The organism is Gandjariella thermophila (assembly GCF_005405885.1).
Taxonomy (GTDB): Bacteria; Actinomycetota; Actinomycetes; order Mycobacteriales; family Pseudonocardiaceae; genus Gandjariella; species Gandjariella thermophila.
Map to the genome: position 1 here is coordinate 56,462 of NZ_BJFL01000011.1, position 56,248 is coordinate 112,709.

The following is a 56,248-nucleotide window of genomic DNA, read 5'->3' on the forward strand; positions in this document are numbered from 1 at the left end:
ACGGTCTCGCACTCGCCGTAGCTGGCCGACGCCTGCTTCGGACCGGTCCGGTCGTCGGTCCACTGGCTGAACACCTTGGTGACATCCGAGTCGGACAGGTCTTGTCCGAAGTAGAGGGTGAGGTTGTCGGCGCGGGGCGCCATGCCGGTGGACGCCTGGGTGTCGATGTTCCACTCGACGTGGCCGGAGTCGTCGGTGAAGTTCGTGTCGTTCGCCGGATGCTTCACCGTGACCGGGACCTGCGGCAGGCCGAACTTCTTCTCGAACGCGCGCAGGTCGGTGATGACGCCGTCGCTGCGCCCCGCACCGAAGATGGCGATGCTCTGGCCCTTCCCCTGGTACGCCGCCGGCTGCTGGTAGACGCCCCACAGGTCGGCCGGCGTGGTCACGCCGACGCACGTGCCACCCGCGCAACCGTCCTGGTGGGTGCGCGCGGGCGGGGAGAGGTGTTGCACCGTGTTCAACCCGATGACGTTGCTGATGCCCAGGCCGTAGGGCAGCACCGGGGCCGAGGTGTTGGCCAGGAACTCCCCGCCGGAGTAGGAGAAGCGGTGGATCGCCGTGCCGAACAGCGCGGACACCTGCCCCGCCGTGCCGTGCAGCGCGATCTGGTCCCGCGCGGCGGACACCGAGTCCACCCGCAGCCCGGTACCGGTCAGCCACGCGGCCACCGCGTCCGCCCGGGACTGAGGCACGCCGAACCGCGCGACGAAGTCGTCCACGGACAGGAACCGGCCGAACTGCGGGCTGGCCGGGTCGTGCTCGGCGTCCAGCAGCGCCTGCTCCCCGGCGGGGTTCGGCCGGGCCACGCTGACCAGCAGCGTCATCGGCGTGCCGGCGGCGGCCGCACCCAGGTCGGTGGCATTCGCCAGGCCGGGCAACAGGTTCTGGGTGACCGTTAACCGCGCCGGTGCCGCGTGTGCGGCCGGCAGGGTCAGTCCGGCCACCAGGACGGCCGCGGCCATCGCCGCCGTCCGCCCGGTCCGCCGCCACCACTGCATCGGTTACCTCCCGCGTGACCATGTTCGTCGGCACGGGGACTAACGACCGACACCGCGCCCCGGTGCGCCCACCGTGGGTCGGCGCGCGCACCGGACGGCCGCGGCGGTCAGTTGCCGCGGATGCCTGCGGGACTGCTCGCGGCGCCGCTAGGGTGGCGACGTGGTGCGCCTGAGCCTGCCGAGCCGGGCCTGGTGGGACGGTTCGGTGCGCGACTTACGCGCCGCCCAGGCTGTCGCCGAGGAGCGCACCCGGATCGCCCGCGAGTTGCACGACGTCGTCGCGCACCGGGTCAGCCAGATCACCCTGCTGGCCGGCGGGCTGGCGGTGTCACCGAACAGCACGGCGGGCGAGGTCGGCGAGACCATCCGGCAAAGCGGTCGGACCGCGCTGGAGGAGATGCGGGAGTTACTCGGCGTGCTGCGCCGCGGCACCGACGCCGCGCCACCGCATCCGCCGCCGGCACCGGGCGAGTTGCGGACGCTCGTCGAGGGCGCCGCGGCCACCGGCCAGCGGGTGCGCGCCGACCACGCCGGACCGGCGCGTCGCCGATCGTGAAACGCTCGCCCGCCGATGGTCGATACACCAACTAATTGGCTCCGGCCGCCATGGACAACTGTCAAACTTCCGTGGTATTAGGCGCACTTTCGGCATCCTCGACAGCCCTCCATCGCCTGTAGACACTCCACAATGCTGTGACGCAGGCGACAAGAAGGGTGGACTCATTCGTCGGCATCCGGAGACGTCCGGCAATGCCTGTCCCAGCACGTTGCCCGAGTGCGCGGTTGGTCACGCGCACCGGTCACACCACGTCTTTCGACAAGGAGCCTACAGGTGCGACGGTCGACCGTCGCGATCTGCGCCCTGGCCGCGGGCGCGCTGATCGCCACAGCCACGGCCATCATCTCGAACACGGACGACGCTCCGCAGACGTACCACCCCAGCGCCGAGTTAGGCAGGACGCCCTACACCGGCGCCCGGCTGACCGACAACTGGTACGGGGCGGCTCCCTACGTCATGCCGCTGGACCAGAACCCGCCCGATCTGCCCCAGGTCATGGCGGCCACCGGCCAGCGATCCTTCACCCTGGGCTCGGTGCGGGCGCCCACCGGAGGCGGCTGCCGCGCGACCTGGGGCGGGGACAAACCAGTCGCCACCGACACCGTGGTCCGCGACATGGTCAATGCCGTGCGGAACGCCGGGGGTGACGTCGTGCTCTCCTTCGGCGGCTACGGCGGCACCAAGCTGGGCCAGGTCTGCGGCAGCGCCGAGGCCACCGCCGACGCCTACCAGGAGGCGATCAACAGGTACGCGGTGAAGGCGGTCGACTTCGACATCGAGGCGCCCGGACTGGACGGCCCGACCGCGATCGCCAACGAGGTGGGCGCCGCGCAGATCCTGCAGCAACGCAACTCCGGCCTGTATGTCTCGATCACCACCCCGGGCAGCCCGTCCGGCACGGGGTGGTTCGGCCAGCGGGTGCTGAACCAGGCGAAGAGCATCGGGTTCGCGCCGGACAACTACTCGATCACCACGATGAACGGGGGGTTCGCCGGCTCGTCCGGCCTGGTCGGTGCGCTGGACGCGTTCCACGGCATGCTGATGAACACCTTCGGCTGGGACGCCGCCACCGCCTACGCCCGGGAGGGCTTCGCCGGCGTCAACGGCGAGTCCCAGGCCTCGGAGTTCTTCGACCAGGCCGCCTTCCGCACGGTGCTGGACTACGCGATCGGCCACAAGCTCAGCCGCTACACGTTCATGTCGGTCAACCGGGACCGCCCGTGCGACGGGCCGGACGGCGGCGTAGACGGCGGGGCGGCGTGCAGCAACGTGCCGCAGACCGCTTGGGAGTTCACCCAGTTCACCGCGCGGTTCGGCACCGCGACGGAACCGGGGGCGCCCCCGTCCCCGCCCGCCACGCCGAGCGTCGCGCCGACCACCACCACGGTGCCTCCCCCGCCGCCACCACCGCCCGCTCCGGCACCCCCACCACCACCCCCGCCGACCACCACGACCCGGCCGGGCACGCCGAGCCCGGACCCGCAGTCGATCCACCGCGCCGGGCGCGGCTACGAGGCTGAGTCGTCGGGAAACACCCTGGTGGGCAGGGCCGTGGTGGACAGCTGCGGGTACTGCTCGGGCCGCGGGAAGGTCGGCCAGATCGGCAACGGCGACGGCGCCCTGGTGTTCAACGACGTCACCGTGGACCAGGCCGGCACCTACGCGTTGACCATCAGCTACGTCGACGGGGACAGCGGCCGCTCCGCCATGATCAGCATCAACGGCCGGTCCGCGTGGCTGTACTTCCGCGGCAGCGGCGACAACGACTGGAGCACACCGCAGACGCTGACCATCGCGGTCCCGCTCAACGCCGGCCAGAACACCATCGCGTTCGGTAATCCGAGCAGCATGGCGCCCGACATCGACCGGATCGACTACTGACGCCGTTCCGGAACCCGACGGGTCCGGCAACGGGCAGCGGGGCGACATGGACGGCGCCGTCGCCGGCCTGCATCCCGAGGTGGAATGGGTGGAGCGCGACGGCCGGGTGGTCCGCATGCGCGCCTACGCCGACCCGGCCGAACCGTTGGCCGGACCCGCGAACCCGGAGCGGTACCCGCCGCCCCGCGTTCGCCGCGCGCTACCGGACGGCCCGCAGGGTGAGCGGCGGGGAGGGGTGGACGCGGTCCCGGCCGCCACCGCCCGCCTGCGGCGGCACGCCCACCTCGGGCGGAAGGTACCGCCGGCGCGCGGTCTCCCGCAGGGTGGGCAGGCAGCGGTAGGTGAACCCGCCGGCGTCCTCCTCACCGCACGGCACGATGAGGTGCACCTCGGTCAGGTCTTCCAGCAGGGACTCCGCGTCCCGCTCGCCGATTCCGAGGATGGTCGACGCCGTGCGCACCGACACGGTGTCCATGTCCACCGACGCGAACACCCGGAACGCCGCCCGCGCCCGCGGCGGCATCGACCGGTACGTGGCGTCCACCGCCGCGCCCAGGCTCAGCGGGTCCGCCCACCGGCCGCCGTCCCCATGCAGCTCGTCGGCGATCCACCGCAACGCCCGGCGGACCGTCCAGTGTGGCCGCGCCCGCAGCCTGCCGGCCACGGCCTGCAGCGCGGCCGGCAGGCCGTCGCAGGTGCGCACCAGTTCGGCCGCGGCGTCCCGGTCGGCGAGCACCCGCTGCTCGCCGACCGCGCCGACCAGCAGCCGCAGTCCTTCCCCCTCGCTGAGCGCGCCCAGCTCCACCACGGTGCCGATGGCGGCGTCGCACAGCCGGCGCCGGCTGCTGGCCAGCACGCCGCTGCCCTCGCCACCGGGCAGCACCATGGCTAGCTGGTCCGGCGTGGACACGTCGTCGACCACCACGAGCACCCGCAGGTCGGCCGTCCGGGTGCGGAACATCAGGCGCCGCTCGTCCACCGAGGCCGGGATCCGTGCCTCCGGGACGCCGAGCGCCCGCAGGAACCCGCCCAGCACGGTGCCGCAGTCCACCGGCTCGCCCTCGGCCAGCAGCCGCGCGTAGAGCTGGCCGTCCGGGTACCCGGCCCGCGAGCGATATCCGGCGTGCGTGCACAGCGCCGACTTCCCCGAGCCGGGCGGCCCGGTCACCACGACCACCGCGGGACTGGCGCGGTCCACCGAGGACAGCCCGGCGAGCACCTGCCGCAGCGCCGTGTCCCGTCCAATGAGCTCGCCCCCCTTCGGCGGCAGGTGGCACGGCGGCTCGGGCCGCGCGCCGCCCGCCACGGTCACCTCACCCGGCGGCAGGTCGAGGCACCGGTCGGCGGTCAGCACCGCCCGGTGCAGGCGTTGCAGCTCGCCGGAGGGGTCCAGCCCCAGCTCGTGCGCGAGCGCGCGGCGCAGCCGCTGGTAGGCGTGCAGCGCCTCGGAGCGGCGGCCGGAGCGGTGCAGCGCCAGCATGAGCTTGCCCTGGAAACCCTCGTGAGTGGGCTGCTCGGCGACCAGCCCGGTCAGCTCGCCCAGCAGCTCCTGGTGCCGGCCCAGCCGGAGGTCCGCGTCGATCCGCCGCTCCAGGGTGCTCTTGCGGAGTTCCTCCAGGCGCAGCGTCTCCGCGCTCAGGATGGGGCCGCAGGAGACGTCGACCAGCGCCTGCCCGCGCCACAGGCCGACGGCCCTGGCCAGCGTCCTGGCCGCGTCGGCGACCCGGCCGGCCTCCAGGTCCCGGCGTCCCCGCTCGGCCAGATCCTGGAAGCAGTGCACGTCCAGCGCGGTGGGGTCGATGGACAGCAGGTAGCCGCCGAGGGAGGTGCGCAGTGCGGGCCGCACGCCCCATTCGTCGCCACCGGGACCGGAACCGGACTTGTCCAGCTTGAGCAACTTGCGGAGCTGGTAGACGTAGGTCTGCAGGGTCGTGGTCACACTGGCCGGAGGATTGTCCTCCCAGAGTTCCTCGATGAGCTTCTCGTTGCGCACGATTTTGTTGGCGTGCAGCGCGAGCAAGGCGAAAACCTGGCGAAGTTTGGGCGCCGAGGGAGTTACCGGGATGCCCTGGCGGGAAACGTCCAGGGGACCAAGCAACCTTACCTGCATAACGTAAGCCCCCATTTCGGCGGATCACCGCAGTCGAGTCGGGGGTGGCCGAGCCTGCCGTCGACCACCTGCTGTCCCCCGGTACCGGCGACGCTAACGGCGCTGCCTCGACGCTCGCTAGACCGACCGTTGACCGCGGATGGAGCAGCCGCATCGCGTTTTCGCGGTCGCCGGCCGAACGTCGCGCGCCATGACGTGACCGGACGGAACAATCCGCGATTGGTCGGCTACCGGAATCGGCGAACCCGGCCGTCCACCGGGATCAGGCCGGCGCGGCGGGCGGCGCCTACCGGGACAATTATTCCTAGTATGATTATCGGACGACCACTCGTGAACGTGGACCGGAGGCGGAGGGCGATGCCGGACACCACAGCGCGGCCTCCCCGGCGCTCGTCCCTGGCCATGGCCGTGCTCCTGCTGCTCAGCGACGAACCGATGCACCCCTACGGTCTGCGGCAGCGGATCCAGGAGTGGGACAAGGACCGGGTGGTCAACGTCAGCCAGCGCAACGCCATCTACCAGACCATCGAGCGGCTGGAGCGCAGCGGCCTGATCACCGTGCTGCGGACCACCCGGCAGGAGCGGCGTCCGGAGCGGACGGTGTACCAGGCCACCGAGGAGGGGGTGGCGACCGCCGGGCGGTGGCTGCGGGAGATGCTGTCCACCCCCGCCCCGGAGTTCCCGGAGTTCCCCGCGGCCCTGGCGTTCCTGCCGTCGCTGCCGGGCCCGACCGTGCTGGATGCGCTGCGGGCGCGCGTCGCGGCGCTGGAGACGAACATCGCCCGGCTCGACAAGGAGGTCGCCGACCGGGTCGCCGAGTTTCCCGGCGGGGTGGACCGGATCCACCTGGTGGAGATCGACTACCTGCGGGCGATGTGGCAGGCCGAACTGAACTGGGTGCGGGACCTCGTCGACGACCTGGGCCCCCGGCTCGCCCCGGGGCAGGACGGCTGACCCGGGGCGCGCGGCCGCGCGGCGCCCGCGGGTCCCGCCCGGTCAGCCGGCCGCCCGGTGATCCGTCGCGTCGCCCGCCATCTGCCGCAACAGGGACGTGCTGTGCTCACCGGCCCGGAACACCGGGTCGGCCAGGACGTCCATCAGCAGTTCGGTGGTTGTGCGGACGCCGGGCCCGGAGATCCGGAACTCGCCAAGCGCGCGCCGCATCCGGTCGATCGCCGCCTCCCGGTCCGGAGCCCAGACGATCACCTTCGCCAGCAGCGAGTCGTAGTAGGGCGGGATGCGCCACCCCGGATAGGCGTGCGTGTCCACCCGCACGAACGGGCCGCCCGGCGGCACGAACTCGACCAGCTCGCCGGGACACGGCGCGAAGTCGCGGCTCGGGTCCTCGGCGTTGACCCGGCACTCGATCGCCACGCCCCTCGGCCGCGCGTCCTCCTCGGTAACCGACAGCGGCAGCCCCGCGGCCACCCGGATCTGCTCCCGCACCAGGTCGATGCCGGTCACCGCCTCGGTCACCGGATGCTCGACCTGGATGCGGCAGTTCACCTCGATGAACGCCGCGTCGTGCCCGCTGACCAGGAACTCGAACGTGCCGGCGCCGGTGTAGCCGGCGGCCAGCGCACCGCGCACCGCCGCCTCGGTCAACCGCGCGCGCATCCCGGGCGGCAGCCCGGGAGCCGGGCTCTCCTCCACCAGCTTCTGGTGGCGGCGCTGCACGGAGCAGTCCCGCTCGCCGAGGTGCACGACGTTGCCGTGGCCGTCGGCGAGCACCTGCACCTCGACGTGCCGCGCATGTTCCCAGAACCGCTCCAGGTAGACGCGGTCGTCGTTGAAGACGGCGCGCGCGGTGGCGCGCGTGGCGCGGAACGTGGGCAGCAGTTCGTCCCACTGCCGCACCACGGACATGCCCCGGCCGCCGCCCCCGGCGGACGCCTTGATGATCACCGGGAGGCCGATGCGTTTCGCGGTCGCGTACAGGTCGGTCGGGTTGCTCACCGTCCGCGCCGACCCGGGGACGACCGGCAGGCCGGCGCCGGCCATCAGGTCGCGGGCCAGCGCCTTGTCCCCCAACCGCGCCATCACCTCGGGGCGGGGACCGATGAACACGATGCCGTTCTCCGCGCAGATCTGGGCGAAGTCGGGATCCTCGGAGAGGAAGCCGTACCCGGGGTGGATCGCCTGCGCGCCGGTGCGCAGCGCGGCCTCGACGATCATCGGCGGGTACAGGTAGCTCTTCCTCGGCACCCCCGGTCCGATCTGGACCGACTCGTCGGCCGCGCGCACCGCGGCCGAGTCACGGTCGGCGGTCGAGTGCACCACGACCGTGCGGATGCCCATCTCCCGGCAGGTGCGCACCACCCGCAGCGCGATCTCGCCCCGGTTGGCGACCAGCACCGTGTCGAACAGTGGCCCGCCCGCGCCGGCGGGCCGCGCCGCCGAAGACACCGCGCTCACCCTTCGGAGCGCGGCCGGAGCAGCAGCAGCGGCTGGCCGTACTCGACCGGTTCGGCGTCGTCCACGACCACCTTGGCGACCGTGCCCGCCGCCTCCGCCAGGATCGGGTTCATCAGCTTCATCGCCTCCACGATCCCGACCTGCTGACCGGCCGCCACCTCGTCGCCGACCTCGACGAACGGCCGCGCGCCCGGTTCCGGCGCGCGGTAGAAGGTGCCGACCACCGGGGCGGTCACGGCCAGCAGCCCGTCGGCCGCGTCCTCGGCCGGCTCGGCCTGGTCCCGCGGAAGCCCGGGGGCCGCCGGGGTTCCCGGGGCCGCCGGCCACTCGACCTCGATGCTCGCGCAGCCGAACCGCACCAGCGCCCTGCTCGGCACGCACGGCGCGGCGCGGACGGCGTGTGCGAGGCTGCGGCTGAGAATGTCCATCGCGGCCTCGGCACCCAACCCGGCCATCTCCTGCTCGAGCGAGTCCACGTAATCGCCGTCCCCGGTCGCCGGGGCCTGCGCGCGCGACCTGGTCATCTCGCCGTCACCTCGATCCCCGTCGACGCCTCGACCGTCCCGAACCGGCGGAACCTCGCCCGCCGGGTCGCCACCAACGCGGCACCGTCCCGGCCGCGCAGGTCACGCAGCGCGCACACCACCGCGTCCCGCACCCGGATGGTGGCCTGTGCCGGGTTGCGGTGCGCGCCGCCGGGCGGCTCCGGTATCACCCCGTCGACCAGGCCGAGTTCCAGCAGCGACCGGGCGTCCAGGCGGAGCGCCCGCGCGGCCGCCGCGGCGGCGTCCGGGGTGCGCCACAGGATCGCCGCGCAGCCCTCCGGGCTGATCACCGAGTAGGTCGCGTTCTCGCACAGCAGCACGCGGTCGGCGACGGCCAGCGCGAGCGCGCCGCCGCTGCCGCCCTCACCGGTGACCACGCTGACCACCGGGACGGACAGCCCACCCATGATCCGCAGGCAGTCCGCGATCGCGTTGGCCTGGCCGTGGCGCTCGGCGTCCAGGCCGGGATGCGCGCCCGGCGTGTCCACCAGGGTCACCAGCGGGATGCGCAGCTTCTCGGCCAGCCGCATCAGCCGTGCCGCCTTCCGGTAGCCGGCCGGGGACGGCATCCCGAAGTTGCGCCGCACCAACTCGTCGGTGGTGTGGCCCTTCTGGTGGCCGATCACCATCACCGGCAGCCCGTCCAGGTCGGCCAGCCCGCCGACGATCGCGGGGCAGTCGGCGCCGGCGCGGTCGCCGTGCAGTTCCAGGAAGCCGTCGAACCCGTTCGCGGCATGGTCGAGGGTAGTGGGCCGGTCGGCGTGGCGGGCGCGCTCGATCACCCGCTCGACGTCGCGCGCCTCGAGCCGGGCCGGGTCGCGGACCACCGGGTCGGTCTCGCCGCACCCCCAGTCCGCCGGCCGGTTGCCCGGTGCCCAGCAGCGTGGCCAGCACGTGCGGCAGTTCGGCGCGGCCGCGGACGTCGTCGACGAGGCCGTGCTCGAGCAGGAACTCGGCGGACTGGAAGCCGTCGGGAAGCCGCTGCCGGATGGTCTGCTCGATGACCCGGGGGCCGGCGAAACCCATCCTCGCTCCCGGTTCGGCGACGATCACGTCCGACAGCGTGGCGAACGACGCCGCGACCCCGCCGAAGGTCGGGTCGGTGACCAGGGTGACGGTGAGCAGCCCGGCCTCGTCCAGCGCGGCCATGGCATTGCTCGTCTTGGCCATCTGCATCAGTGACAGCGCGCCCTCCTGCATCCGGGCCCCGCCGGACGCGGTGACCAGCAGCAGCGGCAGCCGGTGCGCGAGCGCCGTCTCCGCTGCGGTCGCGACCGCCTCGCCGGCGGCGCAGCCGAGGCTGCCGCCGAGGAACCGGAAGTCCATGGCCGCCACCACGACCGGGTGGCCGCGCACGCTGCCGCGCACCACCCGCACGGCGTCGTCCAGGCCGGTGGCCCGCCGCGCCTGCGCCAGCCGGTGCCGGTACGGCACCAGGTCGGTGAACAGCAGCGGGTCGTGCACGGCCGGCGCCGGCTCGACGCGTTCGGCCGAGCCGGGGTCGAGCAGCCGGTCGAGCCGCTCCGCCGCGGTGAGCCTGGTGTGCCGCCCGCACTCGTAGCACACCTTGGCGAGGCGTTCGAACCGCCTGCGGTACAGCAGGGCGTGGCAGTCCGGGCAGCGCAGCCACTCATTCGCCGTCGGCGCCTGCCGCGTCGCGGCGGGCGGGCGGTGCATCGTGGTCGTCATGTCGCGCCGTCTCCCCTGTTCTTCCTCGGTGGTACGGGTCCGCGCCGCCCGCCGGCTCCGCTGGGATCGGCAGGTAGCCGGACATGATCGCGGCGCCGGCCAACGCGTCCAGCAACAGCCGGCCGACCGCCCGCCAGCGGGCGCGGAGCCGCTCGTCGTGGTCGTTTCCGGTCGGTTGCCGCATCGCCGCCGCCCACCTCACGGCGCCCGGTAGGACGCGGTGACCTGGTAGACACCGAACGGCCGGCGCATCGACATGTCGCGGTAGGGCCGCAGCGGCGCCGTCTGGTCCCGGTGCTCGGCGCCTCGTTCCCACTGCTGGAACGCGGCGAGGTCACGCCACGAACTGACCACCACGAAACCGCCGGGGTCGTGCACCGAGCGCAGCAGTTCGTTGCCGAGCAGGCCGGGCACCCCGGCCAGCCGCGTGCTCGCCTCGTGGTACGCCGACTCGATGCCGGGCACGTCGTCGGTCACGTGGTACAGCAACACGCGCAGCCCGCCACTCCACCCGGCTCGCCTTTCCCCGAGTTCGCGGCGACCGTGGTCGAGTTGGCTCGCGCGGCCTGACGCGCGCATCAGCGAGCCGCCTCCCACTCCTGGTGGGTGTGGCCGGGCTCGGCACTGCCCGGCAGGTGCGCGACGACCCGCATGGTCGTCATCGACCCGCCGGAGCGGTACGGGTGCAGCTTCTGCCGGTGGTTCAGGTGCCGCTCGCTGGTCTCGAACTCGCGAAACCGCGGCTCGTCCACCCAGTCGCTGACGATGTAGTAGACGCCGTCCTCGCCGCGCGCCAACCACTGGCCGAGGTTCGCCGGGTGCGAGGTGACCGCGTCGCCGATCTCCCGCCACACCCGCTCGAACTCCTGCTCCATGCCGGGCCTGATGCGCATCTGGAGCATCACCCGGAACGGTCCCTCGGACACCATCATGCGATCCCTCCGTCGACCGGGATGACCGCGCCGGTCACGTACCGGGACAGGTCGCTGGCCAGCCACAGCACGGCGTCGGCGACCTCGTCCGGCGTGCCGAGCCGGCCGAGCGACGTTTTCTCCGAGTAGCGCCTGATCATCGCGTCACGCTGGTCGTAGGGCAGCGCGTCGACCGCCTCGGTGTGGATCATCCCGAGGGACAGCACGTTGAACCGGATTCCCCTGCCGCCGAACTCCCGCGCCAGCGTGCGGTTCAGCCCGTGCAGGGCCGCCTTGGTCGCCGTGTAGTGCGCGCGGAGCGGGATGCCAACCTCGATGGATTTCGAGCTGATGCTCACCACCGAGCTACCGTCGCGCAGCAGCGTAAGCGCGTTCTGGATCACCAGGTGCACGGCGGTGAGGTTGGTGCCGACCGTGCGCTGCCAGTCCTCGAGGGACAGTTCGCCGTACGGCACGTGGTTGATCACGGCGGCGTTGTTGACGATCAGGTCGAGCCGGCCGAACCGCGACCCGCACTCGCCGACCAGGTCGGCGATCTGGCCGGGTTCGGTCAGGTCGGCGCGCACCGCGTGATGCCGCCCACCGATCTCCTTGAGTTCCCGCTCCAGCGAGGCCGCCGCCTCGCCCTCCCGGCGGTAGCAGGTGATCACGTCCACGCCGTGGCGGGCGAGCGTGCGCACCACGCCTCTGCCCACACCGCGGGTGCCGCCGGTCACCAGCGCCTTCTTGCCTGCCAAGCCCAGATCCATCTGACGGTCCTCCACGTCTGGCGGTGACTGGTCCACTCGTTGCCGCCCCTTTCCGGGGCTAGACCCGGATCCCGCTTCGGGCCGCCGCCTCCACCTTCTCCTTGATCAGGCGCATCTGGATCCCGGTGTTGCGGTTGAGCCGCTGCTGCATCGTCGCGTCGTCGACCGGCGCGTCGGGCTTCATCTCGAAGTCCTGCACCCACCGCATCCGGACGCCGTGGCCGGTTTCGACGTACTCCCAGAAGATCCACATGTACTTGAACGGGCCGGTCTGGACGCGCTGCGACCGCACCGTTCCGGTGGCCTCGTCCGGGGTCCGCGCGGAGACCCAGCTCCACACCGTGCCGTTCTCGTCCGGGTGCAGGGAGAGCCGGAAGACGACGGTGCCGTCCTGCTCGGACAGGATGGTCGCCTCGGAGTACTCGCTGAACAGTCGCGGCCACGACGGGATGTCGTTGGTCATCCGCCACACCAGGTCGCGGGGCGCCTCGATGACGATCTCGTTGTCGGTGTGCCCGGCCATCTCACACCCCCGCCTTCGCCAGCAGCGCGTTGACGTACTCGACCGCCTTCGCCGGTGTCGGCATCTCCGCCACCGCGTCGTCCGAAATGGACACCCCGTACCGGCGTTCCACCTGGCCGCACAGCTCCAGCACGGCCAGCGAGTCGTAGCCGAGGTCGGCGAACGCCACGTCGGCGATGTCGCCGTCCAGCTCGACGCCCTCGTCGACCCCGGCGCTGGCCGACATGATCTCCTTCAGTTCCGACAGGGTGAACTCGCTCATCCAGCCTCTCCTCACCTCGTCCGGTGGTCTCCGGCGGTGGTCAGTCCGAACCGGATCGCCGCAGCACCAGGGCGGCGTTGAACCCGCCGTGGCCCCGGGCGACGACGAGCGCGGTCCGCGGCCCGGTGTTCCGGGGCTCACCGCTCACCAGGTCGATGTCGCAGCCCGGTGCCAGCCGGGTCGGGCCGACCGTGTGCGGGATGACCCCGTGCCGCAGGGCCAGCAGCGCGGTAGCGACGTCCAGCGCCGCCCCACCGCCGTACAGCCGGCCGGTCAACGTCTTCGGCGCGGTGACCGGTACCGACCCTGGCCCGAAGGTCTCGACGAGCGCTCGAGCCTCGATCACGTCGTCCTCCGGCACTCCGGAGGCGTCCGCGAACACGACGTCCACATCGGACGGTGTGACACCTGCGTCGGCGAGCGCGCGCTCGATGGTGCGGCGCAGCGCCGGCGGCCGGGACGAGCCGGGCGGCGGGTCGAAGCCGGCGGCGTAGCCGGCGATGACGCCGTACCCCTGCCCGGCGCCGCGGTCGCGGGCGCCGTCCGCGCTCTCCACGATCAGCATGGCGCCGCCCTCGCCGGGCAGGTAGCCGGACGCCTCCACGTCGAACGGCAGGTATGCCCGCGCCGGGTCGTCCACCGTGGACAGGCGCCGGTTGGAGAGCTGGGCGACCAGGCCGTACGGGCACAGCGACGCGTCCGTGCCGCCGCTGACCACCAGGCGCGCCCCGAGCCGGACCAGCCGGCGCGCCTGGCCGAGCACATCCAGCCCGCCGGCCTGCTCGCAACACATCACCCCGCACGGTCCGCGCATGCCGTGCCGGATGGAGATCTGGCCCGTGGTCGCCGCGTAGAACCACGCGATCGACTGGTAGGCGCCCACCCAGGACGGGCCGTGCCGGTACAGCCGCTCCATCTCGTGCTGCCCGAACTCGGTGCCGCCCGACGAGCTGGACGTGACGACCGCCATCTCGTACTCGGGCAGGTCGGCCGGGTCGACTCCGGCGTCGGCGAGCGCCGACGCGGCGGCGGCGAGACCGAGGTGCGTCCCGTGGTCGGTCTGCGGAATGAGCCGGCCGGGTATCCGGTCCTGCGCCGAGAAACCCGGCACCTGCCCGGCGTACCGCACCGGGTACCGGGCCGGGTCGAAGCGCTCGATCCTGCCGATGCCCGACTTTCCGGCCAGCACCGCCTGCCAGTGCGTTTCGACGCCGATTCCGGTCGGCGCGCATACCCCGATGCCGGTGACCACGGGGCCGGTGACCACATCGGACGTGCTCATCGGCGACCTCCCGGGTATTCGCTGACCACGTTTCCAGGCTGGCGATCCGGGCTGGAAACCAACTCGAACGGCGCTCGACGGTGCCGGGCGAACCGCGCGCCGACCCGGCGGAAGAAACATGACGGTGTGCCTGGCCACGGAATAACCGCATTGGCGACATCACGCCAGGACGACGCCGACCGCGTTGGCGACGACCGCGAGCAGCGCGAGCGTGGTGCGCAGTAGGTGCCACCGCCGCCACAGCGGCCGGGGGTCGCGCCACCCGGCCGGGATGTCGGCCGGGTCCAGCGACTTGACGACCCGGTTGATGGGCACGTTGCAGAAGTGCGAGACCACGGACACCGCGAGCAGCAGCGCGGCGGCCACCGCGAACAGCGCGGTCCCCTTCCTGGCCAGCACGGCGAGCGCGACGTCGGCGGCCGTCGAGGTCAGCACGATGATCGGCATGGTGGGATCCCACCGCCGGCCGATCAACTGGTGCGCGTAGACGTACCGGTCCGCCGGCATGGCGAGCAGTGCGGGGAGCACGCTCAGCGCCACCGCGAACAGCACCCCGGCCACCACCCCGCTGCCGACCAGCACCGCGACCGAGAGCAGACCACTGATCACGGCGGCGACTCACCCGGCTCGGGTGCCGACCGCAGTTCGACCACCGCCGCCGCGTCGTCGTCGCCGCGCCCGCCGCCGAGCAGCGCACCGAACCGGTCCGACGCGCGTTCGGTCACCGGCAGGCCGACGCCGTGGTCCGCGGCCTCCCGGGCGGCGAGCCGGAGGTCCTTGTGCATCAGCGCGGCGCGGAACGCGGCCGGCCGGTAGGCGCGCTTCCGCATGAAGTCCGCGCGGAACGCGAGCACCGGCGACCGCCAGCCGCTGCCCGCGAACGCGTCCAGCAGCAGTTCCCGGTCCATGCCCATGGCCTCCACGAACGCGACCGCCTCGGCCAGTCCCGCGGTCTGCACGCCGAGTAGCAGGTTGAGGGCGAGTTTGAGCACGCTGGCGTTGCCGGGCCCGCCGAGGTACCGCACGTCCGGTCCGAGCGCGTCCAGCACGTCGGACACCGCGTCCGCGTCGGCCCGGTCGCCGGCGACGAACACGCGCAGCCCACCGGACGCCGCCATCCGCGGGTTGCCGATCACGCACGCCTCCACCCGGCGCACCCCGGCGCCGGCGAGCCGCTTCGCGGTGTCCCGCGCGAACGCCGGCGACACCGTCGAGGTGTCCACCACGGTCAGCCCGGGGCGCAGCGTGCCGCCCAGCGCACCGAACAGCACTTGCTCGACGGCGTCCTCGCCGGCGAGGCTGAGCAGCAGCACGTCCGCCGCGGCCACGGCGTCCGCCGGGGTGGCCGCGAGGGTGGCGCCCGCGCGCACCACCGGCTCGGCCTTCGCGGCGGTCCGGTTGAACGCGGTGACCCGGAATCCCCTGGCGAGCAGGGCGCGTGCCATGCCGGCGCCCATCGCGCCGAGCCCGACCACCCCGATCGGTGCCGTCCGCATGGCTCACCCCCGCGCCGGATGGGTGTCCACGGACAGCTGGGAGACGCAGCGCATGGTGGCGTCCCGGAAGTAGCTGGCGAAGCCCTCGGCGCTGCTGGTGTCGCGGGGCTCGGCCAGGTAGGGCGAAAGCCGGTCCTCGATGAGGTGCACCCCGCGCTGCGCGGCCATGTGCCGCCCGATGGCGGCGAAGTCGCCCTCGTAGTGGATGACCCGCACGACGATGTCGTCCTTGACGAACACCGCGGTGCCGAGCAACCGCCCGGCCGGGGTGCCGTCCTCGCCGAGGAACGTCGGCGTGTCCACCCGCTGGAAGTCGGCGAAGATGTCGGCGATCTCGTCGTCGTGCCCTGGTTTGACGCGATAGCTGATCGCTGCGTACGGCATGGCGTTCGTCCTTTCTGGAATCCTGAGAACCGCGGGTCACCCGCTCATCCCGTTACCGCGCTCTGGTCGCGGTGCGCGCCACCGTGCCCGCCGGGCGCCACCTCGCCGGGCGCCAACCCGCACGCGCGGGCCAGCGCGCCGGCGAGCACCCCGTCCTGGTCGGCCACCCGGCCGGCCGAGCGCGCCGCCACGAACGCGTCCGGGCGCACCAGCACCGCGCCGTCCTCGGACACGCCGTACGCCGCCGCCCAGTCCCGGTCCACCGGGGTGAGCCCACCGGCGCCGATCACGTGGCTGCGCAGCGGCAGCGACAACTGCTTGGCGACCCGCTCGGCCGCGTCCACCCACCCGTTCGCGCGGGAGGCGGTCAGCAGCACGAACTCGTCCCAGAACAGGTCTATTGTGGACAGCCGCTCGCCGTCCCGGTCGAGCCACACGTGCGGGGCGCGGGTGCCCGGCTCGCCGGTCAGTTCCAGCCGGGGGCTGAGCACCGGCGCGTCCGGCCGGCCGCCGGTGATCGCGCCGGACCGGTACCGGTACCCGAGCGTGATGATGATGTCGTCGACGAGCGAGGCGTGGGTGTCCTCGTCGGCGTAGCCGTGCCGGATCCGGTTGCGCACCATCGCCTGCCGCGCCATGGCGGCGCCGACCCCCCGCCGTTCCGCGTCGTAGCTGTCCAGCAGCGCGTCCCCGGCCGTGCCATGCAGCACGGCCGCGAGCTTCCAGGCGAGGTTGTGCGCGTCGTGGATGCCCGTGTTGGCGCCGAACCCGCCGGCCGGCGGGTGTACGTGCGCGGCGTCGCCGGCGAGGAACACCCGGCCCCGGCGGAAGGTTTCGGCCACCAGTTGCGCGCCCTGCCACGGCACCCTGGCGACGATCTCGACCCGCATGTCCGGCTTGCCGGCCGCGGTGCGCAGGATCTCGACGCACCGCTCGTCCGGGTAGTCGTCCGGGGTCTCCCCCCGGTCCGGGTAGTACAGCGGGGCGGCCAGCCACGGGTCGCAGCCGTGCAGCCGGGACAGTCCCATCAGCGTGCCGGGTGCCGCGGTCGCGTAGCAGAGGATGAACTTGCGGTCCTTGAGCAGGGTGGTCAGTTCCGGCGCGCGGAAGTAGATGCTCAGCGCGTTGAAGACGGTGCCGATGCCGGTGCGCCGCACGCCGAGCGCCTGCCGGGTGCGGCTGTTCGCGCCGTCCGCGCCGACCAGGTAGTCGGCCCGGACCGTGGTCTCCGCGCCGGAGCGGAGGTCCTTGATGGTCGCGGTGACGCCGTCGGCGTCCTGGCTGAACGACGTCAACCGGGTGCCGAACCGGACGTCCGCGCCGGACCGGACGGCGAGGTCCGCCAGCACCCGCTCGTAGCGGTCCTGGCCGCAGCCCATCACCCGTTCCGGGCTGACCGTCGGACCGTCCAGCGACGGCGCCTCGAGCACCACCGCGTCGTCGATCTCGGCGAACGTCCGGACCTGGATGATGCCGCCCTCGAAGTAGGGGTGCGAGTCGCCCACCTCCAGCGCGCGGATCTCCCGGTGCACCCCCGCCGAGCGGAACAACTCCATGGTGCGCGCCTGCAGCCCCGGCGCGCGCGGCAGCGTCGACGTGCCGTCCCGCTGCTCGACCAGCAGCGGCCGGACGCCGTGCCGCGCGAGGAAAAGCGCGGTCGAGATCCCGACCGGTCCGGCACCCACCACGAGCACCGGCACGCTGATGTCAGCCATACTCTTCGTCCTTCGCTCGATACCGGCGACAGTCGGGGATCAGGGGAAGCACACCTTGGCCAGCAGTTCGAGCTGGTCCACGTCGGCGGTGCACGGGAAGAGCAGCAACTCGTCGCATCCGGCGGCGGCGTAGCCGTCGATCGTCTCCCGCAGCCGGCCCTCGTCGGCGATCACGCCGGAGGCGAGGAACCGGGCCTTCTCGCCCAGGTAGGAGTAGTAGTCGAGCAGGTACTCGCCACCCTGCCGTTTCCGGTCGTCGCCGAGCGCCACGTAGGTGAGCGCGCCCAGCTTCGGCGTGTCCGTCCGGCCGGCCTGCGCCCACGCGGCCCGCACCTTCTCGGCCTGCTCGGGATACCGGGCCACCGGGCCGCCGCCGGACACCCAGCCGATGCCGTGCCGGGCGGCGCGCGGCAGTGCTGCCGGCGAGTTGCCGCCGATCCACAGTGGAACGGTGCCGCTGGTTGGTTTCGGGCCGATGCCGGGCACCGCGCCCCCGCCGGACCACACCCGCTTCATCTCGTCCAGCAGTTCGTCCAGCCACCGGCCGCGGGTGTGGTAGTCGACGCCGGTGGCCTGGAAGTCGTCCTCCCGCCCGCCGGCGGCGACGCCGACCACGAGCCGCCCGCCAGCGATCCGGTCCACGCTGGCCAACTGCTTGGCCAGCAGCGCGGCGCTCGGCCAGTACGCGGCCAGCAGGATGGTCGGCGCCAGGGTGATGCGGGTGGTGACGGCGGCGGCCGCGGCGAGCGTCACGGTGGCGTCGTAGCTGTCGTAGACCATCCGGTCGAGCACGGCGAGCGTGCTGAACCCCAGCCCGTCCGCGCGGGCGGCGAACTCGACCAGTTGCCGGCCGTCGGCGCCGGGAACGGTGTTCGGCAGCCCAACTCCAATGTCCATCACGGTCCTCCTCCGGGTTGGTTTCTCGTGGCGGGACGGGCGCCGCACCGCCGGCCGGTCACCCGGTGGTGTTCGCCGCCAGCACCGACTCGTCGAAATCGATCCGCTGCAGCGACCACTTCGCCACCTGCAGTGACATCGCCACCGCCTCGGTGGCGTAGCCGAGCATCTCGGCCTGGTAGCGCTCGGCCGCCTCGGTCACCGAGCGCTCGCCCCGGTCGGCGGCGAGCAGTTCGCGGACCAGCGTGCTGGCGTCCCGCACCGCCGTGTTCGCGCCCACCCCGCCGGAGGGCGGCATGGCGTGCGCGGCGTCCCCGACCGGGATGACGGGGCCGGGCTGCCACGGTTCGATCGGCGCGGTGGCCCGCACGACGACCGGGAACGTCTCGGCGACGTCGGCGTACCTCAGCACGGCACGCAGGGCCGGATGCCAGCCCGCGGTGCGCTCCTGGACGAACCGCCACAGGCGCGGGCCGTCCATGGCGAGGAACTCCGCGTCCGGCATCCCGGTCACGGTGCGGTGCATGGAGAACACCGACATGACGTAGTCCTCGCTGTCGCCGAGGTCGAGTCCCGGCCACAGCCGCGCCGCCGCCTCCGCCGGCCTGGTACGGAACACCATCGGCATCAGGCCGAGCTTGTGCCCGTCGGAGCCGATCACCCAGGTGAACCGGTCCTGCAGGAACTCGGGCAGCTCGCGGCGCAGTTCCCCGGTCATCGGGATACGGCCGAAAACGGTCCGGACGCCGAGGTCCCGGGGCTCGGCGTGGATTCCGCGCTGCCGCCGGATCGGCGAGTTGCCGCCGTCCGCCGCGACCAGGACGTCACCGGCGGCCACCGTGCCGTCCGCGAAGTGGGCGACGACGGCGCCGTCCGGCGCTGTCTCGTAGCGGACGAACCGCTTTCCGAAGTGGACGATGCCGTTGAGCCCGGCGAGCAGCACCCGGCGCAGCGTCACCCGGTCCACGGCGTCCACCTTGTCCGGGTCGGCGGCGCGCGGGTCGTCGAACCGCGGCGCCCACTGGCTGGCCAGGTGCTCGTCGTAGACGGCCATGCCGTAGCCGTAGCGGCTGTTCGCGGTGGCGCTCAGCAGTTCCGCCGCCCGCGGGGGCAGGCAGTCGCGCAGCGCGCGTTCCCCCTCCGGGCTGATGTGCAGCCGGTATCCCTGGTTGCGGCCACGCACCGAGCCGTCCCGCTCGTACACGGCGACCCGGATGCCGGCGGTGCGCAGCCCCTGCGCGAGGCACAGCCCGCCGACCCCGCCGCCGATCACGACGACCCGCAGGCCGCGCCGCGACTCCCCGCGGCCGCCGCCGCTGCCGGTGGCCACCGCGTCACACCCCACCGTCGACGTTCAGCGTGACGCCGCTGATGTACCGGGACGTGTCGCCGGCGAGGAACAGCACGGCGCCGGCGACGTCCTCGGGTTGGCAGATCCGGCCCAGCGCGGTCATGCCGACGATGCGTTCCACCGCGTGCGGCGGCAGTCCCGCGCCCGGCTCGGTTTCGGTCAGGCCGGGAGCGACGGTGTTGACGCGGATGCCGCGCGGGCCGAGTTCCTTGCACAGTCCCCGGGTGAAGCCGATCACGGCGGCTTTGGACGCGGTGTAGTGCACGCCGTTGACCCGGCCGCGCAGCGCGACAGAGGAGCCGACGTTCACCACGGACGCTCCGTCCACCAACAGTTCCAGCATCGCCTGGGTGACCAGGTAGGCGGCGGTGACGTTGTGGCCGAGCAGCCGGTGCCACTCGGTGTCGGTGATGTCGGCGAACGCCACGCCGCCGTCCACGCCGACGTTGTTGACCAGGACGTCCAACCGTTCCCATTCGGTGCGCACCACGTCCGCCAACCGCTCGACGTCCCGCCGGCTGGTCACGTCGGCACGGACCACCCCGTTGCGCTCGCCCAGGTCCTTCAGTTCGCGGGCGAGACTCTCCGCCGCCTCGTCCGCGCTGTGATGGCAGGCCAACACCCACGCGCCGGCGCGGGCGAACGCGAGCGTCGTGGCGCGCCCGATCCCCCTGGTGCCACCGGTCACCAGCACCCGTTTGCCGTGCAGTCCCTGATCCACCGGACGCCACCTTTCTCGGCCAACCGACTCGCGGCGTGGTCGCCTGTGATCCGTCGCGGCGATGCTGGCAACGCCGGGCCGAGCGGTACTCGAAACCCGGTCGAGAACACCGACCCGGCCGCGCCACCGGTGCCGAGGCGTTCGCCGGCTTCCAACGGGTTTCGAGTCCTGCTCCACCTCGGGGTGGAACCTGAACAGGGCACTCTGGTTTTCGAGAAAGGGAGTCGAGCACATGACGAGTACCGCTCCGGATGTCAGCACCCCGGCAGGAATCATCAGGCTGTGCAACGCCTTCTGCGATGCCAAGGCGTTGCTCACCGCGGCAGAACTCGATCTGTTCAGCACCCTGCACCCGGGTCCGTTGACCGAGGAGGAGATCCGGCAACGGCTGGCGTTGCACGGCCGCGGCCTCCGCGACTTCCTGCACCTGCTGGTGGCCCTCGGCCTGCTCGAGAAGGACGGCGAGAAGTACCGCAACTCCCCCGGAGCCGACCGGTACCTGGTACGCGACCAGCCGACCTACGTCGGCGGGTTCCTGCACCGGGCCAACAACAACCTCTACCCGGCGTGGGGTCGGCTGGCCGAGGCGCTGCGCACCGGGAAGCCGCAGGCGGCCGGCGACTTCGAGCAGGTCGTCAACAACCCGAAGGTGCTCGGCCAGTTCATCCGGATGATGGACGCGCTGACCCAGGTCCTCGGCCCGCGACTGGTGGAGTCGTTCGACTGGTCGGGATACCGGACGGTGCTGGACGTCGGTGGCTGCCGGGGCAACATGGCCGGGCAGATCGTCAAGGCCTGCCCCGACCTGACCGGCCACGTGTTCGACCTGCCGCAGATGGAGCCGTTCTTCACCGAGCACATGGCGAACCTCGGCCTCACCGGGCGGATCGAGTTCCACGGGGGCAACTTCTTCCACGACCCGCTGCCCTCGGCGGACCTGGTGATCCTCGGCCACGTGCTGCACGACTTCGACCGCGAGCGGCGCAGGTTCCTCGTGCACAGGGCGTGCCAGTCGGTCAACCCCGGGGGCGCGCTGCTGGTCTACGACCGGATGCTTGGCGAGGAGCCCGACCACGTGGAGAACCTGGTGATCAGCCTCGACATGCTGCTGGTCAGCGACGGCGGCTCGGAGTACCCGGCGAGCGAGATCCATGAGCACGCCGCCGGCGCCGGCTTCACCTCGTTCGAGGACAAGCCGCTCGGCGACGACGACACGCTGGTGATCTGCCGGCGCGGATGAGCGCGGGCGGCACCCCCGCGGGAGGGGCCGGGATCGTGCGATCCCGGCCCGTCCCGTTCGGCCCCGTGGTCGCGGCGGTCAGCTGCGCGGCACCGCGAACTGGGTGATGCATCGCAGCATGCTGGCCTTGAAGGTGCGCACGAAACCGTCCACCGTGCCGGTGTCCCTCGGCGTGTTCAGGTACGGCGCGAGCCGGCGTTCCACCTCCCGCACCCCCGGCTGGCCGGCCATGAACCGGGCCACCGCGTCCAGGTCGCCCTCGTACTCGATGAACCGCACCAGCGTGGCGTCCCGGATGAACACCGCAGTGGCGAGGATCCGGCCGGCCGGCCTGCCCTCGCCGTCCGGGACCACGGTGGACTTCGGCCGCTGGAAGTCGCGGAAGACCTCGGCGACCTCGTCCTCGCATCCGCTCCTGATGTCGTAGGTGATGGCCGCGTACGGCATGGGTCGCTCCCTCCCCCGTCCGTGGGTTCGCGTCAGCGCGACTTCCTGGCGACCACCGCGGTTTCCAGGCCGTCGAACAGCGGCAGCGCGGCGACCGAGGCGAACCCCGCGTCGGTCGCGTACCGGCGGCAGTCGGCCACCGTGTACTCCGCGCCGCCCGGGGTCACCACCAGTAGGTTCAGGCAGCCGAGGAGGCCGAGCGCGTTCTCGCGCCGGTCGTCGTCAATCATCCGGTCGTAGATCACCACGATGCCGCCGGGCCGCACCGCGTCGTGCGCCTTGCGCACCAGCGTGGCCCGCTCCGCCTCGTCCCAGTCGTGCAGGATGTGCCCGAAGATCAGCACGTCGGCGGGGGGCAGCGGCTCGGTGAAGAAGTCGCCGACCACGAAGTCGACGCGGTCGGCGGTGCCCTTGTCCCGCATGTGCTCGGTGAACAGGTCGGCGATCTCCGGCCGGTCGAACACCACCCCGCGCAGGTGCGGGTGCGCGTTGACCAGGTGCGCGGACAGGTTCCCCCGGGCGCCGCCGACGTCGACGAACGTGGTGTGCTCGCGCCAGTCGAGCCCCGTGGCGAGTTCGGTGGCGATGTGCGTGGTCCACGCGTCCATCGCCGCGATGAAGCCGCGCCGCTCGTCCCTGTCCTCGTACAGGCGCTCGAAGTAGTCCGCGCTGTCCCAACCGATGTACGGCTTGCCGGTGCGCAGGCTCTCGGTGAGGCCGCCCCACGCGCGGAAGAGGTGCTTGCTGGCCTGCCGCATCCACCCGCCGAGGTAGGTGTCCCTGTTCTCGTCGAGGAAGTAGCCGGTGGCCGGCGTGTTGCGGTACAGCCCGTCGTCCCGCTCCAGCATGCCGAGCGCCACCAGCGCGTCCAGGAAGTCCCGCGCCGAGCGGGGATGCAGGTCCAGCCGCGCGCGTAGCTGCTCCACGCTCGCCGGCCCGGCGCCGAGTTCGGTGAACAGTCCGATCTCGACGGCGGTGAGCAGCGTCTTGGCGCCCCAGAACGAGGTGCCCAGCTCGATGATGGGTCGGGCGCTGGGCGCGCCGTGCGCCGCGCGCGTCAGGGTCGTGGCGCGGTCCGTGGTGGTCATGGTGTCGCGGTCCTTCCTCGGGTTTCCGGCGGGGTCGGGGGCGGGCCGTCACCACCGCAGCGGCAGGGTGTCCGGCCGGGTGAACGCGCGGTTCGCCGTCCACCGCAGCTCGCCGGCCGGCACGGCGACGCGGAACTCGCCGAGGTGTTCCAGCAGCCGGTCCAGCGCGACGGTCAGCTCCACCCGCCCGAGGTGCGCGCCGAGGCAGTGGTGGATGCCGTGGCCGAAGGCGAGGTGCGGGTTCGGCGTCCTGGTCAGGTCGAGTTCCTCGGCGCCGGCGAAGACGCTCTCGTCGCGGTTCGCCGAGTTGATGCACGGCAGCACGGCGTCGCCGGCGCGGATCGGGACACCGCCGATCTCCATGTCCGCCAGCGCGATCCGGATGGGGCCGACGCCGCCGCCGGCCTGCGAGTACCGCAGCAGTTCGTCCACGGCGACCGGGAGTTGGTCGCGGTGCTCGACCAGCCGCCGGACGGCGCCGGGCCGCTCGGTCAGGGTGAGCACGCCGTGCGCGATCTCCGAGGTGGTCGCGTGGTAGCCGGCCATCAGCATGGTCTCGCCGAACGCGAGCAGTTCCTCGGTGGACAGCGAGTCATCCTCGTCCCGTGCCGTGATCAGCACGGTGAGCAGGTCGTCGGCGGGGTGGCGCTGCTTCGTCTCGATCAGCGCGGTGAGGTACCGGCGCAGCCTGGCGGCGGCGTCACTGACCTCGGCGGAGGTGCGGGCGCTGACGCTGAGCATCACGTCCGTCCACTCCCGGAACAGCAGGTGGTCCCGCTGCGGGACGCCGAGCATCTCGCAGATCACCGTGATGGGCAGCGGCTGGGCAAGGTGCGCGATGAGGTCGGCCGGGGGTCCCTGCGCGACCATGCCGGACACCATCTGCTCGGCGAGTTCCTCGACCCTCGGCCGCAGGTTCTCCACCTGCCGGGTGGTGAACACCCGGCCCACCAGCCTGCGCAGCCGGGTGTGCTCCGGCGGGTCCATCACGAAGATCGACTTGGATCCGGCGGCGACCGGCAGCAGCCGCGGCGCGCCCGGCCGGGTGATCGCCTCCCGGCTGAACCGGGGGTCGGCCAGCACCCTGCGCACCTCCGCGTGCCGGGTCACCAGCCAGACGGTGTGCCCGTTGGCCAGCGCGACCCTGGCGACCGGCCGCTCCGCGCGCAGCCGGGCGTACTCCCCGGGCGGTCGCAACGGGTCCGCACTGGCGAACGGGAAGCGGAGCAGCCCGTCGTCCCGCCGTACCGCCTCGGCCGACTCGTCCCGGTGCTCCGGTGGCGCGACCGCGTCGTTCGTCATCTCTCCCGCTCCTCGCTCCCGTTCCCTGGCACGGCAGGTTCACAGCACCCGCTCGGAGCCGGCTCGACGGCGGATCGAGGGTGGTGGGATGCCCGCAGCGACTCCAGCGCGGCGACCACGCTCGTCGCGGGCGGCTGCCCGCGCATCTCCGCGGCCACCGCCCTGGCGGCCGCCCGCTCCGGTGCGTCCCCGGCCACCAGGCGGCCGATCGCCTCCCGCAGCACGGCCGGCTCGGCCTCGCCGATGCCCAGCACCAGGCCGGCACCGCGCGCGGCCACCCGCGCCGCGTGGCCGGCGTGGTCCGGTAACTGCGGCACCAGCAGCAGCGGCACGCCGCCCAGCAGCGCGGTGAGGATGCTGCTCGCGCCGCCGTGGCCGACGAGCAGGTCACAGCCGGCCAGGACGTGCTGGAGGGGCTTGTCGACCAGGACCCGGACGCCGTCCGGCAGCGGAGCGAGCAGCGGGCGCTGCGCCGCCGACACGGCGAGCACCACCTCGACGTCGAGGTCCGCCGCGGCGGCGACGACCCGGTTCACCGGGAACCGGTGCGGTTCGACCCTGGCGATGGTGTGTCCCCAGCTCACGCACACCCGAGGCCGGTCGCCGGCGGTGGGCAGGCCGACCGGCAGCACGGCGGGACCGTTGAACGGCACGTACCGGATGGGCAGCCGGCGGTGGTCGCCGGTCACCTGCATGCTGGCCGGCACCGGGTCGACGGTGGCGACCCCGCACGGGTCGAACCCCGTGCCGCCGCACCGGTCGGCCAGCGGCGCGAACGCCTCGGTGAGCACCGCGCTCACCGGCCCGAGCAGGTCGGCCCCGTACAGGTGCCGCACGGCGGGCACCCCGGCCGCCGCGGCCGCCAGCGGGCCGGCCAGCGCGGTCGGGTGGTAGACCACCAGGTCCGCCCGCCAGTCGCCAACCAGCTCCACCAGATCGTCCACCATGGACTCGGCGTGCGCGAGCAGCATGCGGACCGCCCGGGGACGGCCGCCGTTGCCTGCCGCGCGGCCACCGCCGGTGGGCAGCAGGTACTCGCGCACCATGCCGGCGGTGTCCACGTCCGTGCCGACCGTCGCGGCCGGCAGCCCGGCGCGCAGGATGTCGCCGAGCAGTCCGGGCTGGCTGGCGAACAGGACGTCGTGCCCTGCCGCGCGGCACGCCCAGGCCAGCGGCGCGAGCGCGTACAGGTGCGTCGGCCACGCCCAGGTCGTGAACACCACCCGCATGTCGGCCTCCCTCCTCGGATTCGCTCGGCGCCGGCGGCGCGCGGACGGTGACCGTGGCATCGCGGGCTGGAGGCTCGCTCGAGCAGCCGCCGCGCGGTGGCCGGCGTGACCCGTTCACCAGCACGGGTCGAGCCGGCCCGGCGAGCATCGGCGCGAACCGCAGCCGAGCAGCCGATGGGGGCGCCGTGGCCGACCAGCGCACCGCACTGATCACCGGGGCGAACCGGGGGCTGGGGCACGCCGTCGCCGCCGAACTCGCCCGCCGGGGCCTGCGGGTGATCGTGACCGCGCGGGACCCGGCGTCCGCCGGGCGCGCCGCCGCCGAGATCGGGCCGGACGTCCGATCGCATCAGCTCGACGTGACCGACCCGGCCAGCGTGCGGCGGGCGGCCGGCGAACTGGCCGGCGTGGACGTGCTGGTGTGCAACGCCGGCGTGCTGCTCGACGGCGGCCACGACCCGCTCACCGTGCCGCTGGACCTGGTGGAACGCACGCTGGCGGTGAACCTGCTCGGCGGGTGGCGGGTCGCGCAGTCGTTCCTGCCGGGCATGGTGGCGCGCGGCTGGGGCCGGGTGGTGTTCGTGTCCAGCGCCACCGGGTCGTTCCATGTCGGGCTGTGGACCGGCGCGCCGGCGTACTCGCTGTCCAAGACGGCGGTCAACGGCCTGACCAGCCTGCTCGCCGCCCGCACCAGGGGCACCGGCGTCCTGGTGAACGCGGTGAACCCCGGCCGGGTGCGGACCAGGATGGTGCCCACCGCGGACCGCGCCGCCGAGGACGCCGCCGTGGACGTCGCGGACGCGGCGACCCTGCCGGACGACGGTCCGACCGGGACGTTCCTGCGCGGCGGGCAACCCGTCCCCTGGTGACGGGGCGGGTCCGAGGCGGGTTCGAGCCGGTCTCCATCGCGGGCGCCGAGCATCGACCCGCCCGTCCGACCACGTTCGCAGGAGGCGAGACCGTGCACCGCACCCTGATCGTCGCCAGGCTCAGGACCACAGACCCGCAGCGGATCGCGGACGTCTTCGCCGCGTCCGACGCCACCGATCTGCCGCACATGGTCGGCGTGTCCCGAAGGACGCTGTTCAGCTTCCACGACCTGTACTTCCACCTGGTCGAGGCGGACCAGGACATCGCGCCGAACCTGTACCGTGCCCGCAGCCACCCGCTGTACCAGGACATCAACACCAAACTCGCCCGGTTCGTGGCGCCGTACGACCCCGGCTGGAAGGAACCGAAGGACGCGATGGCGTCGCCGTTCTACGTGTGGACGGCCGAGGAGGGCCGGGTGCGATGACCACGGTTCGCGCGGAGAACGTGAGGGTCAACGTCGCCGACGCGGTGCCGAACCGGCGCAGGGGCGGCGACATCCGGGTCACGCTGAGCCCGAAGACGGTCGGCTCGACCTCCGGCTTCGGCGGGTTCCTCCACCTCGGGCCCGGCGAGTTCGTCACCGAGCACTACCACCCCTACTCCGAGGAGTTCCTGCACGTCGTCGCCGGCGACCTGGAGATGACGGTGGACGGCGTGCCGATCCGCCTCGGCCCCGGTGACTCGCTGATCGTGCCGATCGGTCTGCGGCACCGGCTGGTGAACGTCGGCGAGTCCGTCGCGCAGGCGGTGTTCCACCTGTCCCCGCTGGCGCCGCGCCCGGAACTCGGCCACGTCGACACCGAGCAGCCGGGGAACCCGGACGCACCGAACCCGGCGGTCGGAGGTGCCCGATGAGCAGGACGGCCACCATCACCGGCATCGGTGTCGTGGCGCCGGGGGGCGTGGGCCGGGAACCCTTCTGGGAGTTGCTGGCCGCCGGACGGACGGCCACCCGCCGGATCACCCTGTTCGACCCCGCCGAGTTCCGCTCGCAGATCGCCGCCGAGGTCGACTTCGATCCGAAGGCGGCGGGCCTTTCCGCGCAGCAGGTTCGGCGGATGGACCGGGCCGCGCAGTTCGCCACGGTCTGCACCCGGGAGGCGGTGGCCGACAGCGGCCTCGATCTGTCCTCAGTAGACCCGGAGCGGGTCGCGGTGAGCATCGGCAGCGCCGTCGGCTGCACCATGGGTCTGGAGGAGGAGTACGCGGTGCTCGCCGACGACGGCCGGCGCTGGCTGGTCGACCACACCTACGGCGTGCCGCACCTGTACGGCTACATGGTGCCGAGCACCCTCGCCGTGGAGGTCGCCTGGGAGGTGGCCGCCGAGGGTCCGACCGCGCTGATCTCCACCGGGTGCACGTCCGGGCTGGACGCGGTCGGCCACGGTGCCGCGCTGATCGAGGAGGGCTCGGCGGACGTGGTGCTCGCCGGCGCCACGGACGCGCCGCTGTCCCCGATCACCTCGGCGTGCTTCGACGCGATCCGGGCGACCTCGCCCAACAACGACGACGCCGAGCACGCCTCCCGGCCGTTCGACGCCAGGCGCGACGGGTTCGTGCTGGGCGAGGGGGCCGCGGTGCTGGTGCTGGAGGAGGCGGGGGCGGCCCGCCGCCGCGGCGCCCGGGAGTACGCGCACGTCGTCGGGTTCGCCAGCCGCAGCAACGCCTTTCACATGACCGGCCTGAAACCGGACGGGCGGGAGATGGCCGAGGCCATCCGGATCGCCATGGCCGCCGCCCGGGTCGACCCGGCCGACGTGGACTACGTCAACGCCCACGGCTCCGGCACGAAGCAGAACGACCGGCACGAGACGGCGGCGTTCAAGCGCAGCCTCGGGCCCCGTGCCTACGAGGTCCCGGTCAGCTCGATCAAGTCGATGATCGGTCACTCGCTCGGCGCGATCGGCTCGCTGGAGATCGCCGCCTGCGCGCTCGCCCTGGACCGCCAGGTGGTGCCGCCGACGGCGAACCTGCACAACGCCGATCCGCTGTGCGACCTCGACTACGTTCCGGTCACCGCCCGGGAGCACCGGATGGACGTGGTGCTGACCGTGGGCAGCGGGTTCGGCGGTTTCCAGAGCGCGATGCTGCTCGCCGGGCCGGAAGCGGCGCGCGACCGGAAGTAGGCGCGCCCGACGGAATCGTGCCGCCCGGGTCAACCCGGGCGGCATGCCGTCTTCGGATACCCGGCTACCAGGTGACCGGCAGTTCGTGGGCGCCGTAGATCTGCATGTCGGAGCGCATCGGCACCTCCTCGAGCGGCACGGCCAGCCGGAGGTCGGGCAGCCGCCGGGTCAGCCTGGCGAACGCGATCCGCATCTCCATCCGGGCGAGCTGCTGGCCGAGGCACTGGTGGGCGCCGTAGGCGAACCCGACGTGCCGCCGGGGTGCCCGGGTCACGTCCATGAGGTCCGGGGAGTCGAACCGCGCGGGGTCCCGGTTGGCCGACTCGATGGACAGCACGATCGGGTCGCCCGCCCGGATCCGCTGCCCGCCGATCTCGGTGTCGGCCTTCGCGGTGCGCGGCAGGCCGAACGGGGCCACCGACAGGAAACGGAGGATCTCCTCGACGCCGCGCTCGATGGTCTCCGGGTGGTCCCGCAGCGTCTCCCACTGGTTCCGGTAGGTCAGCAGCGCGAGCGCGCCCATCGCGATCATGTTGGCGGTGGTGGCGTATCCCGCGATCATCAGCAGGTTGCCGATCGCCACCAGCTCGTCGTCGGTCAGCGGCACGCCGTCCCCGGGCGTGGCCTGGATCAGGCCGCTGATCAGCCCGTCGTCCGGGTGCGCGCGCTTGTCCTGGACGAGGGTGCGGATGGCGGCGGCCATGCCGGTCATCGCGTCCAGCAGTTCCTCTTTGGACCTTTCCAGCCGCTGCATCACGTCCGCGTGCTGCTGGAACTGCTTGCTGTCCGCGTACGGCATGCCGAGCAGCTCGCAGATCACCAGCGAGGGGACGGGCTCCGCGAAGTCCCGGACCAGGTCCGCCGGCGGTCCCGCGGCGACGATCGCGTCCAGGTGCTCGTCGACGATCTGCTCGATCCGCGGGGCGAGCGCCTTCATCCGGCGGACGGTGAACTGGCCGGTCAGCATCCGCCGGTACCGGGTGTGCTCCGGTGGGTCCATCCCGATGAACGAGGTGCCGAACCCGGAGGCCCGCCATTCCTCGGGGGTGAGCGTGACCGACGAGACGTTGGTCTGGAACGTCCGCTGCGCGCTCACCGCCGGGTTGACCAGCGCGGCGGTCACGTCCTCGAACCGGGTCACCAGCCAACCGACGTTCCCGTCGGGTAACGCCAGCGGGCTGACCGGGGCTTCGGCACGGAGGCGGGCGTACTCGGCCGGCGGGGCCAGCGGGCACTCCCGGGTCAGCGGCAGCGGTCGTGGGGCCATCTCGGTCATCACCGTTCTCCTTTTTCTCCGCGAGGTCGCGGCCCCCGCGGGTCACAGGACCAGCTCGACCTCGTAGTGCCGCAGCCAGAGGTCGAGTTGCAGCACCAACTCGATGTTCATGCGGCTGTGCCAGGTGTAGGCCACGTCGGACGTGTCACCCGCCGCGCGGCGGGCACCGTCCACATCGATCAGTTGCAGCACCGGCGCGTCCAAGCGGGCCAGCAGCGCGGACAGCTCGCGGTGCAGGACATGCGTGTAGGCCGGGTCCTGGGTCACCGGCCACGGGCTCTTCGGCCGCTGCAGCACCGGCTGCGGCAGCTTGTCCGCCACCGCCGCCCGCAGCAGGCTCTTCTCCCTGCCGTCGAAGGTCTTCATCGACCACGGCACGTTGTACAGGTACTCCACCAGCCGGTGGTCGCAGAACGGGACGCGGACCTCGAGGCCGGAGGCCATGCTGAGCCGGTCGTCGCGGTCGAGCAGCATCGGCAACCATCGGGTCAGGTGCAGGTGGCACAGTTCGCGCATGCGGTGCTCGGCGGCGCTCTCGCCGTCCTGGTGCGGAGCCTCCGCACACGCCTGCCGGTAGATCTCGGCGTAGTGGCCCGGCATGTCGATCTTCTCCAGCAGGCCGGGGTCGAGCAGGCCGCGTCCCAGGCCCGCCGCGCGGCAGCCGTCGTGCAGCGCCTCCATGGCCACCCACGGGAAGGTTGGTGCCCGGACGAAGTCGGGCTGGTGCAGCCAGATGTAGCCGCCGAAGATCTCGTCCGCTCCCTCGCCGATGAGCGCGACGGTGGAATGCTCCCGGATGCGGCGGAACGTGCGGTACAGCGACGCGTCCATGTCCCCGTACGGCGTGGGCATGTCCTGCGCGCGTATCGCCGCCAGCCTGGTGGTTCTCTCGATGAGGTCCGAGGTTTTCAGCACGATGTCGACGTGGTCGGATCCGACCCGGCGCACCACCTCGGCGGCGAACGGCGCGTCCGGCGCGCTGCGGGTGTCGTCGGGGCGGAAGTTGTCGCTGTAGCCCTCGAACGTGGTCGTGATCGTCCGTACCCGGTGACCGTCCCGCCCGCCGAGGATGCCGGCGGCGACCGCGGTGAGCGCGCTGGAGTCCAGCCCGCCGGACAGCGCCGTGCACAGCGGCACGTCGGACACGAGTTCGCGGCGGACGATGTCGTCCAGCAGGGTGCTGACCGTCTCGACCGTGGTGGGCAGGTCGTCGGTGTGCGGCTCGGCCCGCAACGCCCAGTACCTGCTCTCGGAGATCCCGCGTCGGCTCACCACGGCGGTGTGGCCGGGTGGCAGTTCCCGCATGTCGCGGAACACCGCCTGCCCCGGTGTCTTGGCGGTGGACAGCAGCTCCCGCAGCCCGTCCCGGTCGACCACCGGGCGGACGAGCGGGTTCGCCAGCAGCGCCTTGGGTTCCGAGCCGAACAGCACGCCGTCCGGCTGCGCGGCGTAGAACAGGGGTTTCACCCCGAGCCGGTCGCGGACCAGCAGCAGCTCCTCGCGGCTCGGATCCCAGACCGCGAACGCGAACATGCCCTCCAGGTGCTCCGCGCAGCTCGCGCCCCATTCCAGGTAGGCGCGCAGCACGACCTCGGTGTCACTGCTGGTGCGGAAGCGGTGCCCGGCCCGCCGCAACCGGTCGCGCAGCGCACCGAAGTTGTAGACCTCACCGCTGTAGGTGAGCACCGCCAGCGTCCGGCCGTCCTGCTCCGCCACCATTGGCTGCGAGCCGCCGGCCAGGTCGATGACGGCGGTCCGGGTGTGCCCGAGCGCGGCGTGATGATCGAGCCATACGCCGTCCGCGTCCGGGCCGCGGTTGCCGAGCGCACGGGTCATCGACTCCATCGTTGGGCGCGCGATGCTCAGGTCTCGGGAGAAGCTCACCCAACCGGTGATGCCGCACATACGGCCCTCCATGTCCAGCGGATCTCGGGTGGTGATCGGACCACCGGCATCGTGGGCGCCGCTGCTCGACACGGGCTCGACGGCTCCTCGACAACGCCGCCGAGGCACCAGGGGGCGCGGCCGCGACCGGCGGCGGAACCGGCGGCCGCCGGACAGATCGGCTCAGCCCTGGCGTGATGGGGCCGCGCTGTCGGCGGATTCGAGGCCGAGCAGCCGGGCGACGATGACGAGTTGGTCGGCGTAGTGCTCGATGAACTCCGCCGAGCTGGGGTCCATCCCGGACACGCCCTCGATCACGTGCGGGAGCGTGGTGGGCGCCATCGCGGCCGCCATCAGCATGATGGTCAGGCAGGCCGGGTCCACCTCGGCGGGCAGCCGGCCGGCCGCCTGCAGCGCGCGCACCTCGTCGATGCTGCCCTGCAGCCGCTTCGAGCGGGGGCCGTGGTCCGGATCGGTTTCCGGACCGGCGTATTCCAGGCCGCTCCACGCCATCAGCCGGACCGCGTCCGGGTTTCTCAGCGCCTCCAGCGCGTACCGGCGGATCTGCTCGGGCAGCGGCGTGCCCGGTGCCACCAACTCGGTCTCGCGTTCCCGCCAGCGTTCCGAAATGGCCCGGTAGAGACCTTCCTTGCCGTCGAAGTAGTACGAGATCAGCTGCTGGTTGACGCCGGCCCGGGCGGCGATCGCGCCGATCCGGGCGCCCGCGTACCCGTGCGCGGCGAACTCGGCCGAGGCCGCGTCCAGGATCAGCCGGCGGGTGCGGTCCGGATCGCGCTGCCGCTCCTGCGGCCTGGGCGACCGGCGGGGCTTCGACGGTGGCACACGTCGACTATACGGCCACCTGGCAGTATCAACTTACTGTCTGAGTTAACCAAACAACTGTTTGACACAGTCGTGTGGGTCGTTGATTATGGAGTGGTCGGGTGAGCGCGGGAGGAGTACGTCGTGGCGAGGCATCCGCTCAGGTGGTGGGCGCTGGCGGTGACGGTGCTGGCCGTCCTGGTGGACATGGTGGACAACCAGATCGTGTCGGTGGCGCTGCCGACCATCCAGCGCCAACTCGGCACCGGGGAGGCCGCGCTGCAGTGGATCTCCGCCGGTTACGCGCTGGGATTCGCGCTCACCCTGATCACCGGCGGCCGGCTGGGCGACAGGTACGGCCGCAAGCGGCTGTTCGTGCTCGGGATGGCCGCCTTCACGGTGGCGTCCCTGCTAGCCGGGCTCGCGCCGCAGGTCGGCGTGCTGATCGCCGCGCGGGTGGCGCAGGGCATCGGTTCCGGGCTGATGGTGCCGCAGGTGCTGTCGTTCATCTTCGCCGAGTTCGCCGAGGACGAGCGCCCGAAGGCGATGACGTACTACTCGGCCGCCTTCCCGATCGGTGGGCTGGCCGGGCCCCTGCTGGGCGGGGTGCTCACCGAGGCCAACCTGTTCGGTTCCGGTTGGCGGGCGATCTTCCTGGTCAACCTGCCGATCGGGGTGCTCGCGGTGGCCGGCGCCCTGCTGACCATGCCGGCCCGGCCGCACACCGCCGGGCAGCGCGTCGACCCGGGCGGGCTCGGTCTGCTCACCGCCGGGCTGTTCGCGGTGTTCTACCCGCTGGTGCAGGGCCGCGAACTGGGCTGGCCGTCGTGGGTGATCACGCTGCTGGTGGCGGCCGCGCCGCTGTTCGGACTGTTCGCCTACCAGCAGCGGGCGCACGCCCGCCGCGGCGGTGAGCCGCTGATCTCGCCGGGACTGCTGCGGTACCGCGGCCTGGTGGCGGGCCAGGCGGTGATGTTCTCGGTCAACACCGCGGTCGGGGTGTTCTTCGTGCTGACCCTGCACCTGCAGGTGGGGCTCGGGTTTTCACCGCTGGCGACGGCGCTGACCTTCCTGCCGGCGACGCTGGGCATCGTGGTGGGCAATGTCGTGGCGATGCGGATGGCGCCGCGCCTCGGGCGGTCGTTCACCGCCGCCGGGATCGTGGTGTTGATGGTGAGCCTGGCGGCGATCGCGGTCCTGGTGTGGTGGCTCGGCATGGCGTTGCGCGGCTGGGTGCTCATCGTCCCCGAGGTCGGGTTCGGGGTGGGTATCGGCGCGGTGTTGAACTCGCTGTTCGGCACGTCGATGGCGGAGGTCAAACCGTACGAGGCGGGGTCGGCGTCCGGGGTGGTGAACACGACCGTCCAACTGGGAACGGCGACCGGAATCGCGCTGCTGGGCACGGTTTTCTTCAGCCGGCTGGGCAGCGGGTTCGTGGCGGCCACGGCGGCGGCGATGGCGGTGAGCATCGGGGTGCTGCTGCTGGGGCTGGTGGTGACGGCCGCGCTGCCCCGGGTGCGGCCGGGTGGGGATTCGTCCGATGTGGCCGGTGGCATGACGACAGGAGCAGCGAAACGATGACCGAACCGGATCACCACAGGACCGCCGTGCTCGTCGTGGGGGGAGGGATCGCCGGCCTGTCCGCGGCACTCTTCCTCGCCCGGCAGGGGGTCCGGCCGATCCTGGTCGAGCGGCACCCGTCCACGGCGCTGCTGCCGCAGGCGCGGGCGTTCAACCCGCGCTCGATGGAGATCTACCGCGCCTTCGGCCTGGCCGAGGCGATCGGCGGCCGCACCTCGATCCTGACCGACCTCCCGGAGATGATCGGCGCGGACACGCTGGCCGGCCAGGAACGCTTCCGCTTCGATCTGCTGGCCCAGGTCCGGCCGCCGGCGACGCTCAGCCCCACCGACTGGGGAATGATCGACCAGGACGAGTTGGAACGCCTGGTGCGCGGCGCCACCGAGCGGAGCGGCGCCGACGTGCGGTTCGGCACCGAACTGGTCTCCTTCGTCTCCGCCGACGACGGCGTGACGGCCACCGTGCGCGATCTCGCCAGCGGCGGCGAGTACCGCATCCACGCCGACTACCTGGTCGCCGCGGACGGCAACCGCGCGGGCATCCGCACCCGGCTCGGCATCGGCGCGGACGGACCCGGCGTCCTGCTGCACGTCGCGAACTACGTCTTCGACGCCGACCTCGGTGCCGCGCTGCGGGGCCGCCGGTTCCTGCTCGCCTACCTGGACCAGCCGAGGGCGGGCACCACGCTGAGCCCGCTGCGCGAGTTCGGGCGGTGGGCGCTGGCGGTGCCCTACCGCCCGGAGGCGGGCGAGAGCCTCGACGACTTCTCCGAGCGGCGCTGCGCCGAACTGGCCCGCCTCGCGGTCGGGGACCCAGGCCTCGACATCACGCTCGTCCCGCCGGTGCCCGGGTGGACCCGGAAGGTCACCGGCACCCGGATCGGCGGGTGGGTCGCACACCGGTACCGGGCCGGGCGGGTGTTCTTCGTCGGCGACGCCGCCCACGTCGTGCCGCCCTCCGGTTCCTACGGCGCGAACACCGGCATCGCGGACGCGCACAACCTGGCGTGGAAGCTCGCCGCCGTGGTCCGGGGCCAGGCCGGGGACGCCCTGCTGGACAGCTACGAGGACGAGCGCCGCCCGGTCGCGCAGGTCACGCTGGAACAGGCGATGCGGCTGCTGCACGGCCGCCACGAGGGAACCGGCGCCACCGCCGTCGACGACCTGACCATGATCTTCGGGTACCGGTACGACTCGGCGGCCGTCCTCGCCGACGGGCCCGCCCCGGACGGCCCGGTGGAGGACCCGCGCAAGCCGAGCGGGCACCCGGGCCTGCGCGCCCCGCACGTCTGGCTGGATCGGGCCGGGACACGGCTGTCCACGCTGGACCTGTGCCACGACGCGTTCACTCTGCTGGTCGGACCGGACGGCGCGGAGTGGACGACGGCGGCCCGGACGGCGGCGGGGTCGTGCGGCGTCGACCTGCGGACCCACCACATCGGCGTCGAGTTGACCGACTTCGAGGACCGGTGGCTGGCCGCCTACGGCGTGACCAGGACGGGCGCGACGCTGGTCCGCCCGGACGGATTCGTCGCCTGGCGCGCCGGCGACCTCCCCCGACACCCGGCACAGGAACTCCGGCAGGCGTTGCGCCGCCTGCTCGCGCGGGATGCCCGCCACCAGCCATGAATCGTGGCCGGTCAGCCCCGCCCGGCCGCCATCAGCAGCAGGGTGACGGCCACGCAGTTGGTGAGCAGGGCGAGGACGGTCAGCGTGGTGCGTACCCGGTTCCACGCCGCCCACGGGCGGCGCGGGTCCCGGCTCGGGAAGTCGGCCGGCAGGTTGTCCGGGTCGAGGGTGCGCACCCACCGGTTCACCGGCACGTTCTTGACCAGCGAGATGGTGATCGCGGCGAGCGTGAGCACCGCGCCCACCGCGTACAGCCCGCGTGCCGCGCTCGCCCGCACCGCCACCAGCAGCACCAGGTCACCGACCGCGGTCGTCACCAGGCAGATCGGCATGAACGGGTCGTAGCGGGTGGAGAAGAACGCGTGCGCGTGCACGTAGCGGTCCGGCGGTAGCGACGACAGCAGCGGCCAGCCACCGAGTTGCGTGCCCATCAGCACACCCGCGGCGAGCCCGTTGGCGAGCAGCACGACCGAAACGACGACAGCGACCACGGCACACCCTCGGTTGGCGTCGGAACGAACCGGGCCAACCCTGCTGCGGTCGGCTTGAACGGCTCTCGAGCGCGGCTGAATCCCGGTCGGGCAGCCCTCCCGGCGCCCTGGCGAAACCGGCAGATCAGCAGGACGGCCGCCGGGCCCCGTGGATGGCCAACCCGGCCTGAGGACACCATAGTACGTATAGCCATAATATGACTGTCCATATAGCATCTAGTCGTCCGCCGAGCGGCGCCCCGACGGGTTCCGCTCCGCTCTCGCCCAAGGGGGTACCGGCTCATGGCCAGCCCGTTCCACGTGATCGTGATCGGCGCCGGCACCGGAGGCATGTGCCTGGCGCACGGCCTCCGGCGCGCGGGCATCGGCGTCGCCGTCTACGAGCGCGACCGCACCCGCTCCGACGGCCTGTACGGCTACCGGGTCGGCATCGACCCGGACGGCAGCCGCGCGCTGCACCAGTGCCTGCCGCCCGACCTGTACGAGACCTTCGTCGCCACCTGCGCCCGCGCGCCGCGCTACTTCAACATGCTGGACGAGCACTTCGACGAGGTGCTGTCGCTGCGGTTGCGCGACGACACCGACCCGGTCGACAGCGAGAAGTCGGTCAGCAGGATGACGCTGCGCCAGGTACTGCTCACCGGCCTCGAGGACGCCGTCCACTTCGGCAAGGACTTCCAGCGCTACCAGACCAACCCGGACGGAACGGTCACCGCGTTCTTCGCGGACGGCACGTCGGCGACCGGCGACCTCCTGGTCGCCGCCGACGGCACCCGCTCCCGGGTCCGCAGGCAGTACCTGCCGCACGCCAGGGTGGTGCCGAGCGGCATCGTGGCGATCAGCGCCAAGGTCCCGCTCACCGACGAGACCAGGAACCTGTTGCCGCCCAAGGTGTTCTTCGGTATCTCCACGATCTTCGCGCCGAAGGGCTTCTTCGGGATCCTGCACGTCATGGAGTTCCCCTGGGACCGTGCCGGCCGGGTGAAGGGCGGCATCGGCGGCAACGACGCGGAACTGATCGCGCAGTGGCCGGGTCTGCTCTACGACAACACCCGCGACTACATCAACTGGGGCTTCGCCGCGTCCACCCGGTGGCTGCCCGGCGACGTGCTGAGCCTGAGCGGGCCGGAACTGGTCACGGTGGTCCGGGAACTGACGCCCACCTGGAGCCCCACCTTCCACACCCTGCTGGACCGCACCGACACCAGCACCTGCGTGCCGATCGACGTGGCCACCTCCGAGCCCATCCCGGCATGGCCGACCACGAACGTCACGCTGCTCGGCGACGCCATCCACACGATGACGCCCGGTCGCGGCGTGGGCGCCAACACGGCGCTGCGGGACGCCGCGTTACTGACCCGCAGGCTGATCGACGCCCGCGACGGCAGGCTGTCCCTGCTCGAGGCGGTCCACCGGTACGAGACCAAGATGATCGACTACGGGTTCCGGGCGGTGCTGGACTCCCGCAAGCAGCAGGGCGGCGACAACCCCATGCACCGGCCGGTCATCGGCCGGCTGGCACTGGCCGGCATGCGCACCGCGATGCGGACGGTCAACCACCTGCCACCCCTGAAGAAGAAGATGACCGACGACCTGTACCGCTACCGGGGCTTCGAGCGCGACGACGACTGAGCACCCGCCCCGCGCCGCGTGATGGAGATGATCTCCGGGCTGGTCGCGGTGAGCGGACCACCAGTCCAGTCCCCGAACTGCTGCTCGACCACCAGGCCGGCCTCGGCCAGCAACGCGGACAGCGCATCGGGACCGAGGAACCGCAGCGTGCTCCGGCTCGTCCTGGGTCGCTCCCAGCCGGGACTGCTGAACGTCGTGGTGAACCGGACGACGTCCCCCACGACCGGAGTGCGGACCTGGTGCCACATCCGCAGTGCCACACCATCCGCATTGGTCACCTCGACAACGTGCTCAGGCGTCCACCGCCGCCACGCCCGCGCCGCCGGGTTGCGCGTCTCGAACACGAACCGGCCGTTCTCGGTGAGTGCCGACCAGATCGCGGCCAGCGCGGCGCGCAACTCCTCGTCGGTGACGAAAACCTGGAACGCGTGGCCGGTCATCACCACCAGATCGAACTCGCGTTCCCAGGCGACCGAGGACAGATCGCCGAGCACCCATTCGATGTCCGACCGCCTGCGCGCCTGCGCCAGCATCCCCACCGCCGGGTCCAGCCCGCACAGCCGCCCGGTGTGGCCGGCGTCCCGCGCCGCGTGCAGCAGCGCACCCGTCCCGCACCCGACGTCCAGCACCGACTCCGCAGCCATCACCAACGGCAGGTAGAAGTCGCGGTCGTCGCGTGCCGGGTTCAGCACGTCGTACCACGCCGCAAGCTCGGCATCCGCGAACTGGCGATCCACCATCAGGCCACCGTGCCGAGCGCCGTGTCCCAACGCGACCGAATAAGTTCACCGCGCACCGTCGGCCCCGAAGCAGCCGGCGCAACACGGCCAGCCGGCACTCGCACCGTCGCATCGGGGAACGCATACCGCCCCACACGGCGCGGCGTGCAGCGGAACACCCCAGCAGACGATCACCCGTCCGTCCGGCTCCAGCCGGTGCAGCAGCCGCCGGAACACACCCGTACCGACCCGCCGGCCCGGCTCAGTCACCAGCGGAAAGCCGGTCCGGCCGCGGCAGCGGTGCGCGCAACAGGCAGGCGGTGCACGGCATCCCAGCCGGTTCTGGGAGCAACTCCGCCGCACCGGGCGGAATCCGCGCGCCGCAGTACGCCACCAGGACTGCGGGCACCGCGCTGCCCGCGGGCACCGGCACCACGTGCACCACTCGACGCGACTCGCCGACCACGCCGGGACGCAGCCGCACCAGCAGGACCGGCCGCGTCACGCCCGCCTCCGGACCGGGTCAAGATCGATCACGTACTCGTCGTCGGCTGCCGGGGCCTCGTCGCTCAGGGCAGAAGCGTGGGCACCCTGGGGCAGATCGGGGCGACAAGGCGGCAGGTTCACGGTTCGATCGCTGGCGATCGCGGGAGCGCGTCGGCGGCGTCCCACAACTCGCGCACCTCGGGAACGGAGCGGTAGGGCCGGAGTTTGCCGAGCAGCACGCGCACCCGTTCGTTGCTTCGCGCACTGGCCGTCCGGGCGGACATCTCGGCCACCCGCAGCCCGATGGCTGCCCCACCGGCCACGTCGCCCGCCTGAACCCGCGCCTCGGCAAGCCACGACAGGTAGAGCGCGACCTCGCGGGTGAACCGGTCGTCGTACCGGGACAGCGCGCGTTCCAGCGGAGGCTCGGCACGCGCCGGGACCCCGAGTTCGGTCCAGCAGCGGCCGGCCATCACGTCGATCTCGTCCGCGTTGAGCCAGTACACCCACTCCGGGTCGGCGTCGGGTCGCCGCCGCGCGAAGGCGTCCTCGACGGCACCGAGCGTGCGGTCGGTGCCCGCGCGGTCTCCGCTCTTCGCCTGCGCCCACGCCAACCGCTCGAGAAACAACGCACGGGTGGTGGCGGTCACGGTGTTCCTGCTGCCGGCGAGCGCGGACTGGGCGAGCAGCACCGCGTCGCGTGCCCGCCCGGTGTTCGCGACGTGGTAGGCCAGGCTGGACACCAGGTTGCCGGCCAGCGCGGCGTCACCCGCCGCATGCGCGGCGGAAACGCCCGCCAGGTAGTGCCGGCCGGCCCGCTGGTTCAGGCCGGCGTCGGCGGCCACCCATCCGGCGAGCTGGCACAGCTCCCCGAGCGCGGCGAGCAGGCGGCGGCCCACGGCGTCGGTGTAGCTGGCGGTACGGACGAGGTGCGCGGTCGCCCGCAGCTCACGCTCGATCGCCGGGTTGAGATCACCGCCGGCCACGAAGTCGTCCAGCCGTCGCAGGCTGGCCACCCGCCGGACGATGCCGTCGACCAGGTCGACACCGATGCGTCGGCCCGCGCGCAGTTCCACCCGCTGCGGCGGCTCGGCCACCAGCCACGCGTGTGCCAGGCGCAACGCGGTGGTCTCGGCGATCGGCCGCCCGTCACCGGCCTCGACGGCGGCCACCCATTCCTCGGCCGCCCGCTCGGTCCACTCGTCGGGCATCGCCGGATCGGATGCGGCATCCGGCGGTTCCTGGTCCGGCACGCACCGCCGGGGCGGGCGGAACCCGATGTCCTCGTCGCTTCGCACCCCGAGCACGGCCCGGAACCCCGCCCGGTAGTTGTTGCCGGGCCAACGAATCACGCCACGCTCGAGGCGGGCGACGTAGTGCCCGTCCAGCGCTCCGGCGCGCCCGGTGTGCGCCCGCACCCAGGCGTTCACCGCCTCGGCCAACTCGGCACGCGACATGTGCGCGTTCGGCAGGCGCGGCGAGCGGGCCCGCTCGCGCGCGGCGCGCAGCAGACGATTCGGTTCGACCACGGCAACCCCCGGCTGTCGGCCCACCGCCGACGATCAAGTATGGCGCACCGGACAACGATCATGCCGCTGGCAAAACCGAGTTGCCGGAGGTACGGAAAACTGGTCGGATCGGCGGGTGGTGGAGACCGAGCGGTTGGTGCTGCGGCGGTTCACCGAGGCGGACGTGGACGATCTGGCCGCGCTGCACGGGGACCCGGCGGTGATGCGGTTCGTCGACGACGGCCGTCCGGTGCCGAGGTCCGTGGTCGAGCAAGAGACCCTGCCGGCGATCCTCCGCGAGTACGCCGAGTTGCCGGCTGGGCTGGGTTGCTGGGCGGCCGTCGAGAAGTCCACCGGCACATTCATCGGTTGGTTCTCGCTCCGGCCGGCGAGCAGCATCGGCCTTTCCGGCGGGATCGAACTCGGTTACCGGCTGCGGCCGGCCGCATGGGGCCGCGGCTATGCCACCGAGGGCGCGCGGGCGCTGGTCCGCCGCGCGTTCGACGAGCTGGGCCTCGACCGCGTGGTGGCCACCACGATGACCGTGAACACCGCCTCGCGCCGGGTGCTGGAGAACGCCGGGCTGACCCTGGTGCGCACCTTCTTCGCCGAGTGGCCGGAGTACCTGGCCGGCGCCGAGCAGGGGGATGTGGAGTACGCCCTGACCAGGATGGCCTGGCGAGCGCGGCAGGCCGGCCCCTGATCGGGAGGCCCCGGGTTGCGCTCAGGAGTGCGCGCGCAGCGCGGCGATCGTCCACTCGAACGCGGGGACGCCCGACGGAAACGGCGGCCAGCCGTTGAGGATGCCCAGCAGCTGCCAGTACCGCTCCACCCGGCGGTCGGTGAAGGTGGCCATCAGGTCGGCGAGCCGGACGCGCTCCTCCGCGGGCATGCCCGGGTCGACGATCCGGTGCAGGATCTCCCTGCCCTCCGCCGACTCGGGGGCGATGCCCGCGTCGACCGCCATGCCGGCGTGGTCCCGGACCGGCTTCGGGTCGTAGGTTTGGCCCTGCTCCCCCGCCTGCACGCCGGCCACGGCCATCTCCCGCGCCCGCGCGCGGAAGTCCTCGTCGCTCACCAGCTCCGCCAGCTCGATCCAGGCGTCCACCTGCTCCGGGGACGGGTCCGCCGGTAGTTCCGCCGGCATCCTCCGCATCGCGTGGGCGATGTGCGCGCCCGGCGCGTCCGGGTCGATGCCGTCGAACACCTCCCCGACGAACTCGTCGATGATCCGCTGCCGCTCCTCGGCGGACATGCGGGCCAGTTTGGTCATGAGTCTCATCTCCTCGGTCGTGCTGCCACGCCTGGCGACCGACCGCAGCACCGCACGGCGCAACTGCAGCGTGCGGATCTCCGCGTCCAGGGCGCACACGTGCGCCCTGGCCACGTCGCTCACCGTGACCTGGCGGGCCAGCACCCTGCGCACGGTGTCCAGGTCCAACCCCAGCTCGCGCAGCGTGCTGACCAGGTCCAGGCGGGCCACGGCCTCGGCGTCGTAGAGCCGGTACCCGCCCGCCGAGCGGCCGGTCGGCGCGACGACGCCGCTGTCCGACCAGAACCGGATCGTGCGCACCGGCAGCCCGGTACGGCGGGCGAGCTGGCCGATGGTGAACAGCTCGGTGTGGTCGCTCACGGGACCAACCTTCGACCTTCCAGCGACTGGAGACTCAAGCCGATTGTCCGCCGCGGCGACGCGGTAGCCGGGTGTGCGGCCGTGCCGGTCAGGGCCGCCGGCCGAGGAAGGCGACCAGCCGGTCCGCCGGGCGCGCCAGTGGCGGCACGTCGACCGGCGGGTCGAACCGTCCCGGCCGGTCGGCGTCGCCGACCAGCAGCGGGGCCAGTTCCAGCAGCCGCGCACCGAGATCGTCGGGGATGGGCCGGCGCTGCCCGCAGGCGCGGGCGACGTCCCAGCCGTGCACCGCGACCTCGATGGCGCCCGCGCCGGTGACCAGGCCGGTGGTGACCGGGGCGCCGGCCACCGCGACCAGGTCGTGGCCGCCGGCGCCGGTGCACGCGCCGAGCAGCCGGCGCGCCCGGTCGCGCACCGCGGCCACCGGGTCGGCTTCCGGGTCGGCGGCGGTCGCGTCCAGGCCGACCCATCCGGCGGCGACGGCCTCGTGCAGCGCCTCGATGGAGTCGCCGAGGTGGGCCAGCAGCGCGCGGACGTCCCAGTCCCGGCACGGCGTCTCCCGGTTCATCGCGTCCGGGGTGACCAGGCGCACGCTGCCCAGGGTGTAGTTGACGGCGCGTTCCAGCAGCGCGAGGCCCCCGATGATGGCCGCCGGCACGCAGGGCTCGGTCATGGGCCGTCCGCGACCGCGGGCCCTGCCGGCAGCGTGTCCGGCAGGCCGAAGGCGTTGAACAGGCGCACGTCGAAGAAGCAGGCGACGTGCCCGATGCCGCCGCCGGTGAGGGTCAGCACGTGCAGCGCGAACGCCCGGTGCACGCCGTCGGCACGGTCCCGCATGTACATGGCGAACGCGGGCTGGCCGTTCGCCTCCGCCGGAACCAGCCGCATGTCGCCCGGCCCCTCCGCCGGGCACTGCGCCTTGACGAGCCGGCCGATGTTCTCCGCGCCCCGGTACCAGGAGGTGAACGGCGGCATCTCCCAGACGGCGTCCTCGGTGAACAGCTTCACCAGGCCGGCGATGTCGTACTCCTCGAACGCCGCGACATAGCGGTCCAGCAACTCGCGCTGGCCGGGTTCGGTGGGTTCGACGATCTCGTCCTCGCTCGGCGACACCTCGGCGAGTTGCGCCCTGGCCCGCTGCAGGATGCTGTTCACCGCGACGGTCGTGGTGTCCAGCGCCTCGGCCACCTCGGCGGCCCGCCACCTCAGCACGTCCCGCAGGATCAGCACGGCCCGCTGGCGCGGCGGGAGGTGCTGCAACGCGGCGATCAGCGCCAGCCGCAGGCTCTCCCGGGAGGTGACGATCGCGGCCGGGTCGCTCTGCTCGGCGCCGACCATCGCGTCCGGGATGGGCTCCAGCCACGGCACCTCGGGCCGCTCCACCAGCGTGTCGGTGGGGTCGGCGCTCGGCTCGCCCAGACCGGTGGGCAGCGGCCGCCGGCCCCGGTCCTCCAGCGCGGTCAGGCACGCCCGGGTGGCGATCCGGTGCAGCCAGGTGCGCAGCGACGACCGGCCCTCGAACTTGTCGTAGGCGCGCCACGCGCGCAGGTAGGTCTCCTGGACCAGGTCCTCGGCGTCGTGCACCGAGCCCAGCATGCGGTAGCAGTGCGCCAGGAGCTCGCGCCGGTAGGGGTCGGCGAGGCGGAGGAAGTCCTCGTCGACCGGATGGTCTGCGGTCGTCACGGCGGTGCGCTCCTCCCCTGCCCGCGCCGGCGGCGCACCGGCGGTGCGCGATCGGGCGTGCGCGGGCGTCCCGGTGGATGCTCTCGCCGGAATGGACCCGGCGCGAGTCCGGAATTCATCGCTGCTCGGCGCGGGAACGTTTCCGGACGGCTACCGCCACCAGCGGTACCGGCCGGTTCCGCGCGGATTCGCTTTCGGGGCGGGGAGAGGCCGTTCCGTGCCACAATGCTCTCCGTGTCCAGGGGATCGCCGTCCGGCGCCGGAGGGACGCCCGTGCGCGTGCCCGGCCCGGTCGGCGAGCCCGCGCGCGGCGAACCCAGCGACCTGACCGAGGCCAGCGACGACTGGTTACTCTCCCGGTCCCGCGAGCTGGTCCGCGCCGCCCAGTTCGGTCCGCTGGAGCAGCAGGTCGATGCGGCGGCCGAGATGCTCGATCTGCTGGCCGAGGCCCGCCGCCGGGGACCGAATCCCACCTTCCTCACCTTGCTGAGCAGCACGGTGAGCACCTTCGTCGCGTCGGCCGGCACCGGCCATCGCGCGGACGGGCTGCTCGAGGAGTTGCTGCGGCACGCACGCCAGCGCGGCCTGTGGTTGCACGAGGCCGCCGGCCGCGCCTACCTGGCGCGGCAGGCGCTGTTCGCCGGGCGGGAGGACGACGCCCTGACCCACGCCGCCACCGCGATGGCCATCCTCGACGCAGGCGGCGAACCCTACCCCGGGTTCACCCCCGACGCCTGGCTCCGGACGCTGATCTCCACGCTGAACGCCATCGGGCTGGTGCTCGCCCAGCTCGGCCTGTTCGAGCAGGCGGACGAGTTCGTGGCGCGGGCCGCCCGGCTGGACCGCGACGTCGGCCAGCCCGGCGGCGCCGTCATCCTGCTGATCAACCGGGTGCGCGTGCTGCTCGGCTGGGCGCTGCACCTGGAGCGCGCGGGCCGTCACGCCGAGGGGGCCGAGAAGTTCGCCGCCGCCGCGGCGACCACCGGCGCGATCGAGGCGCCGTGGTCGCAGTTCGAGCACCCGGGACGGGACCGCCCGCCGGCCGAGGTCGACCCCATGGTCGGGGCCGCGCACGCGCTGGCCGATCCGCATCCGGGGCACCGGGACCGGCTGTACCGGCTGCTGGACGGCGCCCTCTACGCGCGCGAGCAGATCGTCGTGGCGATCGCGCTGGCCCGGTGCTGGATGTCCGAGAACCGCCCGGACGAGGCGGCGCGGGTGCTTCGCCGGGTGAGCCGGCGGCTGGTCGGCAACGCCTCGGAGCCCGCGCTGGCGCTGTCCCTGGCACACGAGTTGGCCACGGTGTCCCAGGCCGGGCAGAGCCGGCGTGACTACGCCGACGCCCTGGAGGCCGAGCTGTGGGCGCTGCACGAGGCGCGGGTGGCCACGGTACGCGCCCGGGTGGAACACGCCCGCCTGGACCGCCGGCACCGGGACGCCGCCCGGCTGGCCCGGCAGGACCCGCTGACCAGGCTGCCGAACCGGCGGGCGCTGGCCGAGGCGATCGCGGCGACCGGCGCCGAGCCCGGCTGGACACCGGCCGCGGTCGCCCTGGTCGACCTGGACGGGTTCAAGCGCGTCAACGACGGCGGGTCGCACGCCCGGGGCGACGAGGTGCTGCGCGCGGTCGCCGCCACCCTGCGCGAGGCGATGCGCGCGGACGACCTGGTGGCCCGGTACGGCGGCGACGAGTTCGTGGTGCTGCTGCGCCGCACCGCGCCGGCCGCGGCGCGGGCGGCGATGCGCCGGGCGGTGCGGGCGGTGGCCGCGTTACCCCTCGCCCGGGAGCACGGGATCACCGCGTCGGTTGGGCTGACCCGGCTGCGGGCCGAGGACTCGGTGGAGGCCGCGCTGCGCCGCGCGGACGCCGCGATGTACCTGGCCAAGCGGGGCGGCGGCAACCAGGTGCGGATGGCCGGGGACTGACCGTCCACATGCCGGTGGCCCCGACTCCGCGGAGCCGGGGCCACCCGATGCGGGTTCGCGACTCAGAGAGCGCGCACGGACTGGGCCTGGGGGCCCTTGGCGCCCTGGCCGACCTCGAACTCCACCCGCTGGTTCTCGTCCAGGGAGCGGAAGCCGCCGCCCTGGATCGCCGAGTAGTGCACGAACACGTCGGCGCCACCCTCGTCGGGGGAGATGAAGCCGAAGCCCTTCTCCGAGTTGAACCACTTCACCGTGCCCTGCGCCATCACTGTCTCCTCAACAGACGCCAGGTTCGAGGGCCACGGGCGTGACCCTCGGGCCGGATGTCGGACCGTACTTCTCCGGATAGGCGTCTGGAGGAAAGCAACGACCAAACAACAACACTCTCGGGCCGGCCACCGGGCGGTGACGTCGCCCCGAAAAACGACCACGACCAGTTTACCGCCGCGCCGGCGTTCGGCCGTCAACAGGTGCGCAGACCCACCGGGAAGGTGCGCGGCGGGGGCGTGCTGGACGGCACGGCGGTGGCGTCCGACACCGGGTGCGCCCCGCCGGTGAACGCGTCGAGGTCGGCGCCGTGCACCAGGCGGGCGGGGAACGGATCACCGGCGGCCAGCCGGGTCAGCTCGGCCATCGGCAGCGGCCGGTGGCCGGCCACCAGCACCAGGTTGCCGAACCGCCGGCCGCGCAGCACCGGGGCGTCGGCGAGCAGGCAGACGTGCGGGAACACCGCCCGGATGGTGGCCGCCTGGGCGCGGGCGAAGGTCAGCGGCGGGCCGTCCGCGATGTTCAGCGCGTACCGGCCGCCCGGGGCGAGCACCCCGGACACCTGCTCCGCGCACTCCACCGAGGTCAGGTGGGCCGGCACCAGGGCTCCGGCGAAGACGTCCCCAACGACCAGGTCGAACCGGCCGTCCGGATAGCGGGCCAGCGCCTCCCTGGCGTCGGAGACCCGTACCCGGACCCGCATGGTGCGCGGCCACGGCAACTCCCGCCGGATCAGCTCGGCCAGCCGGCCGTCCACCTCGACGACCTGCTGCCAGGAGCCGGGACGGGTGGCGGCGACGTAGCGGGGCAGGGTGAGCGCGCCACCGCCGAGGTGCAGCACGCGCAGCGGCTGGCCGGGCCCGCCGGCCAGATCGACCAGGTGGGCGATCCGCCGCAGGTACTCGTACTCGAGGTAGGTGGGCTCCGCCAGGTCGACGTGGGACTGCGGGGAGCCGTCCAGCAGCAGCGTCCAGCCGCCGGGACGGTCGCGGTCCGGCACGAGCTCGGCGATCCCGGTGTCCACCGGCTCGCGGACCACCCGGGACGGCCGGCCGGACCGCCGCGACGGTTTCCGCTGTCGGCCTCGTGCACCCGCCACCTGTCGAGTATCCCCGACCGGTGGGTGGCTGCGGCTCCCGCCCGCTGACATCGCGCTGAGCCGGCGCCGAGCGGGGCCCGACCGGGCCGCGACCGCGCCCCGACCGCCTCGTGTCGTGCGGACCACGCCGCCGGGAGCCGCGCTCACCCACCGTCACCGCGCCGGAGAAGGAAGGGCGGGCCGGCGTGGCCCCTGCCACCACGCCGGCCCGCCCTGGTCTGTGACGGGTTGGCTCGAGCCGATCAGAAGCGGAATACCGAGCCCGTTCGGGTGAGCATCACGCAGTCGTTCGGGTAGGTCTGCTGGAATCTGACGGGCCGGCCGAGCCAGTACCCCTCAGCGGTCGCGGTCACCGGCCGGTAGATGAACGGGCACGGCCGGGGCTGGCTGCGCAACTCGCCCGGGTCGCCGTGCACCGCGTCCAGCTCGGCACACGCCTGCGCGGCGTACGGGTGGTCGCCGCCGGTCGGGCTGCACCGCAGCACCCGGTGCCGCGCGGGCTGCTGGCTCGGCGCGACGGTGAGCACCAGGACCGAGTCGCGGGCCGGCTCGGTCGGTGCCGGGGCCGCGGCAGCGCTCGGGGTGGCCAGCACGGCCGCGGTGGCGGCCACCGCGAAGGCGATGAGGAGCCGGAGACGGCTCATGGGGGTATCCCTCCTCGGACATTGACGACGGTTCGCGGGTCTCGCGATCCAGTAGCCGTACGGATGGGTCCGCCCCAGCCTGACGCGGCTTCACTCGTCCGGACCAGGACGACTGGTTAACACCCCCGTTACGTGACGTTGCTAACCGGACTCGCAGGGTGCACCCCGCCGGCCCAACCCGTACACAGGGTGACCGCGAGCGGAGGTGGACGAAGATTTTCCGTCTATTTCCACAAATTGAAGCAATATTTCCGTCGGTGAGGGAGCCGTCATGCAACGCCAGCCAGGCGGGAGCCATGCCCTGGAGGCACCGGCCGGCCTGTGGGAGGAGTACCTGAACGTCCGCGCCCACCTACTGAGGGTTGCCGTCCGGCACGCCGGCACACCCGCGCAGGCGGAGGACATCGTGCACGACGCGCTGATCCGCGCGGCCGAGTTCGGGGATCTGGACCTGGCGCGGCTGCGGCCGTTCCTGGTCGCCGTGGTCAAGCGGCTGTGCGCGGACGAGGCCCGCCGCAGCAGTACGGCCCGCCGGGTGCTCACCCACACCCGGCTGCGCCCCGACCCGGCCGGCGATCCCGCGGACCGGGCCTGCGACCGCGCCGAGGCCGACTGGGTGGCGGCACGATGCGCGACGCTGTCGGCCTACGAGCGGTCCCTGCTCTCGCTGGCCGCGGAGGGCATGTCCGCCCCCGACATCGCCAGGCGGCTGGGCACCACCGCCGCGGCGACCCAGTCGGCGATGTACCGGATCCGGGCGAAGATCAGAACCTGGCTGGGCGTCGACCCGCGGGTCGGCCGGCTCCGCCGCTGACCGGCCCCGCCCCGGGCCACCGTTCACCCACCCGGCCGGTCCGGCGAACCCGACGCTCGGCCGGTGTGCCGCCTCGCACGGATCACCTACCGTGGTGGTCCGTGCGCGATCAGTGGATCTGTCCGGTGACTTCGTCCACAACGGACCGCACGAAACCGCACGCGCGGGATACCCTGTGCGCATGAACCTCGCGTTGGAGACCGTGCTGGCGAAGGCCGGCCTGCGGGTCACCGCCACCGAGTTCCTGTCGCTCGTCGAGGACGCGGCACGGCGGCTGGCCCCACCGCACCCGGAGCCGGCCGCGTACTTCACACCGGACCAGCGCGAGGCACTGGCCGAGGTCGGTCTCGATCTCGCGCCGCGCCGGGAGACCGACGCCGACCCGCGCGCCCGGGCGGTCGCCGCGCAGGCGGTGCTGCGGGACTCCGCGCTGACCGTCGGCGAGGTCGCCCGGCGGCTGTCGGTGGACCCGAGCCGCATCCGGCACCGCATCGCCGCCGGCCGGCTGGTCGGGTGGAAGGAGCGCGGCGGGTGGCGGCTGCCGTCCTGGCAGTTCACCGACGACGCGGTGCTGCCCGGCCTGGAACTGGTGCTCGCCGCCCTGCCGGGTGACCAGCCGCACCTCGTGGTGGCCGCGTTCATGACCAACCCGCAGGAGGACCTGCCGATCGCCGGCACGCCCACCTCGCCGAGAGACTGGCTGCTCGCCGGTGGCGATCCGCGGCGCGTCGCGGCCCTGGCGTCGATGATCGGCACCCCGGTCTGATCCGGCAGGCGAGCGCTCCCAGGACGACTGGACCCGTATGGCACGGCTTCCCCAGCCGCCGGCACCCGCTGCACTGCAAGCCCTGCTGCGTCGCGCCGAGGACGTGGTCGCGGTGCACCGCGCGACCCGGCTGGTGCGGATCTTCACGCAGAGCGGCCGCCACCCCCAGCGCTGGAACACCTTCCGGTACACCGGCCCGCTGCCGCACGCCCGGTTCGACCCGCACCCGCCGGGGCCGGACGGCGAACCCGTGCCCAGCCCCGAGCACGGCGTGCTCTACTTCGGCCTGTCGGTGCGCACCAGCGTGGCCGAGGTGTACCAGGCGACGTCCACGGTGGACCGGCGGACCCGTGGCCCCCACCTGGTGGTGCTGCGCCCCCGGCGCACCCTGCGGCTGCTCGACCTGGCGGGGCTGTGGCCGACCAGGGCGGGGGCCTCGCAGGCGCTGAGCAGCGGCCCCAAGGACGTGACCCAGGCGTGGGCGCGGGCGATCCGTGCGGCCTACCCGGAACTGGATGGGCTGTGGTACCGGTCCTCGATGGACGCCGGCGACCCGGCGATCTGCCTGTGGGACCCGCCGGCGGCCAGCGCCCTGCCGGACACCCCGGACGTGCTGCTGCCGCTCGACCACCCCGGCCTGGACCTGCCGCTGGGCCGGATCTGCGAGGAACTCAACTACACGCTGCTCGCGTAACGGCTTCGGGTGGCGGGCAGGAACCGCGCGTAGCGCACCTCGGGCAGTTGCGCCTCGCCGGCCTCGTACTGCTTGCTGCCGCCGTCCGCGCGCCAGCCGCGGCTGCGGTAGAAGCGCCGCGCCGACGTGTTCGCCTCGAGCACCCACAGCACCGCGTACCGGAAACCCTGCTCGGCGAGGTGCCACACACCGGCGTCGTGCACCGCGCGCCCGGCGCCGGTGCCCAGGTTGGGCGGGTCGACGTAGATCGCGCACAGCTCCCCGGTGGGCAGGTCGGCGTGCCGGTCGCCCTCCTCCCGCACCGCGTCCACACCGCAGTAGGCACCGATCCGGCCGGTGGCGTCCACGGCGACGAACACCGCGGCGGGTGCCGGCAGGGCGAGCCAGCGCCGCCAGCCAGGCACCCGGCTCTCCGGCAACATGCGGTCCAGCACCGCGTCCGGGACGATCCCCCGGTAGGCGTGCCGCCAGGACGCCACGTTGATCCTGGCGATCTCCTCGGCGTCGGCCGCACCGGCCCGCCGCACCGTCCACGACATGACCGCAGGGTGACCCAGCGCGCCGCGCCGGGCCACGCATTTTCCGCTCCGCCGGTCAGGCCCGGGTGTCCGGCGAGCAGCGCGCCTTCAGCAGGCTGGCGACCGTGGTGAGGGCGAGCACGGTGAGGATCACCGCCAGCGACCACTCGATGCTGATGGTGGGCACCGGAATGGGTTCGCCGCTGTTGACGAACGGCAGGGAGTTCGCGTGCAACGCCTCCAGGATCAGCTTCACGCCGATGAACGCCAGAATGACCGCCAGCCCGATCGGCAGGTAGATCAACTTGTTCAGCAACCCGCCGATGAGGAAGTACAACTGGCGGAGCCCCATCAGCGCGAACGCGTTCGCGGTGAACACCAGAAACGGTTCCTTGGTCAGCCCGAAAATGGCCGGAATGGAATCCACGGCGAACAGCAGGTCGGTGGTCGCGATGGCCACCATCACGATGAACATCGGGGTCAGCATCCGCCGGCCGCCGACCCTGGTCAGCCAGCGTGCGCCGTGGTAGCGGTCGGTGACGGGCAACACCTTCCGCAGCGCCCGCAGGACCGCGTTCTCCTGGTACTCCTCGTCCCCGTCGGGCAGCCCGGACCGGGCCAGCTTGTAGGCCCCGTACACGAGAAAAGCGCCGAACAGATAGAACACGGCGCTGAACTTCCCGATGACGAACGCTCCCGCGGCGATGAACACCCCGCGCAACACCAGCGCGAGCAGAATGCCGACGAGCAACACCTTGTGCTGGTGTATCGGCGGGACCGCGAACGCGGACATGATCACCACCAGCACGAAGAGGTTGTCCACGCTCAGCGAGTACTCGGTGATGTAGCCGGCGAAGAACTCACCCGAGTAGCGACCGCCCCACACCACCCAGACCACCGCGCCGAACGCCAGCGCGCAGCAGACGTAGAACAGCACCCAGCTGGCCGCCTCGCGGACGGTCACCCGGTGCGGCACGCGGTCGACGATCACCAGGTCGAGGGCCAGCAGCGCCAGCAGACCGGCGATCGTGACCAACCAGACCCACAGCGGCACGTTCATGCCGGCCGCTCCACGCGCCCGCGCACCCGGGCATGACAGACCCGAACACCGCGACTCGACGCAGGAGTAACCATCAGGAACCTCCGGTCTCAGGCATGCACCGATGACCGGAGGTCTCTTCCGCCGGCGGGCCGCCGACCGACGGCACCGGGGACCCTACGCCGCGTCCCGTGCTGACGATGCCGTCGCTGGGGAATACTCCCCTCCAACATCACACATTGTGGCGCACCACCGAGCGACATGCCATGCCGGGGTCGCCCCACCGCGCCGAAGCCGCCGATCGCCGGCCGGTGTTGGTGCTTCCGGACACCGAATCATGCCGCCGGCGCCACGCTCTCAGCTCGGTTCGCATACCGTCGCGTACGTGCCCCCGCTGCCACGTTCCCGTCGCAGGTGGTCCCTGCTGTCCCTGATCGCGGTGCTCGCCGTGGTCGGCGGCCTGGTGCTGTGGTCCCGCGCCGACCGGCCGCCGCCGGCCGTGCACAGCAGGGACGCGGTGGTCGACGTGGTCGACGGCCCCGCCCAGGACCAGCACGTCCAGTTGCGGACCACGCTGTTCCTGCCGCAACACACACCGGCACCGGCGATCATCGTGGCCCACGGGTTCGGCGGCACCAAGGACAGCGTCGCGGACCAGGCTCGCGAGTTGGCCAGCCGCGGTTTCGTGGTGCTCACCTACACCGCCAGGGGATTCGGGAACAGCACCGGCCAGATCGGGCTGAACTCGCCGGACTACGAGGTCAGCGACGCCAGGCAGCTCGTCGACTGGTTGGCCCGGCAGCCCGAGGTGCTCATGGACGGGCCCAACGACCCGAGGGTGGGCGTGACCGGCGGCTCCTACGGCGGCGCGCTGGCGCTGCTGCTCGCCGGGACGGACCGGCGGGTGGACACGATCGCCCCGGTGATCACCTACAACGACCTGTCCCAGGCGCTGCTGCCGAACGCGGCGGCCGCCGGCACCCCGGCCGCCGGCACCCCGGCCGCCGGCGCGTTCGGCCCGGACGGCGTGTTCAAGCGGACCTGGGCGGGCCTGCTGTTCTCCGCCGGGCTGGGCGGCGGCAGCGAGCCCAGCGGCGAGGCCCCGGAGCGGGGCACCGCCGGTAACTCCTCGGACTCCTCCCGGGGCGGCACGGGCAGCGGCACCGGCGGCGGGTTCGGCGGATCGGGCGGCAGCGGCGGCGGCTCGTCGTCCTCGACGTCGGCCTCCGCGGGCGGGTCGTCGGCCTCCGGCGGGCCGGCCAGCGGTGCCGCGGCCGGCTCCTCGGCGGCCGAGCCCGGCGGGTCCGGCCCACCCGGCGCGGGCCAACCCACCGGCGGATCGATCGCCGCCGGAATGTGCGGGCGGTTCCTGCCCGAGGTGTGCCGCGCCTACATCGAGGTGGCCACCACCGGCCGGGCCAGCCAGCAGACCGTGGACCTGCTGCGCCGTGACTCACCCGTGTCGGTCACCGACCGGATCACCGTGCCCACCCTGCTGGTCCAGGGCGAGCAGGACACCCTGTTCGGGCTGGACCAGGCGGACGCCAACGCCCGGCAGATCACCAGGGCCGGCGGCAAGGTCAAGATGGTCTGGTACACCGGTGGGCACGACGGCGGCAACCCCGGCCCCGAGCTGCGCGGCGAGATCGCCGACTGGTTCGACTTCCACCTCGCCCACCGCGGCGCCGACCCGGGCACCGGATTCGAGTACGCCGTGCAGGGCGCGTTCCGCAACAGCGGCAGCCCCTCGGTGCGCACCGTGACCGCCGCCGGCTACCCGGGCCTGATCGGCGGTGGCACCAGCCGCACACCGCTGCGGCTCAGCGGCGGCCAGCAGACCGTGCTGGCCCCGCCCGGTGGCAGTCCCGCGTCGATCAGCGGCCTGCCCGGTTCCGGCTCGGCGCTCAGCCGCGCCTCGTCGGTGGCCGGTGGACTCGCCGCCGACCCACCCGGGGAGGCGGCCCGGTTCACCACCGTGCCGCTGGACGCGCAGCTGCTCGTCGCCGGATCGCCCACGGTGCGGCTGCGGGTCGCCGCGCCACCCGGCCAGTCGCTGCCGGACGGCGCGGTGCTGTTCGCCAAGCTCTACGACGTCGGCCCGGACGGCGCCCGGGTGCTGCCCGGCTCGGCGGTGGCGCCGATGCGGCTCACCAACCTGCCCGCGGACGGCAGCCCGGTCGACGTCACCGTGACCCTGCCGGGCATCGTGCGGCCGGTCGAGGCCGGTCACCGGCTGCAACTCGTGGTGAGCAGCACCGACCAGGCTTACGCGAACCTGGTGCAGCCCGCGGTGCTCACCGTGGCCCTGGCCGGCGACGGCGGGCTGGCGGTGCCCACCGTGCCCGGCGGCCGCAGCGTCGGCTCGACGGTGCCCACCGGGCCGCTGCTGGGCATCGCCGCGGTGCTCGCGCTGTGCCTGCTCGCGGCGCTGGCCGCGGCGGTGCGGCGCCGGCGGGGCGCCGACCACGACCCGGAACTGGCCGATGTGCCGCTGGTGATCAGCGGGCTGACCAAGTCCTACCCCGGCGGGGTCACCGCGGTGGAGGACCTGTCCTTCCGGGTCGAGCGAGGCCAGGTGCTCGGCCTGCTCGGCCCGAACGGCGCCGGCAAGACCACCACGCTGCGCATGCTCATGGGCCTGGTGCGGCCCACCACGGGCGAGATCAGGGTGTTCGGGCACGCGGTGCACGCCGGCTCACCGGTGCTCTCCCGGGTCGGCTCGTTCGTGGAGGGCGCCGGGTTCCTGCCGCACCTCTCCGGCGCGGCGAACCTGCGGCTGTACTGGGCCGCGACCGGGCGGCCGGCCGAGGAAGCGCACGTCGCGGAGGCACTGGAGATCGCCGGGCTGGGTGACGCGGTGCGCCGCCGGGTCGGCACCTACAGCCAGGGCATGCGGCAGCGCCTGGCCATCGCGCAGGCCATGCTCGGCCTCCCGGACCTGCTCGTGCTGGACGAGCCCACCAACGGCCTTGACCCGCCGCAGATCCACCAGATGCGCGACGTACTGCGCCGCTACGCGGCCACCGGGCGGACCGTGCTGGTGTCCAGCCACCTGCTCGCCGAGGTCGAGCAGACCTGCACGCACGTGGTGGTCATGCACCGCGGGCGGCTGGTCGCCGAGGGCGAGGTGGCGCAGATCGTGGCCGGCGGCGGCGAGGCCACCTTCCTGGTGGACCAGCCGGCGCGCGCGGCCGAGGTGCTCCGCGGCCTGGACGGCGTCGAGGCGGTGGTGGCCGACCACGTGGTGCACGCCGATCTCGGCGGGCTGCCCCGCTCCGCGGCGGTGGCCACGCTCGTGGAGGCCGGCGTGGCGGTCGAGCAGGCCGGACCGCGGCGCCGGCTGGAGGACGCCTTCCTGCAACTCGTGGGAGAGGAGACCCCGTGATGGGTGGCACATGGCGCGACCACGGCGCGCCCGCCGGCGAGCGCAAGGAGAGCCCGTGAGCACCGGCAACGGTCGACGGCCGGGGAAGGTCACCGCGGTGCGGGTGCCGGCGGCGGCCCGCACCGGCGAGGCCGAGCACGACGTGCACACCGATCCGGCGGCGGTGGCCGATCTGGTGGCCGCCGCCGAGCGGGAACGGGCCGAGGTCGGCGCGGACGGAGCCACGGTGGGTTACCACGCCGGCCGCACGCTGCGGCTGCGCGTCGAACTCAGCCGGCAGCTTCGGCGCCGCCGCACCCAGATCGCGCTGGGCTTCCTGGCCGTGCTGCCGTTCCTGCTGCTGCTCGCGTTCACCCTTGGCTCCAACTCGCCGAACCGGCGCTCCGGTGGCCTGGTCGACCTGGCCACCGCCAGCGGGCTCAACTTCGTGGTGTTCGCGCTGTTCGCCTCGGCGAACTTCCTGCTGGTCGTGGTGGTGGCGCTGTTCTTCGGAGACACGGTGGCCAGCGAGGCGTCCTGGTCCAGCCTGAAGTACCTGCTGGCGATCCCGGTGCCGAGGGTGCGGCTGCTGGGCCAGAAGGCGGTGGTGTCCGCGCTGCTGTCGGTGCTCGGCCTGGTGCTGCTGCCCGCGGTGGCGCTGACCGTGGGCGTGGCCGCGTACGGCGCCGGCGAGATGGTCACCCCGACCGGGGACGCGCTGCCGTTCGGCACCGGGGTGCTGCGGGTCGCCCTGGCGGCCGCATACCTGGCGATCCACCTCAGCTGGGTGGCCGCGCTCGGGCTGCTGTTCACCGTGTCCACCGACACCCCGCTCGGCGCGGTGGGGGGTGTGGTGCTGGTGTCGATCCTGTCCCAGATTCTCGACTCGATCACCGCGCTGGGCGGCCTGCGCGACTACCTGCCCACGCATTACGCGCTGGCGTGGTCGGACCTGCTCGG

56 protein-coding genes and 1 pseudogene (2 of these 57 cut by a window edge) are annotated in these 56,248 nt (G+C 73.0%); 18 read left to right on the forward strand and 39 right to left on the reverse strand.

Annotation, left to right across the window (positions count from 1 at the left end):
- On the reverse strand, positions 1-965 hold the 5' portion of the coding sequence (locus FFT21_RS13095) for a S53 family peptidase (RefSeq protein WP_192909514.1). It extends 811 nt beyond the left edge of the window; only the first 965 of its 1,776 coding nucleotides appear in the window; its start codon is at positions 963-965; its stop codon lies beyond the left edge, outside the window.
- Positions 966-1,161: 196 nt separating this feature from the next.
- Between FFT21_RS13095 and FFT21_RS13100 the strand changes: the two genes are divergently transcribed.
- Complete coding sequence (locus tag FFT21_RS13100; protein WP_137814121.1) at positions 1,162-1,557, forward strand: histidine kinase; 396 nt, start codon at positions 1,162-1,164, stop codon at positions 1,555-1,557.
- Positions 1,558-1,833: 276 nt separating this feature from the next.
- Positions 1,834-3,441 carry a CBM35 domain-containing protein gene (locus tag FFT21_RS13105; protein WP_137814122.1) on the forward strand — a complete coding sequence of 536 codons (1,608 nt, stop codon included), beginning with the start codon at positions 1,834-1,836 and terminating at the stop codon, positions 3,439-3,441.
- 199 nt (positions 3,442-3,640) lie between these two features.
- Here the strand turns inward: FFT21_RS13105 and FFT21_RS13110 are convergent, their stop codons facing one another.
- The gene (locus tag FFT21_RS13110) at positions 3,641-5,539 is read right to left on the reverse strand and encodes an AfsR/SARP family transcriptional regulator (protein ID WP_192909515.1); all 1,899 of its coding nucleotides are present in this window, start codon (positions 5,537-5,539) and stop codon (positions 3,641-3,643) included.
- 369 nt (positions 5,540-5,908) lie between these two features.
- Between FFT21_RS13110 and FFT21_RS13115 the strand changes: the two genes are divergently transcribed.
- Positions 5,909-6,505 (forward strand): PadR family transcriptional regulator, encoded by a 597-nt coding sequence (locus FFT21_RS13115; protein ID WP_225978363.1) that lies wholly within the window; start codon positions 5,909-5,911, stop codon positions 6,503-6,505.
- Positions 6,506-6,547: 42 nt separating this feature from the next.
- Here the strand turns inward: FFT21_RS13115 and FFT21_RS13120 are convergent, their stop codons facing one another.
- The 18 genes and pseudogenes from FFT21_RS13120 to FFT21_RS13200 form a co-directional block, all read right to left on the reverse strand.
- A complete protein-coding gene (locus tag FFT21_RS13120; RefSeq protein WP_137814198.1) occupies positions 6,548-7,918 on the reverse strand; it encodes an acetyl-CoA carboxylase biotin carboxylase subunit in 1,371 nt (456 codons plus the stop codon).
- 44 nt (positions 7,919-7,962) lie between these two features.
- Positions 7,963-8,490: an acetyl-CoA carboxylase biotin carboxyl carrier protein gene (locus FFT21_RS13125; RefSeq protein WP_225978364.1), complete on the reverse strand. Its 528-nt coding sequence runs from the start codon at positions 8,488-8,490 to the stop codon at positions 7,963-7,965.
- A complete protein-coding gene (gene accA / locus FFT21_RS29740; protein ID WP_225978365.1) occupies positions 8,487-9,338 on the reverse strand; it encodes an acetyl-CoA carboxylase carboxyl transferase subunit alpha in 852 nt (283 codons plus the stop codon). The genes FFT21_RS13125 and accA overlap by 4 nt, the downstream gene beginning before the upstream one ends.
- A gap of 103 nt (positions 9,339-9,441) precedes the next feature.
- Positions 9,442-10,200 (reverse strand): annotated as a pseudogene (locus FFT21_RS29745) (acetyl-CoA carboxylase carboxyltransferase subunit beta); the annotation flags it as partial.
- A complete protein-coding gene (locus tag FFT21_RS13135) occupies positions 10,142-10,384 on the reverse strand; it encodes a hypothetical protein (protein WP_137814124.1) in 243 nt (80 codons plus the stop codon). The pseudogene FFT21_RS29745 and the gene FFT21_RS13135, both read right to left, overlap by 59 nt.
- A 14-nt stretch (positions 10,385-10,398) precedes the next feature.
- Positions 10,399-10,779 (reverse strand): antibiotic biosynthesis monooxygenase family protein, encoded by a 381-nt coding sequence (locus FFT21_RS13140; protein WP_137814125.1) that lies wholly within the window; start codon positions 10,777-10,779, stop codon positions 10,399-10,401.
- Entirely contained in the window at positions 10,779-11,132 is a 354-nt protein-coding gene (locus tag FFT21_RS13145) for an antibiotic biosynthesis monooxygenase family protein (protein ID WP_307722927.1), read from the reverse strand. Before FFT21_RS13145 ends, FFT21_RS13140 begins: the two co-directional genes overlap by 1 nt.
- Positions 11,129-11,881: an SDR family NAD(P)-dependent oxidoreductase gene (locus FFT21_RS13150; protein ID WP_137814126.1), complete on the reverse strand. Its 753-nt coding sequence runs from the start codon at positions 11,879-11,881 to the stop codon at positions 11,129-11,131. The genes FFT21_RS13145 and FFT21_RS13150 overlap by 4 nt, the downstream gene beginning before the upstream one ends.
- Positions 11,882-11,939: 58 nt before the next feature.
- Positions 11,940-12,404, reverse strand: coding sequence for an SRPBCC family protein (locus FFT21_RS13155; protein WP_137814127.1), 465 nt, complete (start codon positions 12,402-12,404; stop codon positions 11,940-11,942).
- Between the two features lies 1 nt (position 12,405).
- Positions 12,406-12,666 carry an acyl carrier protein gene (locus FFT21_RS13160; protein ID WP_137814128.1) on the reverse strand — a complete coding sequence of 87 codons (261 nt, stop codon included), beginning with the start codon at positions 12,664-12,666 and terminating at the stop codon, positions 12,406-12,408.
- Positions 12,667-12,706: 40 nt separating this feature from the next.
- Positions 12,707-13,948 (reverse strand): ketosynthase chain-length factor, encoded by a 1,242-nt coding sequence (locus tag FFT21_RS13165; RefSeq protein ID WP_137814129.1) that lies wholly within the window; start codon positions 13,946-13,948, stop codon positions 12,707-12,709.
- 159 nt (positions 13,949-14,107) lie between these two features.
- Positions 14,108-14,557, reverse strand: coding sequence for an anthrone oxygenase family protein (locus FFT21_RS13170; RefSeq protein WP_225978366.1), 450 nt, complete (start codon positions 14,555-14,557; stop codon positions 14,108-14,110).
- Complete coding sequence (locus FFT21_RS13175) at positions 14,554-15,444, reverse strand: NAD(P)-dependent oxidoreductase (protein WP_137814130.1); 891 nt, start codon at positions 15,442-15,444, stop codon at positions 14,554-14,556. Before FFT21_RS13175 ends, FFT21_RS13170 begins: the two co-directional genes overlap by 4 nt.
- A gap of 3 nt (positions 15,445-15,447) precedes the next feature.
- Positions 15,448-15,828 (reverse strand): SchA/CurD-like domain-containing protein, encoded by a 381-nt coding sequence (locus tag FFT21_RS13180; protein ID WP_137814131.1) that lies wholly within the window; start codon positions 15,826-15,828, stop codon positions 15,448-15,450.
- A gap of 44 nt (positions 15,829-15,872) precedes the next feature.
- Positions 15,873-17,543: an FAD-dependent monooxygenase gene (locus tag FFT21_RS13185; RefSeq protein ID WP_137814132.1), complete on the reverse strand. Its 1,671-nt coding sequence runs from the start codon at positions 17,541-17,543 to the stop codon at positions 15,873-15,875.
- Positions 17,544-17,582: 39 nt separating this feature from the next.
- Positions 17,583-18,440: an LLM class flavin-dependent oxidoreductase gene (locus tag FFT21_RS13190; RefSeq protein ID WP_137814133.1), complete on the reverse strand. Its 858-nt coding sequence runs from the start codon at positions 18,438-18,440 to the stop codon at positions 17,583-17,585.
- 58 nt (positions 18,441-18,498) lie between these two features.
- Complete coding sequence (locus tag FFT21_RS13195) at positions 18,499-19,770, reverse strand: FAD-dependent oxidoreductase (protein WP_192909516.1); 1,272 nt, start codon at positions 19,768-19,770, stop codon at positions 18,499-18,501.
- A gap of 4 nt (positions 19,771-19,774) precedes the next feature.
- Positions 19,775-20,512, reverse strand: coding sequence for an SDR family NAD(P)-dependent oxidoreductase (locus FFT21_RS13200; RefSeq protein ID WP_137814135.1), 738 nt, complete (start codon positions 20,510-20,512; stop codon positions 19,775-19,777).
- A gap of 232 nt (positions 20,513-20,744) precedes the next feature.
- Here FFT21_RS13200 and FFT21_RS13205 point away from each other — a divergent pair, with 232 nt between their 5' ends.
- Entirely contained in the window at positions 20,745-21,752 is a 1,008-nt protein-coding gene (locus tag FFT21_RS13205) for a methyltransferase (RefSeq protein ID WP_137814136.1), read from the forward strand.
- 78 nt (positions 21,753-21,830) lie between these two features.
- Here the strand turns inward: FFT21_RS13205 and FFT21_RS13210 are convergent, their stop codons facing one another.
- From FFT21_RS13210 to FFT21_RS13225, 4 genes are read right to left on the reverse strand one after another with little or no spacing between them, the layout of a single operon-like run.
- Entirely contained in the window at positions 21,831-22,199 is a 369-nt protein-coding gene (locus FFT21_RS13210; protein ID WP_137814137.1) for a SchA/CurD-like domain-containing protein, read from the reverse strand.
- A gap of 32 nt (positions 22,200-22,231) precedes the next feature.
- A complete protein-coding gene (locus FFT21_RS13215; protein WP_137814138.1) occupies positions 22,232-23,287 on the reverse strand; it encodes a methyltransferase in 1,056 nt (351 codons plus the stop codon).
- A gap of 48 nt (positions 23,288-23,335) precedes the next feature.
- Positions 23,336-24,589, reverse strand: a complete 1,254-nt coding sequence (locus tag FFT21_RS13220; protein ID WP_137814139.1) for a cytochrome P450 — start codon at positions 24,587-24,589, stop codon at positions 23,336-23,338.
- Entirely contained in the window at positions 24,586-25,818 is a 1,233-nt protein-coding gene (locus FFT21_RS13225) for a nucleotide disphospho-sugar-binding domain-containing protein (RefSeq protein ID WP_137814140.1), read from the reverse strand. The genes FFT21_RS13220 and FFT21_RS13225 overlap by 4 nt, the downstream gene beginning before the upstream one ends.
- 185 nt (positions 25,819-26,003) lie before the next feature.
- Between FFT21_RS13225 and FFT21_RS13230 the strand changes: the two genes are divergently transcribed.
- From FFT21_RS13230 to FFT21_RS13245, 4 genes are all read left to right on the forward strand, one after another.
- Positions 26,004-26,687, forward strand: coding sequence for an SDR family NAD(P)-dependent oxidoreductase (locus tag FFT21_RS13230; RefSeq protein WP_137814141.1), 684 nt, complete (start codon positions 26,004-26,006; stop codon positions 26,685-26,687).
- Between the two features lie 92 nt (positions 26,688-26,779).
- Complete coding sequence (locus FFT21_RS13235) at positions 26,780-27,115, forward strand: TcmI family type II polyketide cyclase (RefSeq protein ID WP_137814142.1); 336 nt, start codon at positions 26,780-26,782, stop codon at positions 27,113-27,115.
- Complete coding sequence (locus FFT21_RS13240; RefSeq protein ID WP_137814143.1) at positions 27,112-27,546, forward strand: cupin domain-containing protein; 435 nt, start codon at positions 27,112-27,114, stop codon at positions 27,544-27,546. The genes FFT21_RS13235 and FFT21_RS13240 overlap by 4 nt, the downstream gene beginning before the upstream one ends.
- Positions 27,543-28,817: a beta-ketoacyl-[acyl-carrier-protein] synthase family protein gene (locus FFT21_RS13245; RefSeq protein WP_137814144.1), complete on the forward strand. Its 1,275-nt coding sequence runs from the start codon at positions 27,543-27,545 to the stop codon at positions 28,815-28,817. The genes FFT21_RS13240 and FFT21_RS13245 overlap by 4 nt, the downstream gene beginning before the upstream one ends.
- Before the next feature lie 64 nt (positions 28,818-28,881).
- Here FFT21_RS13245 and FFT21_RS13250 read toward each other — a convergent pair whose 3' ends face one another.
- The 3 genes from FFT21_RS13250 to FFT21_RS13260 form a co-directional block, all read right to left on the reverse strand.
- A complete protein-coding gene (locus FFT21_RS13250; RefSeq protein ID WP_225978367.1) occupies positions 28,882-30,093 on the reverse strand; it encodes a cytochrome P450 in 1,212 nt (403 codons plus the stop codon).
- 42 nt (positions 30,094-30,135) lie between these two features.
- A complete protein-coding gene (asnB, locus tag FFT21_RS13255) occupies positions 30,136-32,070 on the reverse strand; it encodes an asparagine synthase (glutamine-hydrolyzing) (RefSeq protein ID WP_225978368.1) in 1,935 nt (644 codons plus the stop codon).
- A 90-nt stretch (positions 32,071-32,160) separates the two neighbouring features.
- Positions 32,161-32,820 carry a TetR/AcrR family transcriptional regulator gene (locus tag FFT21_RS13260; RefSeq protein WP_137814145.1) on the reverse strand — a complete coding sequence of 220 codons (660 nt, stop codon included), beginning with the start codon at positions 32,818-32,820 and terminating at the stop codon, positions 32,161-32,163.
- 123 nt (positions 32,821-32,943) lie between these two features.
- Between FFT21_RS13260 and FFT21_RS13265 the strand changes: the two genes are divergently transcribed.
- Positions 32,944-34,380, forward strand: a complete 1,437-nt coding sequence (locus tag FFT21_RS13265) for an MFS transporter (protein WP_137814146.1) — start codon at positions 32,944-32,946, stop codon at positions 34,378-34,380.
- Positions 34,377-36,008, forward strand: a complete 1,632-nt coding sequence (locus tag FFT21_RS13270) for an FAD-dependent oxidoreductase (protein WP_137814147.1) — start codon at positions 34,377-34,379, stop codon at positions 36,006-36,008. Before FFT21_RS13265 ends, FFT21_RS13270 begins: the two co-directional genes overlap by 4 nt.
- 11 nt (positions 36,009-36,019) lie before the next feature.
- Here FFT21_RS13270 and FFT21_RS13275 read toward each other — a convergent pair whose 3' ends face one another.
- Positions 36,020-36,499 carry an anthrone oxygenase family protein gene (locus tag FFT21_RS13275; protein ID WP_137814148.1) on the reverse strand — a complete coding sequence of 160 codons (480 nt, stop codon included), beginning with the start codon at positions 36,497-36,499 and terminating at the stop codon, positions 36,020-36,022.
- A 282-nt stretch (positions 36,500-36,781) separates the two neighbouring features.
- On the opposite strand from FFT21_RS13275, the gene FFT21_RS13280 reads away from it, so the two are divergent.
- Positions 36,782-38,131, forward strand: a complete 1,350-nt coding sequence (locus tag FFT21_RS13280) for an FAD-dependent oxidoreductase (protein ID WP_137814149.1) — start codon at positions 36,782-36,784, stop codon at positions 38,129-38,131.
- On the opposite strand, the gene FFT21_RS13285 is transcribed toward FFT21_RS13280, so the two are convergent.
- From FFT21_RS13285 to FFT21_RS13295, 3 genes are all read right to left on the reverse strand, one after another.
- Positions 38,101-38,871: a class I SAM-dependent DNA methyltransferase gene (locus FFT21_RS13285; protein WP_137814150.1), complete on the reverse strand. Its 771-nt coding sequence runs from the start codon at positions 38,869-38,871 to the stop codon at positions 38,101-38,103. The genes FFT21_RS13280 and FFT21_RS13285 overlap by 31 nt on opposite strands.
- A gap of 241 nt (positions 38,872-39,112) precedes the next feature.
- Positions 39,113-39,355, reverse strand: a complete 243-nt coding sequence (locus tag FFT21_RS13290) for a hypothetical protein (protein WP_225978369.1) — start codon at positions 39,353-39,355, stop codon at positions 39,113-39,115.
- 118 nt (positions 39,356-39,473) lie between these two features.
- The gene (locus tag FFT21_RS13295; RefSeq protein ID WP_192909524.1) at positions 39,474-40,865 is read right to left on the reverse strand and encodes an NsdA family TPR-like regulatory protein; all 1,392 of its coding nucleotides are present in this window, start codon (positions 40,863-40,865) and stop codon (positions 39,474-39,476) included.
- Between the two features lie 115 nt (positions 40,866-40,980).
- On the opposite strand from FFT21_RS13295, the gene FFT21_RS13300 reads away from it, so the two are divergent.
- On the forward strand, positions 40,981-41,547 hold the full coding sequence (locus FFT21_RS13300) for a GNAT family N-acetyltransferase (protein WP_225978370.1): 567 nt from the start codon (positions 40,981-40,983) through the stop codon (positions 41,545-41,547).
- A 21-nt stretch (positions 41,548-41,568) separates the two neighbouring features.
- Here FFT21_RS13300 and FFT21_RS13305 read toward each other — a convergent pair whose 3' ends face one another.
- From FFT21_RS13305 to FFT21_RS13315, 3 genes are all read right to left on the reverse strand, one after another.
- On the reverse strand, positions 41,569-42,477 hold the full coding sequence (locus FFT21_RS13305) for a helix-turn-helix domain-containing protein (RefSeq protein WP_137814153.1): 909 nt from the start codon (positions 42,475-42,477) through the stop codon (positions 41,569-41,571).
- Positions 42,478-42,565: 88 nt separating this feature from the next.
- Complete coding sequence (locus tag FFT21_RS13310) at positions 42,566-43,147, reverse strand: TIGR03086 family metal-binding protein (RefSeq protein ID WP_137814154.1); 582 nt, start codon at positions 43,145-43,147, stop codon at positions 42,566-42,568.
- A complete protein-coding gene (locus FFT21_RS13315) occupies positions 43,144-44,157 on the reverse strand; it encodes a sigma-70 family RNA polymerase sigma factor (protein WP_137814155.1) in 1,014 nt (337 codons plus the stop codon). The genes FFT21_RS13310 and FFT21_RS13315 overlap by 4 nt, the downstream gene beginning before the upstream one ends.
- Positions 44,158-44,391: 234 nt before the next feature.
- Here FFT21_RS13315 and FFT21_RS13320 point away from each other — a divergent pair, with 234 nt between their 5' ends.
- A complete protein-coding gene (locus FFT21_RS13320) occupies positions 44,392-46,083 on the forward strand; it encodes a GGDEF domain-containing protein (protein ID WP_137814156.1) in 1,692 nt (563 codons plus the stop codon).
- Between the two features lie 62 nt (positions 46,084-46,145).
- On the opposite strand, the gene FFT21_RS13325 is transcribed toward FFT21_RS13320, so the two are convergent.
- The 3 genes from FFT21_RS13325 to FFT21_RS13335 form a co-directional block, all read right to left on the reverse strand.
- The gene (locus tag FFT21_RS13325; protein WP_137814157.1) at positions 46,146-46,349 is read right to left on the reverse strand and encodes a cold-shock protein; all 204 of its coding nucleotides are present in this window, start codon (positions 46,347-46,349) and stop codon (positions 46,146-46,148) included.
- Between the two features lie 197 nt (positions 46,350-46,546).
- The gene (locus FFT21_RS13330; protein ID WP_225978371.1) at positions 46,547-47,449 is read right to left on the reverse strand and encodes a spermidine synthase; all 903 of its coding nucleotides are present in this window, start codon (positions 47,447-47,449) and stop codon (positions 46,547-46,549) included.
- Between the two features lie 242 nt (positions 47,450-47,691).
- Complete coding sequence (locus tag FFT21_RS13335) at positions 47,692-48,093, reverse strand: subtilase-type protease inhibitor (RefSeq protein ID WP_137814158.1); 402 nt, start codon at positions 48,091-48,093, stop codon at positions 47,692-47,694.
- 271 nt (positions 48,094-48,364) lie between these two features.
- On the opposite strand from FFT21_RS13335, the gene FFT21_RS13340 reads away from it, so the two are divergent.
- The 3 genes from FFT21_RS13340 (at position 48,365) to FFT21_RS13350 (ending at position 50,367) form a co-directional block, all read left to right on the forward strand.
- Complete coding sequence (locus FFT21_RS13340) at positions 48,365-48,907, forward strand: RNA polymerase sigma factor (RefSeq protein WP_137814159.1); 543 nt, start codon at positions 48,365-48,367, stop codon at positions 48,905-48,907.
- Positions 48,908-49,088: 181 nt separating this feature from the next.
- Complete coding sequence (locus FFT21_RS13345; protein ID WP_137814160.1) at positions 49,089-49,673, forward strand: helix-turn-helix domain-containing protein; 585 nt, start codon at positions 49,089-49,091, stop codon at positions 49,671-49,673.
- Positions 49,674-49,710: 37 nt separating this feature from the next.
- Complete coding sequence (locus tag FFT21_RS13350; RefSeq protein ID WP_137814161.1) at positions 49,711-50,367, forward strand: RES family NAD+ phosphorylase; 657 nt, start codon at positions 49,711-49,713, stop codon at positions 50,365-50,367.
- Here the strand turns inward: FFT21_RS13350 and FFT21_RS13355 are convergent.
- On the reverse strand, positions 50,349-50,906 hold the full coding sequence (locus FFT21_RS13355) for a GNAT family N-acetyltransferase (RefSeq protein ID WP_137814162.1): 558 nt from the start codon (positions 50,904-50,906) through the stop codon (positions 50,349-50,351). The genes FFT21_RS13350 and FFT21_RS13355 overlap by 19 nt on opposite strands.
- 55 nt (positions 50,907-50,961) lie before the next feature.
- Complete coding sequence (locus FFT21_RS13360) at positions 50,962-51,945, reverse strand: TerC family protein (RefSeq protein WP_137814163.1); 984 nt, start codon at positions 51,943-51,945, stop codon at positions 50,962-50,964.
- A gap of 316 nt (positions 51,946-52,261) precedes the next feature.
- Between FFT21_RS13360 and FFT21_RS13365 the strand changes: the two genes are divergently transcribed.
- Together FFT21_RS13365 and FFT21_RS13370 are read left to right on the forward strand one after the other, a co-directional pair.
- Positions 52,262-55,309, forward strand: coding sequence for an alpha/beta fold hydrolase (locus FFT21_RS13365; protein ID WP_137814164.1), 3,048 nt, complete (start codon positions 52,262-52,264; stop codon positions 55,307-55,309).
- Between the two features lie 55 nt (positions 55,310-55,364).
- Positions 55,365-56,248: the 5' portion of an ABC transporter permease gene (locus FFT21_RS13370; RefSeq protein WP_371856792.1), read on the forward strand. It continues 115 nt past the right edge of the window; only the first 884 of its 999 coding nucleotides appear in the window; it begins with the start codon at positions 55,365-55,367; the stop codon falls past the right edge of the window.

Coding starts and splice junctions, on each gene's coding strand:
- FFT21_RS13140 (WP_137814125.1), bottom strand. CDS start 10,779: ATGCGCGCGTCAGGCCGCGCGAGCCAACTCGACCACGGTCGCCGCGAA.
- FFT21_RS13115 (WP_225978363.1), top strand. CDS start 5,909: ATGCCGGACACCACAGCGCGGCCTCCCCGGCGCTCGTCCCTGGCCATG.
- FFT21_RS13280 (WP_137814149.1), top strand. CDS start 36,782: ATGGCCAGCCCGTTCCACGTGATCGTGATCGGCGCCGGCACCGGAGGC.
- FFT21_RS13150 (WP_137814126.1), bottom strand. CDS start 11,881: ATGGATCTGGGCTTGGCAGGCAAGAAGGCGCTGGTGACCGGCGGCACC.
- FFT21_RS13270 (WP_137814147.1), top strand. CDS start 34,377: ATGACCGAACCGGATCACCACAGGACCGCCGTGCTCGTCGTGGGGGGA.
- FFT21_RS13360 (WP_137814163.1), bottom strand. CDS start 51,945: ATGAACGTGCCGCTGTGGGTCTGGTTGGTCACGATCGCCGGTCTGCTG.
- FFT21_RS13175 (WP_137814130.1), bottom strand. CDS start 15,444: ATGCGGACGGCACCGATCGGGGTGGTCGGGCTCGGCGCGATGGGCGCC.
- FFT21_RS13310 (WP_137814154.1), bottom strand. CDS start 43,147: ATGACCGAGCCCTGCGTGCCGGCGGCCATCATCGGGGGCCTCGCGCTG.
- FFT21_RS13205 (WP_137814136.1), top strand. CDS start 20,745: ATGACGAGTACCGCTCCGGATGTCAGCACCCCGGCAGGAATCATCAGG.
- FFT21_RS13215 (WP_137814138.1), bottom strand. CDS start 23,287: ATGACCACCACGGACCGCGCCACGACCCTGACGCGCGCGGCGCACGGC.
- FFT21_RS13210 (WP_137814137.1), bottom strand. CDS start 22,199: ATGCCGTACGCGGCCATCACCTACGACATCAGGAGCGGATGCGAGGAC.
- FFT21_RS13185 (WP_137814132.1), bottom strand. CDS start 17,543: ATGGCTGACATCAGCGTGCCGGTGCTCGTGGTGGGTGCCGGACCGGTC.
- FFT21_RS13145 (WP_307722927.1), bottom strand. CDS start 11,132: ATGATGGTGTCCGAGGGACCGTTCCGGGTGATGCTCCAGATGCGCATC.
- FFT21_RS13125 (WP_225978364.1), bottom strand. CDS start 8,490: ATGACCAGGTCGCGCGCGCAGGCCCCGGCGACCGGGGACGGCGATTAC.
- FFT21_RS13335 (WP_137814158.1), bottom strand. CDS start 48,093: ATGAGCCGTCTCCGGCTCCTCATCGCCTTCGCGGTGGCCGCCACCGCG.
- FFT21_RS13180 (WP_137814131.1), bottom strand. CDS start 15,828: ATGCCGTACGCAGCGATCAGCTATCGCGTCAAACCAGGGCACGACGAC.
- FFT21_RS13160 (WP_137814128.1), bottom strand. CDS start 12,666: ATGAGCGAGTTCACCCTGTCGGAACTGAAGGAGATCATGTCGGCCAGC.
- FFT21_RS13325 (WP_137814157.1), bottom strand. CDS start 46,349: ATGGCGCAGGGCACGGTGAAGTGGTTCAACTCGGAGAAGGGCTTCGGC.
- FFT21_RS13240 (WP_137814143.1), top strand. CDS start 27,112: ATGACCACGGTTCGCGCGGAGAACGTGAGGGTCAACGTCGCCGACGCG.
- FFT21_RS13340 (WP_137814159.1), top strand. CDS start 48,365: ATGCAACGCCAGCCAGGCGGGAGCCATGCCCTGGAGGCACCGGCCGGC.
- FFT21_RS13285 (WP_137814150.1), bottom strand. CDS start 38,871: ATGGTGGATCGCCAGTTCGCGGATGCCGAGCTTGCGGCGTGGTACGAC.
- FFT21_RS13155 (WP_137814127.1), bottom strand. CDS start 12,404: ATGGCCGGGCACACCGACAACGAGATCGTCATCGAGGCGCCCCGCGAC.
- FFT21_RS13135 (WP_137814124.1), bottom strand. CDS start 10,384: ATGCGGCAACCGACCGGAAACGACCACGACGAGCGGCTCCGCGCCCGC.
- FFT21_RS13220 (WP_137814139.1), bottom strand. CDS start 24,589: ATGACGAACGACGCGGTCGCGCCACCGGAGCACCGGGACGAGTCGGCC.
- FFT21_RS13245 (WP_137814144.1), top strand. CDS start 27,543: ATGAGCAGGACGGCCACCATCACCGGCATCGGTGTCGTGGCGCCGGGG.
- FFT21_RS13225 (WP_137814140.1), bottom strand. CDS start 25,818: ATGCGGGTGGTGTTCACGACCTGGGCGTGGCCGACGCACCTGTACGCG.
- FFT21_RS13350 (WP_137814161.1), top strand. CDS start 49,711: ATGGCACGGCTTCCCCAGCCGCCGGCACCCGCTGCACTGCAAGCCCTG.
- FFT21_RS13165 (WP_137814129.1), bottom strand. CDS start 13,948: ATGAGCACGTCCGATGTGGTCACCGGCCCCGTGGTCACCGGCATCGGG.
- FFT21_RS13250 (WP_225978367.1), bottom strand. CDS start 30,093: ATGACCGAGATGGCCCCACGACCGCTGCCGCTGACCCGGGAGTGCCCG.
- FFT21_RS13355 (WP_137814162.1), bottom strand. CDS start 50,906: ATGTCGTGGACGGTGCGGCGGGCCGGTGCGGCCGACGCCGAGGAGATC.
- FFT21_RS13190 (WP_137814133.1), bottom strand. CDS start 18,440: ATGGACATTGGAGTTGGGCTGCCGAACACCGTTCCCGGCGCCGACGGC.
- FFT21_RS13365 (WP_137814164.1), top strand. CDS start 52,262: ATGCCGCCGGCGCCACGCTCTCAGCTCGGTTCGCATACCGTCGCGTAC.
- FFT21_RS13345 (WP_137814160.1), top strand. CDS start 49,089: ATGAACCTCGCGTTGGAGACCGTGCTGGCGAAGGCCGGCCTGCGGGTC.